45 protein-coding genes are annotated in these 56,356 nt (G+C 39.5%); 33 read left to right on the plus strand and 12 right to left on the minus strand.

Going from position 1 to position 56,356, the window contains the following annotated elements:
* The 10 genes from AB5754_RS00630 to cls form a co-directional block, all read left to right on the plus strand.
* The coding region (locus AB5754_RS00630; protein ID WP_368259420.1) for an exo-alpha-sialidase at window positions 1-429 on the plus strand (429 nt) is incomplete at its 5' end.
* A gap of 114 nt (window positions 430-543) precedes the next feature.
* Window positions 544-1,452, plus strand: coding sequence for a 4-hydroxy-tetrahydrodipicolinate synthase (gene dapA / locus AB5754_RS00635; protein WP_311833681.1), 909 nt, complete (start codon window positions 544-546; stop codon window positions 1,450-1,452).
* 95 nt (window positions 1,453-1,547) lie between these two features.
* A complete protein-coding gene (locus AB5754_RS00640) occupies window positions 1,548-2,828 on the plus strand; it encodes an SLC13 family permease (RefSeq protein ID WP_311833682.1) in 1,281 nt (426 codons plus the stop codon).
* A 20-nt stretch (window positions 2,829-2,848) separates the two neighbouring features.
* Window positions 2,849-3,196, plus strand: a complete 348-nt coding sequence (locus AB5754_RS00645; protein ID WP_311833683.1) for a 2-dehydro-3-deoxyphosphogluconate aldolase — start codon at window positions 2,849-2,851, stop codon at window positions 3,194-3,196.
* A gap of 692 nt (window positions 3,197-3,888) precedes the next feature.
* A complete protein-coding gene (locus AB5754_RS00650; protein ID WP_368259421.1) occupies window positions 3,889-6,888 on the plus strand; it encodes a SpaA isopeptide-forming pilin-related protein in 3,000 nt (999 codons plus the stop codon).
* A gap of 1 nt (window position 6,889) precedes the next feature.
* On the plus strand, window positions 6,890-8,152 hold the full coding sequence (locus tag AB5754_RS00655) for a pilin N-terminal domain-containing protein (RefSeq protein ID WP_368259422.1): 1,263 nt from the start codon (window positions 6,890-6,892) through the stop codon (window positions 8,150-8,152).
* Window positions 8,145-10,118, plus strand: coding sequence for a SpaH/EbpB family LPXTG-anchored major pilin (locus AB5754_RS00660; RefSeq protein ID WP_368252475.1), 1,974 nt, complete (start codon window positions 8,145-8,147; stop codon window positions 10,116-10,118). The genes AB5754_RS00655 and AB5754_RS00660 overlap by 8 nt, the downstream gene beginning before the upstream one ends.
* A 62-nt stretch (window positions 10,119-10,180) precedes the next feature.
* Window positions 10,181-11,323 carry a class C sortase gene (locus AB5754_RS00665; protein ID WP_368252476.1) on the plus strand — a complete coding sequence of 381 codons (1,143 nt, stop codon included), beginning with the start codon at window positions 10,181-10,183 and terminating at the stop codon, window positions 11,321-11,323.
* A gap of 214 nt (window positions 11,324-11,537) precedes the next feature.
* Window positions 11,538-12,692 (plus strand): cation diffusion facilitator family transporter, encoded by a 1,155-nt coding sequence (locus AB5754_RS00670; RefSeq protein ID WP_368259423.1) that lies wholly within the window; start codon window positions 11,538-11,540, stop codon window positions 12,690-12,692.
* Window positions 12,693-12,709: 17 nt separating this feature from the next.
* Window positions 12,710-14,185, plus strand: coding sequence for a cardiolipin synthase (gene cls / locus AB5754_RS00675; RefSeq protein WP_311833689.1), 1,476 nt, complete (start codon window positions 12,710-12,712; stop codon window positions 14,183-14,185).
* On the opposite strand, the gene AB5754_RS00680 is transcribed toward cls, so the two are convergent.
* The gene (locus tag AB5754_RS00680) at window positions 14,171-14,581 is read right to left on the minus strand and encodes a ribonuclease HI family protein (RefSeq protein ID WP_368252482.1); all 411 of its coding nucleotides are present in this window, start codon (window positions 14,579-14,581) and stop codon (window positions 14,171-14,173) included. The genes cls and AB5754_RS00680 overlap by 15 nt on opposite strands.
* Before the next feature lie 73 nt (window positions 14,582-14,654).
* Here AB5754_RS00680 and AB5754_RS00685 point away from each other — a divergent pair, with 73 nt between their 5' ends.
* Complete coding sequence (locus AB5754_RS00685) at window positions 14,655-15,077, plus strand: EbsA family protein (RefSeq protein WP_311833691.1); 423 nt, start codon at window positions 14,655-14,657, stop codon at window positions 15,075-15,077.
* A 357-nt stretch (window positions 15,078-15,434) separates the two neighbouring features.
* Here the strand turns inward: AB5754_RS00685 and AB5754_RS00690 are convergent, their stop codons facing one another.
* Complete coding sequence (locus AB5754_RS00690; RefSeq protein WP_311833692.1) at window positions 15,435-15,587, minus strand: SPJ_0845 family protein; 153 nt, start codon at window positions 15,585-15,587, stop codon at window positions 15,435-15,437.
* Between the two features lie 281 nt (window positions 15,588-15,868).
* Here AB5754_RS00690 and AB5754_RS00695 point away from each other — a divergent pair, with 281 nt between their 5' ends.
* Window positions 15,869-17,161 carry a hypothetical protein gene (locus tag AB5754_RS00695; protein WP_368252480.1) on the plus strand — a complete coding sequence of 431 codons (1,293 nt, stop codon included), beginning with the start codon at window positions 15,869-15,871 and terminating at the stop codon, window positions 17,159-17,161.
* Entirely contained in the window at window positions 17,142-17,318 is a 177-nt protein-coding gene (locus AB5754_RS00700) for a hypothetical protein (protein ID WP_311833694.1), read from the plus strand. The genes AB5754_RS00695 and AB5754_RS00700 overlap by 20 nt, the downstream gene beginning before the upstream one ends.
* Window positions 17,319-17,378: 60 nt before the next feature.
* Here AB5754_RS00700 and AB5754_RS00705 read toward each other — a convergent pair whose 3' ends face one another.
* Genes AB5754_RS00705 through AB5754_RS00715 form a run of 3 tightly spaced genes read right to left on the minus strand, consistent with a single transcriptional unit; the run spans window position 17,379 to window position 20,972 of the window.
* Complete coding sequence (locus tag AB5754_RS00705) at window positions 17,379-19,289, minus strand: fructose-specific PTS transporter subunit EIIC (RefSeq protein WP_368259424.1); 1,911 nt, start codon at window positions 19,287-19,289, stop codon at window positions 17,379-17,381.
* 13 nt (window positions 19,290-19,302) lie between these two features.
* Window positions 19,303-20,220, minus strand: a complete 918-nt coding sequence (pfkB, locus tag AB5754_RS00710; RefSeq protein ID WP_368252394.1) for a 1-phosphofructokinase — start codon at window positions 20,218-20,220, stop codon at window positions 19,303-19,305.
* Window positions 20,217-20,972, minus strand: a complete 756-nt coding sequence (locus tag AB5754_RS00715) for a DeoR/GlpR family DNA-binding transcription regulator (RefSeq protein WP_368252393.1) — start codon at window positions 20,970-20,972, stop codon at window positions 20,217-20,219. The genes pfkB and AB5754_RS00715 overlap by 4 nt, the downstream gene beginning before the upstream one ends.
* Window positions 20,973-21,184: 212 nt before the next feature.
* Between AB5754_RS00715 and AB5754_RS00720 the strand changes: the two genes are divergently transcribed.
* On the plus strand, window positions 21,185-22,690 hold the full coding sequence (locus AB5754_RS00720) for an alpha-amylase (RefSeq protein ID WP_368252392.1): 1,506 nt from the start codon (window positions 21,185-21,187) through the stop codon (window positions 22,688-22,690).
* Window positions 22,691-22,784: 94 nt separating this feature from the next.
* On the opposite strand, the gene AB5754_RS00725 is transcribed toward AB5754_RS00720, so the two are convergent.
* Window positions 22,785-24,308 (minus strand): ClC family H(+)/Cl(-) exchange transporter, encoded by a 1,524-nt coding sequence (locus AB5754_RS00725; RefSeq protein WP_368252391.1) that lies wholly within the window; start codon window positions 24,306-24,308, stop codon window positions 22,785-22,787.
* A gap of 278 nt (window positions 24,309-24,586) precedes the next feature.
* On the opposite strand from AB5754_RS00725, the gene pcrA reads away from it, so the two are divergent.
* The 9 genes from pcrA (at window position 24,587) to AB5754_RS00770 (ending at window position 37,047) form a co-directional block, all read left to right on the plus strand.
* Entirely contained in the window at window positions 24,587-26,833 is a 2,247-nt protein-coding gene (pcrA, locus tag AB5754_RS00730) for a DNA helicase PcrA (protein ID WP_368252390.1), read from the plus strand.
* Between the two features lie 25 nt (window positions 26,834-26,858).
* Window positions 26,859-28,874, plus strand: coding sequence for an NAD-dependent DNA ligase LigA (gene ligA, locus AB5754_RS00735; protein ID WP_368259431.1), 2,016 nt, complete (start codon window positions 26,859-26,861; stop codon window positions 28,872-28,874).
* A complete protein-coding gene (locus AB5754_RS00740) occupies window positions 28,864-29,958 on the plus strand; it encodes a CamS family sex pheromone protein (protein ID WP_368259425.1) in 1,095 nt (364 codons plus the stop codon). The genes ligA and AB5754_RS00740 overlap by 11 nt, the downstream gene beginning before the upstream one ends.
* Before the next feature lie 97 nt (window positions 29,959-30,055).
* Complete coding sequence (gene gatC / locus AB5754_RS00745; protein WP_311833702.1) at window positions 30,056-30,361, plus strand: Asp-tRNA(Asn)/Glu-tRNA(Gln) amidotransferase subunit GatC; 306 nt, start codon at window positions 30,056-30,058, stop codon at window positions 30,359-30,361.
* Window positions 30,361-31,830 (plus strand): Asp-tRNA(Asn)/Glu-tRNA(Gln) amidotransferase subunit GatA, encoded by a 1,470-nt coding sequence (gene gatA / locus AB5754_RS00750; protein WP_368252372.1) that lies wholly within the window; start codon window positions 30,361-30,363, stop codon window positions 31,828-31,830. The genes gatC and gatA overlap by 1 nt, the downstream gene beginning before the upstream one ends.
* Window positions 31,830-33,260, plus strand: coding sequence for an Asp-tRNA(Asn)/Glu-tRNA(Gln) amidotransferase subunit GatB (gene gatB / locus AB5754_RS00755; protein ID WP_368252371.1), 1,431 nt, complete (start codon window positions 31,830-31,832; stop codon window positions 33,258-33,260). Before gatA ends, gatB begins: the two co-directional genes overlap by 1 nt.
* 90 nt (window positions 33,261-33,350) lie before the next feature.
* Window positions 33,351-34,382, plus strand: coding sequence for a diacylglycerol kinase (locus AB5754_RS00760; protein ID WP_368252370.1), 1,032 nt, complete (start codon window positions 33,351-33,353; stop codon window positions 34,380-34,382).
* Between the two features lie 126 nt (window positions 34,383-34,508).
* Window positions 34,509-35,882 (plus strand): 23S rRNA (uracil(1939)-C(5))-methyltransferase RlmD, encoded by a 1,374-nt coding sequence (rlmD, locus tag AB5754_RS00765; protein WP_368252369.1) that lies wholly within the window; start codon window positions 34,509-34,511, stop codon window positions 35,880-35,882.
* Window positions 35,883-36,507: 625 nt separating this feature from the next.
* Window positions 36,508-37,047 (plus strand): DUF1697 domain-containing protein, encoded by a 540-nt coding sequence (locus AB5754_RS00770; protein WP_368252368.1) that lies wholly within the window; start codon window positions 36,508-36,510, stop codon window positions 37,045-37,047.
* 152 nt (window positions 37,048-37,199) lie between these two features.
* On the opposite strand, the gene ade is transcribed toward AB5754_RS00770, so the two are convergent.
* From ade to AB5754_RS00785, 3 genes are all read right to left on the minus strand, one after another.
* Window positions 37,200-38,936 (minus strand): adenine deaminase, encoded by a 1,737-nt coding sequence (gene ade / locus AB5754_RS00775; RefSeq protein ID WP_368259426.1) that lies wholly within the window; start codon window positions 38,934-38,936, stop codon window positions 37,200-37,202.
* Window positions 38,937-39,095: 159 nt separating this feature from the next.
* Entirely contained in the window at window positions 39,096-40,079 is a 984-nt protein-coding gene (locus AB5754_RS00780) for a LacI family DNA-binding transcriptional regulator (protein ID WP_311833709.1), read from the minus strand.
* Between the two features lie 5 nt (window positions 40,080-40,084).
* On the minus strand, window positions 40,085-41,566 hold the full coding sequence (locus tag AB5754_RS00785) for a sucrose-6-phosphate hydrolase (RefSeq protein ID WP_368252170.1): 1,482 nt from the start codon (window positions 41,564-41,566) through the stop codon (window positions 40,085-40,087).
* 298 nt (window positions 41,567-41,864) lie between these two features.
* Here AB5754_RS00785 and AB5754_RS00790 point away from each other — a divergent pair, with 298 nt between their 5' ends.
* Complete coding sequence (locus tag AB5754_RS00790; protein ID WP_368252168.1) at window positions 41,865-43,826, plus strand: sucrose-specific PTS transporter subunit IIBC; 1,962 nt, start codon at window positions 41,865-41,867, stop codon at window positions 43,824-43,826.
* Window positions 43,816-45,420, plus strand: coding sequence for an alpha-glucosidase (locus AB5754_RS00795; RefSeq protein ID WP_368252166.1), 1,605 nt, complete (start codon window positions 43,816-43,818; stop codon window positions 45,418-45,420). Before AB5754_RS00790 ends, AB5754_RS00795 begins: the two co-directional genes overlap by 11 nt.
* Before the next feature lie 43 nt (window positions 45,421-45,463).
* Here AB5754_RS00795 and AB5754_RS00800 read toward each other — a convergent pair whose 3' ends face one another.
* Window positions 45,464-47,635: an alpha-galactosidase gene (locus AB5754_RS00800; RefSeq protein ID WP_368259427.1), complete on the minus strand. Its 2,172-nt coding sequence runs from the start codon at window positions 47,633-47,635 to the stop codon at window positions 45,464-45,466.
* A gap of 91 nt (window positions 47,636-47,726) precedes the next feature.
* Here AB5754_RS00800 and AB5754_RS00805 point away from each other — a divergent pair, with 91 nt between their 5' ends.
* The 3 genes from AB5754_RS00805 to AB5754_RS00815 all read left to right on the plus strand — a co-directional run bounded on the left by AB5754_RS00805 (window position 47,727) and on the right by AB5754_RS00815 (window position 50,818).
* Complete coding sequence (locus AB5754_RS00805; protein WP_368252162.1) at window positions 47,727-48,527, plus strand: helix-turn-helix domain-containing protein; 801 nt, start codon at window positions 47,727-47,729, stop codon at window positions 48,525-48,527.
* Window positions 48,528-48,792: 265 nt separating this feature from the next.
* The gene (locus AB5754_RS00810) at window positions 48,793-50,256 is read left to right on the plus strand and encodes an amino acid permease (protein WP_311833715.1); all 1,464 of its coding nucleotides are present in this window, start codon (window positions 48,793-48,795) and stop codon (window positions 50,254-50,256) included.
* 244 nt (window positions 50,257-50,500) lie between these two features.
* Entirely contained in the window at window positions 50,501-50,818 is a 318-nt protein-coding gene (locus tag AB5754_RS00815; protein WP_368259432.1) for a GNAT family N-acetyltransferase, read from the plus strand.
* Between the two features lie 44 nt (window positions 50,819-50,862).
* On the opposite strand, the gene AB5754_RS00820 is transcribed toward AB5754_RS00815, so the two are convergent.
* Complete coding sequence (locus tag AB5754_RS00820; RefSeq protein ID WP_311833717.1) at window positions 50,863-51,822, minus strand: L-lactate dehydrogenase; 960 nt, start codon at window positions 51,820-51,822, stop codon at window positions 50,863-50,865.
* Between the two features lie 273 nt (window positions 51,823-52,095).
* On the opposite strand from AB5754_RS00820, the gene AB5754_RS00825 reads away from it, so the two are divergent.
* The 3 genes from AB5754_RS00825 (at window position 52,096) to AB5754_RS00835 (ending at window position 53,795) form a co-directional block, all read left to right on the plus strand.
* Window positions 52,096-52,422 (plus strand): PTS sugar transporter subunit IIB, encoded by a 327-nt coding sequence (locus tag AB5754_RS00825; protein WP_368252161.1) that lies wholly within the window; start codon window positions 52,096-52,098, stop codon window positions 52,420-52,422.
* Between the two features lie 4 nt (window positions 52,423-52,426).
* On the plus strand, window positions 52,427-52,738 hold the full coding sequence (locus tag AB5754_RS00830) for a PTS lactose/cellobiose transporter subunit IIA (protein WP_368252160.1): 312 nt from the start codon (window positions 52,427-52,429) through the stop codon (window positions 52,736-52,738).
* Between the two features lie 412 nt (window positions 52,739-53,150).
* On the plus strand, window positions 53,151-53,795 hold the full coding sequence (locus tag AB5754_RS00835) for a 3D domain-containing protein (RefSeq protein ID WP_368252158.1): 645 nt from the start codon (window positions 53,151-53,153) through the stop codon (window positions 53,793-53,795).
* A gap of 53 nt (window positions 53,796-53,848) precedes the next feature.
* Here the strand turns inward: AB5754_RS00835 and AB5754_RS00840 are convergent, their stop codons facing one another.
* Window positions 53,849-55,168, minus strand: a complete 1,320-nt coding sequence (locus tag AB5754_RS00840) for a metallophosphoesterase (RefSeq protein WP_368252156.1) — start codon at window positions 55,166-55,168, stop codon at window positions 53,849-53,851.
* Window positions 55,169-55,344: 176 nt separating this feature from the next.
* Between AB5754_RS00840 and AB5754_RS00845 the strand changes: the two genes are divergently transcribed.
* Window positions 55,345-56,028: a DUF1538 domain-containing protein gene (locus AB5754_RS00845; protein ID WP_311833721.1), complete on the plus strand. Its 684-nt coding sequence runs from the start codon at window positions 55,345-55,347 to the stop codon at window positions 56,026-56,028.
* On the plus strand, window positions 56,025-56,356 hold a 332-nt coding region (locus tag AB5754_RS00850; protein ID WP_368259428.1), incomplete at its 3' end, for a DUF1538 family protein. The genes AB5754_RS00845 and AB5754_RS00850, both read left to right, overlap by 4 nt.

Genomic DNA, 56,356 nt, shown 5'->3' on the forward strand with positions numbered 1-56,356 from the left:
GTACCTGAAGCAACAGTTTTACCAAACAATAATGCCAGTGTCAGTGCCATTAAACTTTCATCCGGTGAAGTGGCTTTAGCTTATAATTTAAATGCTGCGCCTAATGCGGAATTTGGAAAAGTGGCTTGGCCGGGATTGCGAAATCCAGTAGCCGTATCCGTAACGGAAGACTTTGGTAAAACATGGCCAATTGGACGGATTTTGGAAGCAGCTGAAGGTTTTATTGGCGCCGAAAATAAAACCAATAACTCCCAACATGAATACCCAACGATTTATCAAGACAGTAAGGGAGTCTTACATCTCGTTTATGCTTATCGCAATCGCCTTTGTGTGAAGTATGTGCGCTTTACAGTAGCAGAGTTGTTCGGTGAAAAACGAGAAGCATTGGGTGTTTACAATCCCACTTCTGGTGAAGGCGTAGAAAAATAACTCTTACTTATAGGTTTAAGGCTTTTGATTTACGAAACAAAAGCCTTCATTCCTTAAATCATTACAATTGAAACCGCATTCTATGAAAATAAAAAATTTAGGAGAGATACTATTATGAAAGCAATCGAATTAAAAGGAATCATTAGCCCAATTTTAACCCCGATGTATGAAGACGAAAGCATCAATGTAGAAGAATTACGCAACCAAGTGGATCGTATGATTGATAACGGCGTGCACGGGATTTTCCCATTTGGCACAAACGGTGAAGGCTACATTTTGTCTGCAGAAGAGAAAAAAGTGGTCTTAGAAGCAGTGATTGATCAAGCGGCTGGTCGCGTACCAATTTATGCTGGAACCGGTGCTATCTCTACAAAAGAAACCATTGCTCAAAGTAAAATGGCCCAAGAAGCTGGAGCAGATGTATTGTCCATTATTACTCCAAGTTTTGCGGCAGCTAGCCAAGAAGAAATCTACACCCATTTCAAAACTGTAGCAGAAGCAGTGGATATGCCAATTGTCTTATATAATATCCCTGCTCGGACAGGTAACGCTATTGCTCCTGCCACAGTTGCGCGTTTGGCTCAAATCGAAAATATCATCGGTGCAAAAGATTCCAGTGGGAACTTCGCCAATATTCTAGGTTATATCGAAGCCGGAAAATCAAAAACCAATGGCAAATTCTATACTTTATCAGGAAACGACCAATTGATTATCTGGACATTACTAGCAGGTGGTACTGGTGGTATCGCTGGCTGTGCCAATGTCTACCCACAAACAATGGCTTCCATCTATGACTTGTTTGTTGAAGGCAAAATTGAAGAAGCAAAAGTGGCAAATGCAAGCATTCAAAACTTCAGAAATTGCTTCAAATACGGCAATCCCAACACCATCGTAAAAACTGCTGCAGCTTTACTCGGTAACAATGTGGGTAAATGCCGGGCACCGTTTAACCAAATTCCTGAAGAAGGAATCGCAGCTTTGAAAGAAGTTTTAGCTGCCGATAAAGAAAAAGGAATGCGCTAAGAAATTCGCTCGTATAAACTATTCTCCATTTTGGGGGAAGGAAGTGCTTCCCCCAATTAGCGGATGGAGTATGGGTAAGAGTAAGGGGGATATTTATGACCGTTGAAATGATGATTGCTTTAGCAATTACGGTATTTATGATTGTATTAATTATGATTGAAAAAATTCCATTTGGGGCAGCACCATTGCTTGCCTGCGTGTTGTTAGTTATTTTTGGCATTACAGACATTAAGGGAGCCTTTGCTGGTTTCTCCAACTCTACTATTGTGATGTTAGCTGAATTTATGGCCATCATTGCTGCCTTACAGAAAACCAGTTTTATTACTGTATTTAAGAAGGCCATGTTTGCTATGGCTGAAAAAGGTGGCTTCAAATCTTATATCTTAATTATTTTGGTTGTAATGTTAGGCTGTAGTTTATTTGGGACTGGTTCCACTGCTTACTATGTATTAACTCTAGGCTTGCTCTCCACATTGCCTTATTCAAAAAAATTACCACCTTCAAAAGTCATTATGACTGCTGGTTTTGCCACCAATCATCCGTTGATTCCTTTTAATACAGCTTTGCAATACGGAATTGTAATCGCTGTATTGAATTCTGCGGGGATTATGGCAGATGTGCCAGTATTTAAATTTGCAATTGTGAACTTATTTTTATCAGTTGGGTTCTTGGTTAACTGTATTATCCAATACAAATTCTTGCCGGATCATCCCACCGCTGATGACTGTGAAGATGAAGTAGCCGCTATGGAAAATGACAGCGCTTTGCTTCCTCGTTGGAAAGAACTAGTTACTTATGGGGTTTTCATCTTTGCTGTAGTCGGTATGTTATTGCAAAGCCAGATTGGTGATGCAGGTTATGCTATGGCCGGATTGTCCGTTGCGGTGATTTTGTTTATCGGAGTTTTAGACTTTAAAGAAATTCGCGATGCTATCAGTGCGCCTATTATCTTAATGTCTGCTGGGGTTATCGGGGTAGCAGATGCATTAGGCAGTACAGGACTTACGAATTTGGTCGGTACCACAGTGGCAGGAATGTTAGGGACGAATGTGAATCCATTCTTAATGATTCTGGTTTTCTGTATCTTAACTAGCCTGCTAGCAACCCTCACCGGTTCTACAATCGGAACCGTTTATGTATTCACACCATTGGCAATTGCCACTTGCGGCAGCTTAGGTTTGGATCCAACAGCAGCGGCTTGTGCAATCGTTATGTCCGGCTGGTGTGGCCATTTCTTACCAATTGATGGCATGCCTGCTATGATTTTAGGTACTGGAAAATATTCTGCTAGTGAATTTTGGAAATTTACGATTCCTCAATATTTTATTCGTCTAATCTTCTTAACTGCTGGATCAATTTTGATGTTCCCAATGTAAAAACATTATGAGGTGAAAAAATGGAAAATAAATTTGAACTTGAACATATCGGTATCAACACAGAAAATGAGACTGAAGCACAGAAACTTGCCAATCAATTAAGTATGATTTTTAACTTATCTCCTCGGCATGGCCAGAAATCCGAGTTTGCTGGTGATTATTTTGAATGTATGAAAGCACCATTTTTAGGTAAAAATGGCCATATCGCCATGAGAACAGCTGATTTGGAAAGTGCTGTGGAAGAATTGACGAAAAAAGGCATGGCTTTCAATATGGATACCGCAGCCTATGACGAAGCTGGAAAACTAAAGAATATCTATCTAGCAGGGGAATTTGGCGGCTTTGCCATTCATGTCTTACGAAAATAAAAAACTCATAAATTGATTTTTGAATAAAAACCATAGTGAATGAACTAGTTCGCTATGGTTTTTATGTTATATATACGCAAAAATAATTCCAATCCATTTTATATTTTTGAATTATAAGTTTAATCTGATTTTATTTTTTGATACTTTTTAAAATAACTTCTTGTGAATAATAAGCAATTGTTGGGAAAAAGGAATTTTAAAATTTTTAAAAGATGAGAAACTATTAAAAAGGATTGCGAATAGAATAGGAAAAAAGCCCTTGAAAACAGTTTTTCGCTGTTTTCGAGGGCTTTTCTTCACGAAGATTATTCAATTGATTGCTTTAAAAATATTTGTTACAGTGGATAGCGTTCTGGTTTTTGATTTTAAAAAATAGCTGTTATTCAGTCAATCTGAACAAAAAAAATTCCAAAAAATGATTTTAAGACGATTTTTCAAATTTAAAAATAACGAAGATTCTGTTGATAACGCGATTTATTAAATAGGAGGTATGATAAAAAAACAAAGAATGTTACTTTTTTTTCTGAAAAAGATTAAAAAAAGGAAATTTGATTGGCTGTTTTTTAATAGATACAATCAAAGAGAAGGAAGATTAGTCATTATCGACTGATCTTTTGAAGTAATTAGTTGGATGAGCCTGAAGCAATTAACGTAATTTATCTCCAGGCTCAAGCAGAAAGGGGAGGTGAGCAATGAAAAGATCAAATCCATTGGCACACATCTGTTTGTTACTTGTCATTTTGATCCCATATGGTTTAGCCCTACTAAACCATAACCCAACTGTTGTTGAGTCCGTCACAGACAAGCAAGTCCTTCTAGAGAAAGATTCGCTCAAAGTCACTAGTTCCTATCAAATTGATTCAGTAAAAAATTCAATCGATTGGTCCTTGTACTATGAAAGTCAGGCAAAAACCGATACAAGACAAGCCCTAAAGGTTAAATTCACTGATGAAAGTATGATTTTTGAGGATCACTCGGCTAATTGGAAGGAGGATAATTACACTAGCTGGTGGCAACAAACTGAATTTTGGGAAAGCAGTAAAGGGGTTCTGCAATTTAGTACCCCAATGGACCAATCAGTTGTAGAAATAGCCATTCAACTGGACGTGGAAGGAAATAGTGATGATGAAACAATCGTCAACAAAAATCAATTAAGTGAAAGTGAGGCGGGGCCTTATCGTTTAGTTGCCAATCTGTCAATAGAAGAATCTAGTTTCGCCGCAACGCCCAAGATTGAATCGTCTTCTACAGCTGTTGTTCCGTCCACAAATAGTTCTTCTGTAGAGAAAACGAAAGAAGGTGAAGGCAATCAAACAATAAATACCGTTGAACCATTTGTTGGACCGTTAATGGCAAGAAATGGACAAAATGATAACCCTATCGTTTTGAGTACGGATGATTTATTTTCTTATACGACAAATAACACAGGAACTTTTCCAACTCATAATACACAACAGTATTTAGGTAGTGGTTCTTCAACAGAAAACTCGATAAAAAACTATAACTATGGCGCAACATCGCTGTCAGATAGTGTATCCCAGTATTCAGTAACGAACGGGACTTCTGTATTTGATAATGGCTACCACGAATATGGCAGTTCTCAAAGTGGACGAATTAATACGAAAAAATCGGTTAAAAAAATTAGCGATAATCTTTTTGAAGTTACGGTGGATACGATTGGCGATGCGATTCAACCATTACCTAAAGTTGATGTGGCAATTGTCTTGGATAAGTCTGGGAGTATGTTAGAACCAACCGAATCAGGGAAAACTCGATGGGGGGAATTGGAAAGTGCACTTTCAAAATTTCTCACTGGGATTAGTAGTTCAGGGATGGACGTAAAATTTGCTCTTTCTGGTTTTCATTCTAGTGATATATCAGATTTTTATTCGACTATGGGCATATGGTCGGGAAATCGTCCTACAGCATATTCTGATTTACAATATAATGATTTATTCACCAATGATGCTGGTTTATTATTGAATACGAACATTATAAAAGGTGGCGCATTTCGTGGGTCCGCTACTCCTACTTTTCTTGGATTAGATTCGGGATTATTTTCGTTAACCAAAGCTAGATCAGATGCTGTAAAAGTACTGTGTATGATTACTGATGGTGTACCGACAATTTATCCCGTAGATACCTATTACAATGGTACGACAACTTTCAGTCAATCATTGGGTAAATTATATTATCGATCTCCTGAAGTCATATTCCAGACAAGTGTCGATCAGTCTTATAGCAGTCAAGCAAAACTAGAAGGTAGTGGAAGCCACGATCATACGCCAGAATATAGAGACTATCTTGCCAAACGTTTAGCTCAATTTCCCGATGCTATGGATCTGACGGCTTATAAATGGTATGCAGTAGGATTCCATTATGGAAATGCGCCAATGGGAATTATTGAGACAGTAGGTAGAAATGGATATTACTCCGCTGATAATACAGATGCATTAGTAGATGCGTTAAGTCAATCACTTTATCCTTATGTATCAACTATCAATAACGCTACTTTAACCGATCCTATGAGTGAGTATGTCACCATGGTGAGAGATAGTGAATTATTAACACCAATTACAGTGAATGATGCTGGGGAGTTAACGGTTAAAACAGCCGATGCCAATGGCAATGTGATGGGGGTAACCAAGGAGCTTGTTGATAGCGATAACGATGGAATTGTTGAGTGTATTAAAATCAATAGTATGAACCTTGGTAAATCTGGCAATGAACGTTCTGGAGTGCGATTAACTTACCAAGTTTCTTTAAAAAATGAGTATCGAGATGGAAAGTTTTATCCAGCAAACAAAACCACTTATTTAACAAATGGAAATAATGGCAGTCAGACTAATTATTTCTATGGGGTGCCTTCTGTTAAATACGGTACGATGGTTCCTGAAACAGTCGATGTCCCTCTAAAAAAAGTTATTAAAGGGACTGATATCTATTTGTCTGGGGCACAGTTTGGACTTTTCGCTCAAGAAAACGACACGACACCAAGTTATCGTACAAATATTTCTGAGATTGATGGAAATCTGTTGTTTCGGGATGTTATTCCAGGGAATTATTGGCTAAAAGAGATTACCATACCAAATGGTTATAAGCCGTTTACACCTGTGCAAATCGAGATTACTGCAGAAGGTACAATTACAGGTTTATCATCATATCCCAAAATAGAAAATGAACTAAAACCTTTTAAATTAAATGTATGGAAACAAACAGGTAATGAAAAAACTCCTTTAGAAGGTGCCATTTTTGAACTATATGATAAAAATCCAGAGATTGAAACGACAGTATTACCACTTGAAACGATAACTTCTACTGGAGATGGACAGGTTCAATTTACTAGAGGGCTGGAAACAGGAATTACCTATTATATGAAAGAAAAAGCGGCTCCTGACGGGTATGTGCGAATTTCAGGATTATATACAATCGAAATTTTAGAAGATGGCGAAGTAGTCATTAAATACAATGACGTTGATGTAGCTGAAGATGACATTCAAATTCTCCTGAATCCCGAAAATGAAGCCAACACTATTCATCTAAATGTTCAAAATAAGCTAGCGAATCCGTTACCGAGAACCGGAGGCAATGGTAGGGTGGTAAGTTATCTGGTATTTGTCCTTCTGTTAATTGGTTTGGTCATTTACTATGTGTTAAATCGCCGTGACATAAGCCAAAAAGGAGGTGTTTGATTTGAAACGATGGGGAAGAATGTTGTTGCTGCCCTTCTTCTTATTTCTTTTCTTTGGTCAATTGACTCAAGTTTATGGAGAAGAAGTCACTGTTGTATTGCATAAACGACTGTTTCGTGATATTCAAGCACCTAAGGAAAACTTATATGTCAATGATGGATTGCTCATTGATGCTAATGACGAAAATGGTTCACTTTTGAAAGAAACCTTTGGGCTAAACGGTGCAAACTTTACGATTTATGACGCGACCTCATTCTATCAAAATAGTGGAATGGCAGATGAAACCTTTGTCCAAAAATATTCTCAAGAACTTTCGCGAAAAGAAGCTTTAGCGTTAATTAAGGACAAACAATTCGCTAAGATTTCGAACATTCAGACGAAAAATGATTGGAATTCGTCAATTGGTGGTACAAGAGAAGATGGCATTGCTCGCGTAAATTTGCCTTCTGCGAGTAAACGAGCGTATCTCTTTATTGAAGAATCAAATGATGCAACAAGTTGTGTCAATGTAGACCTAGAAAAAACAGCGTTACCGATGATGTTACTTTTGCCACAGTATCATCCTGTTAATGGTGATACTTTATCAGAAATCCATCTATATCCCAAAAATGTAGTCTATGTACGGAATCCTTACTTTTTCAAATACGGAAAAGACAAGGAAACCGGAACAGAAGCACCATTGGCAGGTACGAAATTTATCCTTTATCAAGTAAATGATCAAGGAGAAAAGCAGTATTTAACTCAGAAAACTTCTGAGAACTTACAAAATGAATGGCTTATTTCTAATAATCCGGTAACCGATAGCGGTCTTGAGGTATTTTCATCTGACAAGGATGGTTTAGTAACTCTAAATGAGCGTTTCTTACCAGCCGGAGAATACTATTTTGAGGAAATTCAAACAGTAAGTGGCTACCAGATTGACAGTGCCACGAAAGCCATTAAAGTAGAAATTCCTCAAAGTTGGCATGATGAAGTAGGAAATTACCTTCCAGTGATGACAAATGGCCAAGCTACAGAAGAACTGATTTCTGGTGTGGTTCCGCAGAGTGTTTATCAATCTGCAACACCTCGTGTCTATAACTACAGAGATGAAGCAAAGTCTATTACACCTGTTGATCCAAGTCCAGACCAACGTAAACCGGGTATGCTTTTACCACAAACTAGTATGGAAAAAGGAGTAAGTACACTTATTGGTCTGTTACTGATTTTTAGTGTTGCTGTTTATTGGGTAAAACAAAAGAAAAGGGGAACGGAAAATGATTAAGAAGATTGTGAAGGTTATACTCGCAACATTATTAATAGTCCCGTCGATTTGGGGCTTAGTAGGTGATGGTATGGCAGTTCGAGCTGCTGAGGGAAATGCCACAGTAACGATTCACAAGAAAAAAATGACTACCTTACCTAGCCCGTTGATTCAAAATACCGGGGAAATTATGGCGGACTTAGAGGCTTATGAAGGTCTCGAGGGAGTAGAATTTAATGTTTATAATGTTTCTAAAGAGTACTATACACGCTTGAAGGTTGGTGACAGCCAAGAAGAGGCGGTTGGTTCTCTGAATGCAAATATACCAGAAAATGCTACTCTTGCCGGTACAGGGACAACTTTGGCTGGAGGACTTCTTGATTTTACGTTAGCTAAAAAAACAGTGATTGAGTTGGAGGGAGAAGACGAAAAGACCGTTGACTCAGTTTACCTTTTTGTTGAGACAGTAAAAGCGGGGATTACCAAAGCCGATAATATGGTTTTAATTTTCCCGGTATATAAAATGATCGTGGATGAAGAAAGCGGTGAAGTATCTTACTCTGATGATGAATTAGATGTGGTTCATTTGTATCCAAAAAACACACTGGAAAATGATGGTAGTGTGGAAGTCATTAAAAGAGGTACAGCTGATAACGAAGGTTTAGACGGAGCAGAATTTAGACTTCAAAAACAAGTGGAAAATACTGATGGCATTTCTGAAACTTGGGTGATTACCGATGTTGCAGACGGTTTATACAAATGGGAAAAACTTGGAGCAACCGGAGTGACACCTTATACGTTTATTTCTGGAAACTCTTATTCGATTAGTGGAAATGCGATTGTGGCAACAGCACATCCAACTGATTCGGGTAAATTAACGATTAATAATCTCGAATATGGCACCTATAAATTAGTGGAAACAAAAGCTCCAATAAATTCAGGGCTGATTAATGAATTTATCGGGACAGAATTCATTATTTCAGAAACTAACAAAGCAGTTACTCCGCGAGACATCATGAATGATACGATTATCGTGGAAAAAACAGTAAATGAATTAGATCATGAAATTGGTGCTGAAATCGATTATGCGATTAACTTCAAAATTCCTATGGGGATTCAAGACAAAGTAACTACTGAGGATGGAGAAAAATATCGCTACCATACAGTTACCTTAACGGATACTCACTCTGAGTTTTTAACTTTTGTTGATAATGCTACTAAATATACTTTGACTAACGATGGCCAGCAGATTCCACAAGATGAGTATACCGTAACACCAACTGCTGATGGTCTTAGCTTTGTTGTTTCCTTGAAAGATGCCGCGATTCGGCGATTAAGTCCAGGTAAACTATTAGTATTTAATTACAAGATGTTCCTAAATGAAGGTGCTACACCAGATAATGGATTTGACAATAAAGCGGATGTTGTAGTGAAAGGAGATACAGATCAATTAAAAGGTAATGATGACAAGGAAGTTTTCACTGGCGGGAAACGTTTTGTAAAAATCGATGGTGACAATGGTTCAGTAATTGAAGGCGCTGAATTTGTAGTTCGGGATGGTACTGGAACTAGCGCAAAATATCTAAAAATAGATGAAACTACAAAAGCAGTTACTTGGGTGGGTACGCTTAAAGATCCTGTAGATGAAACTAAATACCTTGCAACTGTATTTACTTCGAATGAAGAAGGTATATTTGAAGTTATGGGTCTGGAATATGGAGATTACTATTTGCAAGAAATTAAATCACCAAATGATTATATCCTATTGAAAGATCTAAAACTATTCAACGTAAGCAAAGAATCCTATCGAACATTAGATACTTTAACTGATGAAGGTCTTAAAGATCCTCAAGAAGTACCAAACAAACGCAAAGGAACTCTACCTTCTACAGGGGGGATGGGGATTGTAGCTTTGCTAGGTTTTGGGGTAGTAGCCTTTGGTATTGCCGGTACTTACTTCAAGCGTAACGGGAAAGCAGAAGTATAAGCAATGAACAAAGTCTCCGGTTAAACTGGAGACTTTGTCAATTTAAACTAGGAGGCAAGTCAATGAAAAAAAACGTTACCGATATTTTGATGATTCTCCTAGTGATAGCCGGTTTAGTGGCGGTTTTATATCCTTTTGTGGAGGATTCTTTGAACAATTTTTTAGATTATCAAATTTTACAACATTATCAAAGAAAGACGGCTGCCAAAGAAGAAAAAGAGCGAAAAGCAAATTACGAGAAGATGATGGAAGAAAATAAACGCTTGGCAGAAGAGGATAGTGCTCCAGGAGAAGATCCTTTTGAAAAGTCACCTAAAGAAGAAAAAGAACCCAGTGTTGATTACTATGCTGAACACACAATTGGTGTTATAAAGATTCCTAAAATTGGCGTTGAAATACCAATTTTTGATGGCACTAATGATCTTTTTCTGAGTCGGGGTGCGGGATTGTTAGGAGGGACTTCTTTTCCTGTGGGCGGTGAGAGCACTCATACGGTTATTTCTGCCCATCGAGGACTTCCAGAGGCTACCTTGTTTACGGATTTACCGAAAGTAAAAGTTGGTGACCATTTTTTCATTGAGAACCAAGAAGAAACCTTAGCTTATGAAGTGGACAATGTAAAAATTATCGAACCTACCTATCTGGAAGATTTGCGAATTGTTCCAGGTGAGGATCGAGCGACGCTAATGACTTGTACTCCATATATGATTAATAGCCACCGCTTACTAGTCCAAGGTTATCGGATTCCATATGTGTCGGAAATGACTAAAGAAATTAAAACAGGAAAGCAACGACAACGCATGCGGCACTATGCAATGATTGGTGGTAGTATTGGACTGTTTTTTTTAGTAATTTATATCATTATTCATCGAATTCGTATTATGATTATTCGTAGGCGAAAATACGATTTAGTTTTTATTTTAGTGGATAGTAATAATCAGCCGATGGTTAATGAAGCATTCGTCCTCTATTCGAAAAATGGCAAACGACAGATGAAGCGCTCAGGTGAGATTTATCAAGTTTTTTCTGATGAACAAGGAAATGTACGTTTTACTGATTTACCAGGAGCTAGTTACCAAGTTCGTCAAAAGGACTGGGGATTTAAAGTAAAAGTCAAAAAAATTGCCGATAATCATTTAACACCGGTCAGAAATAAAAAATTACAGATCACGCCAAATCAACCTTTTCAAATTACAAAACCATAATGAAAAAGACATTTCTGTTGTATACGGGGATGTCTTTTTCAATACTCATTTTTCATAACAATGATTTTTGAAAAGATTTGTTAGTTAGCAGAGAATTCTTGTCATAAAAAAGTCTTTCGCGGTACAATAGTAGGGAAGTAAATTGATTTATAAAGTAATAGAGTAGAAAAGAGGGTCAGACCTCTTTTTTGATTTAAGAGAGCAGGTTTCAAAAATGTTAAAAATGTTAATTGAAAAGTTCATTCCTAAAAATGGCGAAAATCATCGAACCGGTATCGGACAGCTAGCAGGTGTTTTAGGATTTTTGTCCAACGCAATCCTCTTTTTGGGGAAATTTATGATTGGCCTTACAGCGGGTTCCGTTTCAATTATGGCGGATGCAATTAATTCATTAACCGATACTATTAGTTCGATTTTAACTTTAGTGGGTTTTAAAATTGCGGCGAAACCTGCCGATAAAGAGCATCCCTATGGTCATGAACGATTTGAATATATTTCCGGTTTTTTAATTTCTTTGCTTATGACTTTTGTCGGTTTACAGTTTTTGGAAGCTTCTTTTGAAAAAATCCTCCAACCAGAAAATATGAAATTAGGCTGGTTAGTATTCGTGATTTTAGTGTTATCCATTGTGATAAAAGTTTGGCAAAGTCGCATGTACCATCGCCTTGCAGATACCATTCAATCGAAAACGCTAAAAGCCACATCTCAAGATTCATTAAATGATGTGCTGACTACTTTAGCGGTGTTGTTATCAGCTTTGGTGGAATTAATTACCGGTTGGCGAGTGGATGGTTATGTAGGGTTTGTGATTGCCGCTTATATTATCTATAGTGGAATTAAAATGGTGCGGGAATTTATTGCCGAATTATTAGGACAACGGCCCACGGAAGAAGAACTGGCTCAAATGAATGACTTGCTGGGAGAATTTTCGGAAATTCTTGGCTACCACGATCTTTTAGTACACAACTATGGTCCTCAAAAACGTTTTGCTTCGGTACATATTGAGGTAGACGATCGCTGGAATCTAAATGAAGCGCATGATGTCATCAATCAAATTGAAAAAGAATTCTGGGAACGATTAGAAGTAGACTTGGTCTGCCATATTGATCCAGTAGCGGTACAAAATCAAGTCTACCAAGAAAAAAAAGAAGCGGTTCAAGTCATTGTTGCCAATGTAGATGGTAATTTGCGGATGCATGATTTTCGTATTTTAAGTCCTAATCGACTCAGTTTTGATCTCGTTGTACCACGGTCAGTGAGCTTAACCGATCAAGAGTTGCGGGATACGATTTTATTAAAAATTCAACAACGCTATGGCAATCAGACAGTAGAGATTACTTTTGATCATAATTACTTGTTGCCAGAGTGACAGAAAAGAGGAGAATTATGGGAATAGAAATGGAAATGAGTATGCTTAGTACAGTGTTATCTCTGTTGATTTTTATCAATACGATTGGGGCGATTATCACCGTCTTTCGCCGGCCACGTTCGATTACGAGTATTTTGGCTTGGTTGGTGACGTTAACTTTTTTACCGGTGATTGGCTTTATCATCTATCTATTTTGCGGTCGGGGAATTGATGGAGAGACAGTCTATCGTTTTGATAACGAAGACCAAAAGCGTATTGGGGAAATTAATAGTTTGATTCACCAAAACAATCAAGATTACCATCGCAGTGTGAACACCACTGGCTCAAAATTACTGGAACGCTATTTACGTAATGTGGAAGAATCTCCATTGGCTAAGGGAAATTCTGTCGACTTATTTACAGATGGTCGAGAAAAGTTTGATGCTTTATTTGCTGATATAAAAAAAGCTACAGATCATGTCCATGTGGAATATTACGCATTCTTTCCTGATCGAATTGGTACCGCCTTTTTAGAGGTGTTGACAAAAAAAGCGAAAGAAGGAGTAGAAATCCGTCTCATTTATGATCCATGGGGAGCTAAGGGGTCCAGCGATGCTTTTTTTGCCCCCCTTATTGAAGCGGGAGGCCAGGTGACAGCTTTTATTACTTCGCGAGATTTGATTCGTAAAACCCGGTTGAATTATCATTTACATCGAAAAATTGTGGTCATCGATGGCCAAATAGGTTGGACTGGCGGTTTTAATGTAGGGGATCAGTATTTAGGGGAATTCGAACGTTTCGGCTATTGGCGCGACACCCATGCCCGATTTGTGGGGACTGCGAGTTTTTCATTACAAGAAATTTTTTTAAAAGACTGGAATGCCTCTGTGCGTAAAAAAGGCAATCAATTAAATTATGAAGACCGCTATTTTGTGATTCCGGAAGGCGAAGTGGGGGATGTGGCAATTCAAGTGGTGTCTGATGGTCCGGAAAATAAAGTGGATATCCTAAAGAGTGCCTTTGTGAAAATGCTCTTGGCTGCACAAGACAAAGTCTGGATTCAAACCCCTTATTTAATCCCTGATGATACCATGATCAGTGCGCTGTTGATTGCAGCTCAATCTGGGGTAGATGTGCGAATTATGATTCCCTCTATGCCAGATCATCCTTTTATTTATCGGGCAACGCAATACTATAGCAACTTACTGCATCAATATGGCATTAAAATCTATCAATATCAAAAAGATGGAAAAGGTTTTTTACATGCGAAAACCTTGGTAATGGATGATATTATTTGCTCTGTGGGCTCAACCAATCAAGACATTCGCAGTTATTCTTTAAATTTTGAAGTCAGCGCGTTTATTTATGATGAGGAGACTACTTTAGAAATGCAACGGATTTTTGAACGGGATATGAAAGACTGCTTCTTACTAACCGATGAAATAATTGCTAAACAAAGTCGTTGGCTACGCTTTAAGCAGAATTTTTCCCGGTTGCTGTCACCGATTTTGTAGTTTTAAGGCTTTTTGCAGTCCTTGACGTGCGAGATTGTCTGCCCCTTTATTTTGTTTTTCGGGGATCCATTGTAAGATTAAGAGAGGAAAATGGGGTAGTTTTTGCTGGATTGTGGACAAGTAATCTTTAAAATCGCGGTTACGAGTGTAATTTTTATCAATGGTGCTCACTAAAACTTTACTGTCGGAATAAACCATAATCGTTTCTTCGTTTTGATTATTTTCCATTAACATGTCCAATAAATGCAAAAAAACTGCAAATTCCGCTTGATGGTTGGTCAAAGTTGGCAAAGAAAAGTGGTATTGTTTTTGTTCTTGACTGGTTAAAAGTACAATGCCGCCGCCACTAGGACCGGGATTTCCCTTGGTGGAAGCATCGATAAAGGCTTTAATCATCTTAATTTCTTCCTTTCTTCACAACTCTATGATAAAATTTTTTGAGAATCTAGCATAACAGAAGGGACACGTAATGAAAGCAAAACGTTATCACTGGCAACCAGAACCGGCCGTCTTTATCATCTATTGGTCATTAACCTTGATTATTTTATTTTACGGAATGACATTGACTTTGGAGAATACCGGCTTATATTGGAAAAGCTACTTGATTTTAGGTATTTTTGTTTTCTTTGCTTGGCTCGGCACAAGGCGGACGCTGTACTTCGAGGGCGAAACGATGGTAGTGCGCTACGCACGCTTTTGGAAGCAAAACCGTTTTGACTTGAAACGAATTTCAGAATTGGTCTTCTTTCCAAATGGTATCGCATTTTCATATGATGGCAAAGAGATGCGACTACTTTTTAGAAAAAAAAATCTATTGGCCTTCAAAGCAGAACTGATTTCCAAATATCCTGAAGAACAAATTCGGATTAAAAACAAAATTGAAATTGAGTGATCAAAACTGCGGTGTAGCAAATTGCTAAATCGCGGTTTTATTCATCCAAAATGGACGATAGCCTTCTCGGAAAACCCGAGAAGGCTATCTAACTAATCAATATTATTACTTTAAGGTTGGATCAAGACTATTACTGCTAATTCATTTTATTTCTCGTTTAAACAATGTATTCCCTACCTCTAATACATCTTTGTAACTCTTGAGTTACGCCAAAGGATTAAATTCACCGAAATAAATCAATCGTTCGCATAACAATATTTTTCGCATAAATTCAGTCTAACATATTTTTCCTTAATTTGCGAATGTCAATAAAAGCGCGACTAGATCATTTCTTGGTCTAATCGCGCTTTATGAATTTTATTTGTCTGTTGGCTTTTCTTTTTTTGGTTCTGGTTCTAAAAAGCGTTGGATGTCAACTTTCTTTTCTTCTTTGGCCTTTTCTTCTGGTAAAAGAGCAAACTCATCGAATTTCCGATCTAAAGAGTCATCACGTTGAAATTTTAAACCCATGACTGTCACCTCCGCTTTTACAGTCTAGCATTTTTTTGATAATTTCGAAAGTCCGACAACTGAGAAGAGGATAATCGCAAGAAATTTTAAAAATCTGTTTTGGGGCTCACTTTTTTAATGTTGGTGTTTTTTATATTTGTCGAAAGCAAGTAATTTCATTTCATTTTTCGCTTTTTATAAGTTATAATAAGATTATAATAAAATTAGATTAAGGTGAGCTTATGGAGAAGGATGCTAAAATTTTTGTTTCCATTCGGTTTCTTTCTTTAGAGGAAAAAACCGTGAAACGAATCATACAAGACTGGTTAGTTTTTGCGCGAATTTTGTTTAAACCCACCGCGATTGGTGCCAATCAACAGGCCTGGCAGCCTTTTTCACTAGGGGATTGTGTGAGCTTAATTAAGCAAAACTGTGACAAAGAGGAATTCAGTCTGCGAATTACCGATGGACAAAACGAATCGAATTTTCATTTTCAAAAAGGGAAGATGTTGGAACAGCATCTTTTGCGGAAGGATTTATTTCAAACCCATCGGCAAATGATTCTTAATTATACTGAAGTGCAAATGAAACTGGGATTATGCGCGTATATTCGGGATTATCAAGAATACCTTTACCACAATCAGGAATCGTTAACTGCGCGGTTAGCTTTTCAAAGTCAGAAAGAGATCGAAGCATTGCCTAAATTACGATTACCTAGTGGTCAGGTAGTGGTGGATTGCAATCAGTTTGCGGGCTACGATATTTACTATGCTGGTTGTTGTTTGACTTCTTGCTGGCGGATGTACTTTAGTCCAGCTTATCAGCAGACATTGCCTTTAGAGATTATCCAAGATGTGCAGCAAGTGGAGCAGGCACGGTGGTTGTCAAGTAATGTCTTGTTAGTAGAGCTGTATCGAGACCCTTTTCGTTGGCAAGAAAAGCGTAATTTAGCATTCCAACGTTTGTTTCGAGATCAAATCGGCATTGATCAGCTTGCTTGGACTAATGGCACAGGAATTTTACGGGAGCCTTATATTGAATTTTCCCGTACTAAAGGGGTAATTCAGACTGTCCAATATCAAAATGATGATTTTCAACCAACTACCAAGAAACAAGCCACTCATTTTGTCACTCGGATTTTTGATTTGCAGAAAAAGCAGCATCATGTAAAACGAGTGAAAGGGAGCCTCAATACGAAAGCCTATTTTCCTATAGTAGATGAAAATCGGATGCGCATGGCCAGTCAAGTTTCTTTGAATCCAGGGTTAACATTGGATAACGGCTTAGCAGCTTATGAATTTTATTTACGGAATCATTTGGAAATTCCGCTGATTACTCAAGATGAAAGCTACAAAGAATACTTAGTGCTCTTAAAATTATACTTGCCTGCAGAATATGTTCGAGATATTCCTTATGAAGCGTTAAAGAACACCATGCCAGATGTGAAATTTTCCCGCTTGAAAAAGCGTCGGAAACATTATTTTGTAGATTTGAATAAAGGGGAAAATCATCTACGGGTAATGTTTTTGGAACAAAGTGAATTAGAAAATGAGAAAAGTGTTTGGGGGGAGTTTGATGGAAGAACAAGTATTTAAGAAAATTATGTTACCTACTGTGTTCTTGTTATTTATTATTTGTCTATTACCAGATTTCTTTTGGAAAGTCCCTTTATGTTTATGTCTCTTATTAACCGGAGCTACCTTAAGCTGTATCTTAACTTGGGTGGAATCCGGGGAGAAAAGGGAAGAATAAGTAATACAAAAAAGCCGCTTTCTCTCAAATAAGAGGGAAAGTGGCTTTTTCAATTGGCTATTATTTGGCTGCTAATGGTTTTTTCAAAAGACCAAAAATCACACCAGAAATCACAGCCCCTAGCGCAATGACTAGTAAGTAGATCAAAGGTTGGCTGACCAATGGAATAACAAAGATTCCACCGTGAGGAGCCATGAGACGAATACTTAAAGCACCTACTAAGCCTCCAGTGATGGCAGAACCAACCATAAAGCTTGGAATAGCCCGCAATGGATCAGAGGCAGCGAAAGGAATTGCTCCTTCAGTTACAAAGGAAAGACCCATGATGATGTTGGTTAAACCAGCATCTTGTTGTTCTTTGTCAAATTTATTTTTAAAGAGACGAGTGGCGATGAAAATCGCTAATGGAGGAACCATCCCTCCGGCCATTACAGAAGCCATAACGATGGAACCACCTTCCGCAACGGTGGTGGCCAGTGTTGCGGTACCAAATACGTAAGCGGCTTTGTTGATTGGGCCACCTAAGTCAGCAGCCATCATCGCTGCTAAAAGAGCACCTAGTAAAGCTGCATTCGCGCCACCTAAACCATTTAGAAAATCATTTAACGCTGTATTAATAGCACTCATTGGTACATTGATTAAAAGCATTAAGAAACCGGTAATTAAAAGACCAAAGAAAGGATAGAAGAGAATGGCTTTGATTCCTTCTAGTGATTTTGGTAATTTACTAAAGAGCTTCTTCAAGAAGATAATGACATAGCCTGCTAAGAAACCACCGATTAAAGCGCCAAGGAAGCCAGCACCACCGCTGTTTGCCAGAGCGCCGGCGGCAAAACCTACGACTAAACCAGGACGATCGGCAATACTAGAAGCAATAAAACCAGCTAAAATCGGCAACATAAACCCAAAAGCAGCACTACCGATTTGGTTAAACCAACCAGCTACTTCATTATAACTACCTAGGCTACTTAATTGATCATTAGGCACACCCATAAAATTATCAATCATAAAGGAAATGGCAATCATAATCCCGCCAGCTACTACGAAAGGCAACATGTGAGAAACGCCATTCATTAAATCCTTATAAATCCGTTGGCCAATCGTACCTTCTGCGGACTCATCGCCAACATCACTTGAACTACCATCTCCATGGAAAATCGGTGCTTTGCCACTAATGGCTTCAGTGATTAATTCTTCTGGCTTACGAATTCCATCAGAAACCGGACGATTGATCAATGGTTTGCCATCAAAGCGATTCATTTCAACTTTTTTATCGGCAGCTACGATGACTCCGGCAGCTTTAGCAATTTCTTCAGCCGTTAAGCGATTTTTGATTCCTTCAGAGCCGTTGGTTTCGACTTTAATCGCTACCCCCATAGCTTGGGCTTGTTTTTTTAGGGCATCTTCCGCCATATAAGTATGGGCAATACCAGTAGGACAAGCGGTTACTGCAACTACAAAGGGTTGATCACTTTTTTCAGGAACGGCTGCTTCTTGGGCTTCTTCAGCAGCTTTTTGATCTTCAGCAGTTTGGAAAAGGGTTTGAACTTCAGTTGGTGTTTGGGCATTTTTTAGTTTTGCCACAAAGTCTGGGTTAATCAGCAGTCGGGAAAGAGCCGCTAAAGCTTCCAAATGGGTTTGGTTGGCGCCTTCTGGAGCAGCAATCATAAAGAATAAGTAAGTTGGTTGACCGTCTAATGAAGCATAGTCAAGGCCTTTTTTACTTTTGGCAAATAATACAGTGGCTTCTTTAACTGCAGCATTTTTGGCGTGAGGCATGGCAATTCCATCTCCCAGGCCAGTAGAAGTTTGAGCTTCTCTTTTCAAAATGCCTTCTTTGAAAACAGTTTTATCAGTAATCCGGCCTGTTTCATAGAGTTTGTCCACCATTTCGTCAATAGCACTGGCTTTGTCAGTGGCAGCTAAATCCATAATCATAGCGTCTTTAATCAATAATTCGTTGATTTTCATTTGTTTCCTCCCCTTAATCCTCAATTTGTTTAATTTCAACTTCCGGCAGCAAGGAGTCAATCATTTCTCGACTGGCCAAATCATCGGAAAAGGCCGTGCCACTACCGCAAGCAACTCCCCAGCGAAATGCTTCAATTGGATCTTTCGTCTTGGCAAAACCACCTACAAATCCAGCAATCATGGAATCCCCAGCTCCAACAGAATTTTTTACAGTGCGTTTTAAGACATTTGACTGATACACCCCATCATTAGTGAATAACAATGCACCATCCCCAGCCATGGAAATTAAGACGTAGCGAGGACCTTTAGCTAATAATTTTTTACCATAGGGAATGATTTCATCAATGGTGTTTAACTCCACGCCATATAATGCGCCTAGCTCGTGATTATTCGGCTTAATCAATAGTGGGGCAGCCGATAAGGCTTCGGTTAGCGCGTCTCCGGTTGTATCAATGACAAATTCGGCTTCTTTATCTTTAATAATTTGAATCAGTTCTTGATAGAAACCTTTGCGTAAAGTCGCCGGTGTGCTACCAGAAAAAATCACAATATCTTCTTTGGTAACTTGGCTGAGTTTTTCTTTTAAAGCTTGAATTTCTTCATTGGTGATATTTGGTCCAGCACCATTGATTTCCGTTTCGGCTTGAGATTTTAATTTGATATTGATTCGACTATCCTCATTAATAGGTGTGAAATCACAAGGCAAGCCTTCTTTTTCCAAGGCTTCTTGGATAAAAGTACCAGTAAAGCCGCCAAGAAAGCCTAGTGCACTAGAGGAAATGTTCAGGCGTTTTAAAATACGAGAAACGTTGATACCTTTCCCACCAGGAAATTTGAAATCCTTGTTCATACGATTGACTGTGCCTGGTTTGAAGTCAGTCACATGGACGATATAGTCGATGGACGGGTTTAAAGTCACTGTATAAATCATAGTGAGGCCTCCAATATAGTTGTTATGCTTTGATACGCTTTTTGCTGAGGTAATTCCAATGGGCTTGTGATCACAATTACATCTGTTAAATTAGCAAAATGTGTAAATGTGATTTCTCCAAACTTAGAAGCATCCGCTAAAATATAGGTTTGTTCTGCTTGTTTAATAGCAGTTTTCTTTAACGAAGCTTCCTCTGGATCGGGGGTGGTAATGCCTGCTTGCAGGTCAATGCCATTGGTTCCCATAAAGGCTTTGGTAAAACGGTAACTATTTAATTGTTCCACTGCGGTGTTTCCTAGGGTTGCTTGGGTAGAAAGCTTGATTTTCCCTCCTAGAATAATGGTTTGAATGCCACGGTCAATTAAACGAGCAGCGTGACGTACAGAGTTGGTGACTACTTGTATGTCTTGATCTATAGGCAAGAAATCAATCAAAGCCAAGGTGCTGGAGCCGGCATCCAAATAAATGACATCCTCAGGTGTAATTTGTTGGCTGGCTAGTTTGGCAATGACTTGCTTTTCTGAAGTGTGGACATTGGTCTTTTGACTCATGGCTGCTTCTTGGAGTAAATGATTGTTTTTTTGGGCACCACCGTGAATTCTTTTTAAGAGTCCTTGGTCTTCCATATCTTGCAAATCTCTACGGATGGTGGATTCTGAAGCTGCTAAAAGATGGGTTAGTTCGTGAAGTTTGACGATATTATTTTGTTGAACCAGTTGACTGATTTTCTGTTGTCGTTCTTCTGTAAGCATTTTCAATCATCCCTTCACCCGTATAATAGCACGATAACCGGTTACAATCAACAAAAAACAACCAAAAACTGTCACAAACGTTCAAAAAGTTTTGAAAACCTTCCTTAATTAAAAAGCTTATGCAAAAAAAGAAGGGATTAATTGCAACTTTGGTTAAATTTTGGCTTAATTAAAAGTAAGAAGCTTAAAAATAGTAGAAAAGAGGGATGGAAATGGATAATGTGACAATTTTACAAGCCTTTCAATGGGAGTTGCCAGCAGATCACACCCACTGGCGCTTGTTGCAAAGTATGGCAGAAGAGTTTGTTTTTTTAGGGATTACCGGTTTATGGCTACCTCCAGCATCTAAAGGTGCAGCAGGAGCTCAAGATGTAGGATACGGGACTTACGATCTTTATGATTTAGGAGAATTTGATCAAAAAGGCACCATCCCCACTAAGTACGGTACAAAAGAGGAATATATTCAACTGATTAAAACCATGCATGAGCATGGTGTGGAAGTTTATGCAGATATTGTCTTTAATCATTTTATGGGAGCGGATGAAACCGAAGAAGTGCCGGCGATTAAGTACAGTTGGGAAGATCGAAAAAAGCAAGTTGGCCAAGAAGAGTTGATTTGTGCCTGGACTAAATTCACTTTTCCGGGGCGTTCAAAGGTTTATAACGATTACCAGTGGCATTGGCAAAACTTTTCTGGAGTGGACTATGATGCCCGCCGTAAAGACCATGGCATTTTTAATTTTGGTGGCAAAGGCTGGGATCCAGATGTGGACTCGGAAAATGGGAATTATGACTATTTAATGGGTTGTGACTTGGATATGGAAAATCCTGAGACCATCGAGCAGTTGGATCACTGGGGGCAGTGGTTTTTAAAGGAGACTCAAGTGGATGGTTTTCGTTTAGATGCGGTGAAGCATATTGATTTTAAGTATTATATTGATTGGCTTTTGGCCCGCCGAAAAGAAAAGAATGCTCCCATGTTTGTGGTGGGAGAGTATTGGGCAGATGAAGTTGAGAAATTAGAGCATTACTTGGACACTTCTGGCAATTTGATTTCGTTGTTTGATGTACCTTTGCATTTTAATTTCTTTGAAGCTAGTTCTAGTATGGGAAGCTTTGATATGCGACGAATTTTTGACAATACTTTATTGGCAACTCGTCCGGAGTACGCGGTAACCTTTGTGGATAATCACGATACTCAAGTGGGACAAAGTTTAGAGTCTTGGGTAGGGGGCTGGTTTAAAGTTCACGCCTATGCCTTAACGCTGCTACGAAAAGAAGGAATCCCCACGGTGTTCTGGGGTGATTTGTACGGCATTCCTACCCAAGAAGTGAATCCAGTGGGCCGGGCATTATTGATTCTTCTGTTAATGCGTAAGCACGGTGCTTATGGTAATCAGGTAGATTATTTTGATGATGCAGATCGGATAGGCTGGGTGCGTACAGGAGACTTTGATCATCCTTTATCTGGATATGCAGTAGTTATGACAAATGCCCTTGGCGGCAGCGTGCCTATGACCGTTAGTGCGGTTCATGGAGGCAAAACTTTTGTGGATGTTATGGGAAATCACGATGCCAAAGTAGTCTTGGATAAGGAAGGCTCAGGAGATTTTCCAGTGAAAGATGGTAAAATTTCTGTTTATGTTAATGAAGAAATCATTCCCGTAATTCGTGAAGTAGAAGAACGGTTAGCTAAATTACAAGAAAAGCATCAGTAATACAGACAAATAGTCCTCCAGAAAAAATTCGTTTTCTGGAGGACTATTTTATAAACTTGCCTGGGTTGGACTTTACGAAGTGGTTTAGACTTTCTTATTTAGATATCTGTTGGATTCGTTTAAAAACAATTCCAGCGTGGGTGGCATCGGTTAAAATATGCAACGTATCGCCCATTTTCACAATTGTATCGCCATGAATTAATAACTCTTGTTCCCCACGAGATAAAGAAGTTAACAGGCAATGCTCTGGCCAAGTAATATCACGCACCGCCATTCCATCTAGAGGGCTGTCAGCAAATACGGGGAATTCTAGCACTACTTTTTTACTTTGCAAGGAGACGTCCTGTTTTGCCACTAAGCGTTCTAATAGAGAGTCATAAATTGGACTGCCTCCTAAAAGATCTACCACGAAATAAGCCACCAAGGCCACGACCCCTAAAGGCATTAAGTGTTGCAAAGAACCTACCATTTCCGTCACCAAAATAATCGCGGTTAATGGAGCTTTGCCAATGGCTGCAAAATAGCCGGCCATGGCAATGATTACAAAGTTTTTTACATAGATGAAATCCATACCAAAAAAAGTCACTAGCGTCATGCCGAAAATTCCGCCGATTATCGCTCCAAGGGAAAGGATCGGTAAAAAGATGCCACCGGGTAGAGAAGCACCGTAGGAAATCATCGAAAAACTAAAGCGCAAAACAAAGAGAAAAATCAGTGTTTCCAAAGGCGGCACACTTTGACCAAAGGCTACGACTAGTTGATTGCCACCACCTAAAGTTTCCGGCCAAAAATAGCCAATGGGAATTACCAACAAAAAGGGCAGTAGTCCATAAAAATGAGCGGGGAGTGGCAGATGACGGTACCAATCTGCTAATTTTAATAAGACGATTTGATAAAAACGTCCTAAGAGACCAAGAAGTATTCCTAATAAAACCAGTAAACCATAATAATTCAATGGCAGTGACTGAATTTGCCCCATGTGTAAAACCGGTTTTAAGCCGAAAATCGTCAAGGAGACGAAATTGGCAACAATGGCGGAAGTGAAGGAAGTTAGCCAGACTAAAGGAGAAAAATTGTGATGGACTTCTTCCACTACGAAAAGCAGTGCAGCAATAGGTGCGTTAAAAGCCGCCGCCAAACCAGCACTGGCACCACTGGAAAGTAAAATTTTGGTATCTGAGGAATTGGCCTTCGTAATTTCCGCCAATCCTTGGCCCACAGAAGCGCCCAATTGAATAGAAGGACCTTCTCTGCCTAAAAATAGCCCCATACCAACACTGATGATTCCACCAGTAAATTTCTTCCATAATACCGAAAACCAATTGGTGGACAATTCATCTCGCAATTGACCTTCTACTTGAGGAATGCCACTACCTTTTATATCCGGATCAGATTTTACCAACAAGCCTACGAGTATAGCACACAGTATGCTAATGAAAAGCCACAGTACTAACCACTGAGGGTGACTAGGGAAAAAATGATAGGCTTTTCCCACCACTTCGCTTAATTTTTCAATACCAAGCCGAAAGAGACTGACCACAATGCCAGCACAAATACCCAAAATGGTGCCCAGTAGAATATAATGCCCACGGGTTTTGTCTAATTGTTGAATCTTCATATTAACCACCTAAACTGAAATTTCATTTTCTCATTAACTTAACTGTAGCGATTGTTTCGTGATTTTACAAGTTGAATTGAAACTTTTCAAAAACTTGCCAGTATTTTTTCTTAACTTTTAACGGCTATCCGTTTAATCACTAGCAGTGAAATGCTATAATTGAAAGGATTGATTAATTGCAAAGTTAGCAGCTCAAGTTAACTTTGAGTAACAGAAATGTGCTGAGATAAAATATGCTAATCAGCCAAACTGTTGCAAGTTGAGAAAGGAAGTTATTCATGAGAGCCAATGAATTATTAAAAGGGATGAATCCTCGGCAGGCTGAAGCGGTGCAAACCACGGAAGGCCCGCTTCTGATTATGGCTGGTGCCGGTAGTGGGAAAACCCGGGTTTTGACCCATCGCATTGCCTATTTAATAGAAGAAAAAGAAGTCAATCCTTGGAATATTTTGGCAATCACTTTTACTAATAAAGCCGCGAAAGAAATGAAAGAACGAGTGATTCGCTTAATGGAAGCCGGTGGAGAAGATGTTTGGATTTCCACTTTCCACTCCATGTGTGTGCGGATTTTGCGGCGAGATGTGGATCATATTGGGTATTCTAAAAATTTTACCATTATTGATAGCTCTGAACAGCTGACTTTAATGAAGCGAGTGGTCAAAGAACTCAATATTGATTCTAAAAAATACGATCCTCGTTCCATATTGGGAGCTATATCGAATGCTAAAAATGAGCTGCTGACAGTGGCTGCTTATAGTGCGCGCCAAGGTAGTCTTTTTGAAGACATCGTGGCTCGCTGTTATGACTTGTATCAAAAAGAACTACGGCGCAATCAATGTTTGGATTTTGATGATTTGATTATGCTAACCATTCGTCTTTTTCAAGATAACCCAGAAATTTTGCAATATTATCAACGGAAATTTCATTATATCCACGTGGATGAATACCAAGATACCAACCATGCGCAATACACCTTAGTAAATCTGTTGGCAGCAGGATTTCGTAATCTCTGTGTAGTGGGAGATGCGGATCAAAGTATTTACGGCTGGCGAGGAGCTGATATGCAAAATATTTTGGATTTTGAAAAGGATTATCCCGATGCCCAAACGATTTTACTGGAACAAAACTATCGCTCTACCCAAAACATACTATCCGCAGCCAACCAAGTGATCGGTCACAATCAAAACCGTAAAGAAAAGAAATTATGGACAGAAAATGACCAAGGTGAGCCAATTGTTTATTATCGAGGAGACAGCGAACGAGATGAAGGACGTTTTGTAGTATCAGAAATTCAACGTCTGCAACGAGAAGAACAGCGGAAATATGGTGATTTTGCTGTTTTGTATCGGACCAATGCCCAATCCCGGGTAGTGGAAGAAACCTTCCTCAAAGCCAATATTCCATACAAGATGGTAGGGGGACATAAATTCTACGATCGCAAGGAAATTAAAGACATCCTAGCTTATTTGCAAGTTATTGCGAATCCTGCTGATTCTTTAAGTCTTTTGCGAATTATCAATGTACCAAAACGAGGAGTGGGCGCAGGTTCCATTGAAAAACTGCAAAGTTTTGCCAACCTTCACGATTTTTCACTATTAGAAGCAGGACAAAATGTGGCACTGTCTTCGTTAAAAGGCAAAGCGGCCACTGAAATTGAAAAATTAGCTCAAAGTTTAGCGGACTTTAATCAAATGATTCCTTATCTATCTGTAACGGAATTAACTAAGGAAATCTTAGCAAAAACTGGGTATGAAGATGAATTGAAACGCCAAAACAATTTAGAATCTCAAAACCGCTTGGAGAACTTAGAAGAATTTCTTTCGGTGACCATGGAATTTGACAAGAGCTATGAAGCCTTACCAGAAGAAGAACAAGAAGCCCCAGAAGACAAGTTGACGATTTTCTTAAATGACTTGGCCTTGCTATCAGATGTGGATAGTTACGAAGAAGAAGTTAGCGAAGTGACGTTGATGACTTTACATGCAGCAAAAGGGTTGGAATTTCCGGTAGTCTTTTTAGTCGGGATGGAAGAAGGGGTCTTTCCTTTGTCTCGGGCTATGATGGAAGAAAGTGAGTTAGAAGAAGAACGGCGCCTAGCTTACGTGGGCATTACCCGAGCAGAAGAAACGTTGTATTTGACCAATGCTTTGTCTCGAACTTTATACGGCAAAACCCAATACAACCGCCCGTCACGTTTTGTCAGTGAAATTGAAACAGAATTACTGGCAACTAAAGGAAACGGGATAGCCGGAGAAACGAAATCTATGGCGAGAAAAGAATTTTCGCCAAAAGTCTTTAAGCCGCAATACAAACAACCCCAAACAACCTCGGTAAATAGCCGTCAAGAAACCACTGCATCAGGGCTTATTTGGCAAGTTGGTGATAAGGTGGAGCATAAAAAATGGGGCATTGGCACCGTGGTTCGGGTTAGTGGCAAGCAAAAAGATATGGAACTAGACGTAGCTTTTCCTTCTCAAGGAATTAAGCGGCTACTGGCTGCTTTTGCACCGATTACAAAATGCTAGAAAGGATTGATTTTCTTTGACTGATATGTCTGCAGCACAACAGGCCCGTACATTGCGGGAACAATTAAATCGTTATGCCCATGAGTATTATGTAATGGATCAACCCACTGTCTCAGATCATGTCTATGATGAACTCTACACCCGACTAGTAAGCTTAGAGACAGAGCATCCAGAAGTGATAACCCCGGATTCTCCAACCCAGCGAGTGGGGGGAATCATTCAAGAAGGCTTTCAAAAAGTAGTGCACGATGTTCCGTTATACAGTTTAAATGATGTGTTTAATAAAGAAGAAATCCAGGCCTTTGATCAACGAGTGCGTAAAGCGCTAGGTGATGAAGTGACCTATGTTTGTGAGTTGAAAATTGACGGACTATCCGTTTCATTGAAGTACGAAGCCGGCCACTTTGTGCGAGGGGCAACCCGAGGAGATGGCAGTGTAGGAGAAGACATTACGGAGAATTTAAAAACCGTGCGCTCTATTCCTATGAATTTACAAGAGCCATTATCCATTGAAGTGCGGGGAGAATGCTTTATGCCCAAGACTTCCTTTGTAAAATTAAACCAAGAGCGAGATGTGGCAGGACTTGCAGTTTTTGCTAATCCGCGGAATGCAGCTGCCGGAAGCCTGCGTAATTTGGATACAAAAGTGACTGCTAAACGGAATTTAGATACGTTTTTGTATACGGTAGCGGATTTCGGCCCATTATTAGTGGACAATCAGTTTGAAGCGTTAAATGAATTGCAAAAACTTGGTTTTCACACCAATCCGGAGCGACGACTTTGTAAGAATGTGGAGGAAATTTGGACTTATATTGAAGAATTTCATGACCGTCGTAGCAGTTTACCTTACGAAATCGATGGAGTGGTAATTAAAGTCAACTCTTTTAGCCAACAAGACGACCTCGGCTTTACGGTAAAAGCTCCTCGCTGGGCCACGGCCTATAAGTTTCCCCCAGAAGAAGCCGAAACGCTATTGGAAGATATTGAATGGACAGTTGGCCGTACCGGGGTGGTGACTCCAACTGCGGTGATGACGCCAGTGCGGATTGCCGGCTCCTTAGTCAGTCGGGCGAGTCTGCATAATATGGACTATATTCAAATGAAAGATATTCGTCTAGGCGATCAAGTAATTTTATACAAAGCTGGGGATATTATCCCGGAAATCAGCCAAGTTGTCTTAAGTAAGCGTCCGAAAACAAGCCAAGCATACTTAGCACCCACCCATTGCCCAGAGTGCCACAGTGAATTGGTCCATTTGGATGAAGAAGTTGCGTTACGCTGTATTAATCCTAAATGTCCAGCCCAAATCAAAGAAGGACTAGCCCATTTTGCTTCTCGAAACGCCATGAACATCGACGGTCTCGGTCCCAAAATCGTTAATCAGATGTTTGAAAAACACTTAGTAACCGATGTAGCTGACTTATATACGTTGACCGAAGCTGACTTGTTGACTATGGATAAAGTAAAAGAAAAATCAGCGAATAAGTTGCTGAAGGCCATTGATGCGAGTCGTGCTAATTCTTTAGAACGTCTGCTTTTTGGTTTGGGAATTCGCCATGTGGGCGCAAAGGCCGCAAAAATTTTAGCAGAACATTTTGAGACCATGGATGCTCTGATGACTGCTTCAAAAGAAGAAATTGTCGCTTTAGATACGATGGGTGAGATAATCGCCGATAGTGTGGTGACCTATTTTGACAATGAAGAAGTTCATGAGTTAGTGGCCGAGTTGAAAAATGCCCAAGTCAATTTGACGTATACCGGACCAAAACTGATTGAAATCGCTGAGACCGATTCTTTCTTCCAAGGGAAAACGGTGGTTTTAACCGGTAAACTAGTTCTCTACACTCGAAATGAGGCCAAAGAATTAATTGAAAACTTAGGGGGCACGGTTACCGGTAGTGTTTCGAAAAAAACTGACTTAGTCATTGCCGGAGCAGATGCTGGGAGTAAGAAAACAAAGGCTGAGCAGCTGGAGATTCCGATTTGGAGTGAAGAAGAACTCAAAGAAGCGATTGAAGGAGGGGTGAAAGGTGAAGATTAAGCAAATTGCAGCTTTAGGGGTATGCCTTTTTAGTCTGGGAGCTTGTGGCAATTTGGACAAAGGAGTGACCAACACAGACCCAGGTGAAAAGACAGAAAGTGGCAATATTACTACTGGTCGAATTGACAATTCGGTTTATCAAGGAATTATGACCGACGGCAAATACCAAACCAGTGCGAGCCGGGAAACGATCAGTAGTTTAAACAGTGGCTATAACCAAACCAACTTTGAAAATGGGCTATTGCGCTTATCTCACCAGACGTTTTCACCTGATAAATACTTTTTTCAAGAAGGCCAAAAACTGGATGCTCCAACTTTGAATAGTTGGTTAGGTCGTAATACAGCAGAGAACAATCAAGGGTTAAATCCTGGTGATGAAAGTCAGCCAATCATTTTACAACAAATTTTGGAGCACGATTTTCTTGATGAAGATGGCAAAACATTAGGAGGTATTAGCCTAGGCTTTGCCTTTAACTCGGTCTACTACCAAGGAGATACTGCGATTGCGGTAAGTAGAGAAGAAATCATGGCCAATGCTCGTAAATCCGTCAATACGGTTTTGACCCGCATGCGCAAAATGGCAGGTTTGGAAAGTGTGCCAATTGTAGTGGGGTTATTTGAACAATCCACCAAAGAGAGTCTGACCGGGGGAACTTACATTTACCAAGGAGTTAGTAAAGATGGGGAGACTACTATTGATAATTTTGAACAAGTCAATGAAGAGGTCGTCTCATTACCGGTTTTAAATAATGCTACCAACGGGGCAACGAATGATGGATTGTCAAATAAGTTTGCTAGTTTTCGCAGTTCCGTACAAAGCTTTTTCCCGAATTTAACGGGAGTAACCGGCAAAGCATTGTATGTGGAAGGGCAGCTACAAACGTTAACGATGAGCGTGGACTCGAAATATTATGCCAAAACGGAGATTACTAGTTTTACTCAATATATTGGCAAACAAGTAGAGTCGATTTTCAAAGAAGTACCAGGACAAATTGAAGTTCAAATTTTGTCGGTGAACGAGCCGCAAGCATTTGTCTCTCGAAAAGACAAAGAAAATGAGATAATTTCCTATATTTTCAATTAATACTTGAAAAATTGCGAAAATTATTTCATTATAGAAAAGAATAAATCGTTTTTTTTTGAAAACGATCAATGTTAGTAGTTAAGAAAGAGGGGACAACATGGCAATTAGTGAAGAACAAGTGAAGCACGTTGCAAAATTAGCCAAGCTTTCATTTAATGATGAGGAGCGCCAGGCTTTTACCGCTCAATTGGGCAAAATTATTGATATGGTTGAATTACTGGAAGAAGTGGATACTACTGGAGTACCCTTTACTTCAAATGTGGTGGAAACCGTCAATGTTATGCGCCAAGACCGGGCTCAACCTGGTATGTCCCGGGATGAATTAATGAAAAATGTACCAGAAAAAGAAGATGGCTTTATTAAAGTGCCAGCCATTATCGACAACGGGGAGGCTGGAGCGTAATGACTAAATTATATGATAAAACAATTGAAGAGCTCCACAACTTGCTAGTATCCAAAGAAATTACGGCTACTGATTTAACCACAGCAACTTTTTCGCGGATTAAAGAAACAGAAGACCAAGTGGAATCTTTTATTACCTTAAGTGAAGAAGAAGCTTTAAAAGTTGCCAAAGCATTGGATTTAAAAGGGATTAGTGAAGAAAATCCACTAGCGGGTATTCCGATTGGGATTAAAGACAACATCGTCACTAAAGATATCTTAACCACAGCGGCATCAAAAATCTTGTACAACTTTAAACCAATTTACGATGCAACAGTTATGGATAAAGTCTATCAAGCAGATTTGATTCCTGTGGGTAAGTTAAACATGGATGAGTTTGCCATGGGGGGATCTACGGAAACCTCTTACTTTAAGAAAACAAAAAATGCTTGGGACCACACAAAAGTTCCTGGCGGTTCTTCAGGTGGTTCAGCAGCGGCAGTAGCGGCAGGGCAAATTCCGGTATCATTGGGTTCTGATACGGGAGGCTCCATTCGTCAACCAGCTTCTTTTAACGGAATTGTGGGAATGAAACCGACTTACGGACGGGTGTCTCGCTTTGGGTTAATCGCTTTTGCTTCTTCTCTCGATCAAATCGGCCCATTGACTCGTACGGTTAAAGACAATGCGTTAACTTTAAATGCCATTAGTGGTTACGATGAAAAAGATGGCACTTCTTCCGGTATTTCGGTGCCAGACTTTACAGAAGGCTTAACCGGCGATATTAAAGGAATGAAGATTGCTTTGCCTAAAGAATATTTAGGGGAAGGGGTTCAAGCGGGAGTTAAAGAAGCCATTCTAAAAGCGGCAGATACCTATCGAGCTTTAGGAGCTACAGTAGAAGAAGTCAGCTTGCCTCATTCTAAATATGGTGTGGCAGTTTATTACATCATCGCCTCTTCAGAAGCTAGCTCCAACTTGCAACGTTTTGATGGTATTCGTTACGGCTACCGTTCTGAAAACGTCAAGGACTTGGAAGATGTTTATGTAAACTCTCGTAGCGAAGGCTTTGGAGATGAAGTAAAACGTCGGATTATGTTAGGGACATTCTCACTATCTGCAGGGTACTATGACGCTTACTTTAAAAAAGCTGGTCAAGTGCGTACCTTGATCAGAGAAGATTTCGCCAAAGTCTTTGAAAACTATGACTTAATCATGGGGCCATCATCACCAACTGTGGCTTTTGGCATCGGTGAAAATATCAACGATCCAATCACCATGTACATGAGCGATATTTTGACGATTCCTGTGAACTTAGCCGGTCTTCCAGGCATGAGTGTTCCAGCTGGTTTTTCGGAAGGATTGCCAGTGGGGATGCAGTTAATCGGGAAAGCCTTCGATGAACAAACGATGTATAAAGCGGCCTACGCCTTTGAACAAGCAACTGATTTTCATACAAAAAAACCTGTGATTTTAGGGGGTAAGGATTAATGAACTTTGAAACAGTCATTGGGCTGGAAGTCCACGTAGAATTGAAAACCAACTCTAAAATCTTTTCACCAGCACCGGCTCATTTTGGTGCAGAACCAAATAGCAATACCAATGTAATTGACTGGGGGTACCCTGGAGTATTGCCAGTAATGAATAAAAGCGCCATTGAATTTGGTATGAAAGCTGCTCTTGCTTTAAACTGTGAAATCTCAAAAGATACTCATTTTGACCGCAAGAACTACTTCTATCCAGATAATCCTAAAGCGTACCAAATTTCTCAATTTGATCAACCCATTGGCCATGATGGTTGGATTGAAATCGAAGTAGAAGGTAAGACGAAAAAAATTCGCATTGAGCGAGTTCATTTAGAAGAAGATGCTGGTAAAAATATGCACGGCATCGGTGGCTATTCTTATGTGGATTTAAACCGTCAAGGAACGCCGTTGATTGAAATCGTCTCAGAAGCGGATATGCGTTCACCTGAAGAAGCCTATGCTTATTTAGAAGCGATTCGTTCCATTATTCAATTTACAGAAGTATCTGATGTGAAGATGGAAGAAGGCTCCATGCGCTGTGATGCCAACATTTCCTTGCGTCCTTATGGGCAAGAAGAGTTTGGTACAAAAACTGAATTAAAAAACTTAAACTCTCTAAGCTTTGTTAGAAAAGGTTTGGCCTTTGAAGAAAAACGTCAAGCAAAAGTGTTGCTTTCAGGAGGAGAAATCCAACAAGAAACACGACGCTTTGATGAAACGACGAATAAAACGTTATTGATGCGGGTGAAAGAAGGTTCTAGTGATTATCGTTATTTCCCAGAACCAGATATTCCTCGTTTTGTGATTGATGATGAATGGATTAACCGGATGAAAGAAAGCTTACCAGAATTACCAGCTTCTCGTCGTCGTCGTTACATTCATGAACTTGGATTGCCAGAATACGATGCCAAAGTGTTAACCTTGTCTAAAGGCATGTCAGATTTCTTTGAAGAAACTTTGGCTAATGGTGCTGATGCAAAACAAGCTTCTAACTGGTTAATGGGTGAAGTTTCTGCTTACTTAAATAGTGAAAAACTCGAATTAAGCGAAACAGCTTTAACACCAGCAAACCTTGCAGGAATGATTAACTTGATTAATGATGGCACCATCAGTTCTAAGATTGCCAAAACGGTCTTTAAAGAGTTGATTGTAAATGGTGGCGATGCTAAAGAAGTGGTGGAGAAAAAAGGTCTGGTACAATTATCTGACCCGGCCCAACTTTTGCCAATGATTAATGAAGTCCTAGACAACAATCCACAATCCATTGAAGACTTTAAAAATGGGAAAGATCGGGCGGTTGGTTTCTTAGTGGGGCAAATCATGAAAGCAACTCGTGGGAAAGCCAATCCTGGTGTTGTGAATAAACTCTTGCAAGAGGAATTAGCAAAACGCTAATAGCAAATGAGTACTGTACCAAAAGTTGCCGGTAAGGTAGAAAGGCACTTTTTGGTACAGTTTCCATGTGTTTTGAAAGGAGCGGCAATCTTGAAAAAAGCCCGCGTTATCTACAATCCCACCTCGGGAAAAGAAATTATGAAAGCCAATTTAGCGGATATTTTGGATGTTTTAGAACGAGCCGGCTATGAAGCTAGCGCCTATGCTACAACACCAGAACCAAATTCTGCTCGGATTGAAGCAGAACGCGTGGGGCGAGCTGGCTTTGACTTAGTAGTGGCTGCCGGCGGGGATGGGACCATTAATGAAGTTGTCAACGGCATTGCGCCATTGGAAGTCCGGCCTAAAATGGCAATCATTCCGGCTGGGACTACCAATGACTATGCCAGAGCTTTAAAAATTCCTAGAAATAATGTAAAAGCTGCGGCAGAAGTCATTTTAAAAGAGCAAACTGTGAAAATGGATATTGGTAAAACTGAGCAAGATTACTTTATCAATATTGCAGCCGGTGGTCATTTAACAGAATTGACCTATGATGTGCCTTCTGAATTGAAGAGTGTCTTTGGCTATTTGGCTTATTTAGCCAAAGGTGCCGAGTTATTACCACGGATTAAGCCGATTCCTATGCGTTTGGTCTATGATGATGGGGAATACAATGGAAATGCTTCGATGTTTTTCTTAGGATTGACCAATTCAGTGGGCGGGTTTGAACAAATTGCTCCCGATGCCAAACTAGATGACGGCAAGTTTTCTTTGATTATCGTAAAAACTGCTAATGTTTTTGAAATCGTACACTTGGTAGCACTCTTGTTAAATGGGGGCAAACACGTGAACGACAAGCGGATCATTTATACGAAGACTTCGAAATTGGAAGTTAATCCAGGCACCAATGATCGTTTGATGATTAATTTAGATGGAGAATATGGCGGAGATGCTCCGATGACCTTTACCAATCTTCATCAACATATTGAAATGTATGCCAACTTAGATGCCATTCCCGATGAAGCAGTAATGGGCGTGGAAGATGCTCAATACGAAGCGATGGGACAAGAAATCATCAATGAAGTCGAGCGCCTTTCTGATGAAGATATCGACGGCGACGGGGAAATTGGTAAAAAATAACCTAAATGAAGACCTTTTGAATACGGGCTTTCACGCCTTGTTCAAAAGGTTTTTTTCAATGAATGATTCTGGTTGTATAACCGAGACATTTCCCGTAGAATGAACAAAGAAAGTTGAGGGATCATTATGAATGAATATCCAGTAACAAAAAACGAAGAAATTATTACCGAGATTATTGATCTTTCCCATGAAGGTATGGGAATTGCGAAAGTGGATCATTATTTGCTCTTTATTGAAAATGCCTTGCCTGGTGAAAAAGTCCGGGCTAAAGTCTTGAAAGTCGGTAATAAATTCGGCTTTGCTAAAGTTATGGAGTATGTAACAACCAGTCCAGAACGACAAGAAGTCACCGATAAAAACTTGCTTGTCACGGGCATTGCTCCGCTGGCTCACATGACTTATGAAAGCCAATTATTGTTTAAACAAAAACAAGTAGAAAATGTGATGCAAAAAATTGCCAAATTACCAAAAGTACCAGTCTTACCAACTATTGGTATGGCAAATCCGGTACAATACCGCAACAAAGCACAAATTCCTGTACGTAAAATTGATGGCAAATTGGAAACGGGCTTTTTTAGAAAAAATAGCCATACTTTAATTCCTATTGAAGATTTTTATATTCAAGATCCTGCCATTGACAAAGCCATTCTGGTGATTCGAGATATTTTAGAACGCTTTGGCGTGAAAGCTTACAATGAAACAGCCCATGAAGGTTTCTTGCGCCATATTATCATCCGTCGAGGACATTATAGCCACGAAATGATGGTGGTCTTAGTAACGAGAAAAGCAAAATTCTTCAAGAGTAAAGAAATTGCCAATGTGATTCATGAAGAATTACCAGAAGTGGTTTCGGTAATTCAAAATATCAATGAAGAAAAAACCAATGTCATCTTAGGCAAACAAGAAGTGGTCCTTTACGGGAAAGGTTATATTGAAGACCAATTGTTAGGAAAAACTTTCCAAATTTCTGCACCTTCATTCTATCAAGTAAATACCCAACAAGCTGAACTCTTATACCAAACCGCTTTTGACTTTGCCCAGTTAACACCTAGTGATGTGGTAATCGATGCTTATTCTGGAATTGGAACGATTGGTTTGTCCTTGGCGGAGAAAGTGGAACACGTATATGGTGTGGAATCCATTCCTGAAGCTGTGGAAGATGCCAAGAAAAACGCCAAATTGAACAGTATCGAAAACACTACTTATCTAGTGGGTAAAGCAGAAAAAGTTATGACACAGTGGTCTCGAGAAGGCTTGAAACCAAATGTGATCTTTGTAGACCCACCTCGTAAAGGATTAGATGCTCGTTTTATCGAAGCTGCTGTAGAATCTGGTTCTGAACGGATTGTTTACATCTCTTGCAACCCAGCAACTTTAGCCCGAGACGCGAAATTGTTTGCTGAACTTGGTTATGAGATTGAAAAGGTTCAACCGGTGGACTTGTTCCCGCAGACTTATCATGTGGAGTGTGTGGCGCTATTGACGAAAGTTGAAAGATAATCGTTACAAAGATTGATTAGCTCGTTTAATTGAATAGCTTAAGAGTCAGGGCTTGAGGCCGTGACTCTTTTTTATAATACCAAGTCTCACGAGGGTCGTCTTCACGAACTCATGTAGCTTTTTTATATGAGTGTTAGAAAACTTCTCAAAATAGGAAATAACAAAGCTAGCAAACACGTTGAATACCTTACAGAAGAAATTTGGCTAAGGAAATTAATTACCGTGACTGTATAGAAAACAAGTTACTTGCTATACTTAATCATAAGTTAGGTAAGAGAGTAGAAAAATAAAAAATGCTATAGAAAAAAGCGTGTCAGCTGTGGATATTGCCAAAATAGTTGTACGACTCTATGATAAAAATCATAAGGTTGCCTTTAAAGCGTTGAGAGATTTACAAAGAGAAAGTGAAGAAAACTTTAAGCTCTAGCCTGATTGTTCGCATTTTTTCGTGATGTTGGATTAGGATAGCTCCTATGTGCACACCTGAGAATTACTCTTTCTAGTTATCAAAAAAATAAAAGGGAATTAATTGCCAAAGATATTCAAAAAGCTAATAGTGAAATTCAAGAAATAGTGAGGAATACAGCAGATAATCGAGTAGTAAGTTTAAAAGGGAGGACTTGGAATGGTTCGCTATATTACTTTATTAAGAGGAATCAATGTGGGAGGCAACAATAAAATTGCTATGCAAGAATTGAAAGCAGGCTTTGAAGCATTAGGTTTTGAACAAGTGGTTACACATTTAAATAGTGGCAATGTGGTTTTTTCGGCAAATGATGAAAAAGATTATGAGTTGACAGAGGCAATAGAAAGGATGATTCAAAGTAAATTTTCGTTAGAGATACCCGTTTTAATTATTCCTCAAGATGAAGTTGTGGAGCTATTGCGAGAAGCTCCTACTTGGTGGGGAAGTGAAGACAAAGAAATTTATGATAATCTGATTTTTTTGTATCCTGATTTATCTTTTGAGGAGTTTTTACAAGAAGTAGGTGCCCCTAATGAAACATATGAAAAATTTCAACAAGGAAAACAAGCGGTTTTCTGGTCTTTTATTCGCCAAGAAAAGCAAAAGACTAACTGGTGGACAAAAACCGCTACAGCTCGTATTCGCCAAAAAATTACCATTCGTACAGCAAATACGGTGCGAAAAATCGCTGAATTGTAAGATGTAGTAGAGAAAGAGAATTTACCCAGGAGACTTCTGAGAAAATTATTTACAATTGATATGAAAGACTACGATATCGAGGATATACTAAGTAAAAAAGACGAAGCACACCTAGCTAACAGGTTGGCTTCGTCTTTTTTGGTCTAAGGCTCTTAGTTATGGTTAATATCTGTTAAAGCGAATTCGCTAAAGGAGAAAAGTCCCATATCGGTTATTTTTAACTCGGGAATTACGGATAAAGTTAAAAAGGATAAGGTTAAAAAAGGATCGAAGTCTGGGCTTGCTCCAAGTTTGCGAGATTCTTTGGTTAAAGTGACCAATCGTTGGTAAGTTGTTTGGTAACCTAGAGTAGACATTATGCCCCCGATGGCTAATGGTAGACAAGCTAGCTCTTGTTGATTATTGACAGCAATCATGCCACCGCCAATTTCCAATAGACGATTCACCGCAAAGAACATATCCTCATCGTTAGTGCCTACTACGACGATATTATGGGAATCGTGAGAAATGCTAGTAGCCAAAGCCCCAGCTTTTAGTTCAAAGCCTTTGACGATGCCAAGGCCGATGTTTCCGGTGTGCTTGTGGCGCTCTACTACGGCAATCTTTAAGAAATCATCTTTAGTAGAAGGGACAAAGCAACCATTTTCTCTTGCGATTGGAGCTATTAGTTCTTTTGTGAGTAGACGATTGGGGATAATTTCGATAATTTTTCCTTGCTCACCAGTAAGTTTAAGTTCAAAACTTCTTTTGTTCAAAGGTGCGGCATTCATTTCAGGTAATTCAGTTAGTAATTTGTTTTCGGAAGCTTTTGGGAAAAGTTCATTGACTAACGCTTCTTTCGTTTTGATTAATTGGCCTTTGACAAAAACTTCATGGATTGGCAAAGTAGTTAAATCATCGGTAAAGAAAAAGTCTGCTTGATAGCCAGGCGCAATGGCCCCTAGTGTGTTCAAACGGAAACATTCTGCGGCATTTAAAGTTGCCATTTGAATAGCTAACAATGGATCCAGCCCTTGTTTAATCGCTAGGCGTAAAATATGATCGATGGAACCTTTTTCTAGTAAATCGTCAATTAAGGTGTCATCGGTGACAAAGACACAGCGTCGAGCAGTTTTTTCTGTCACCACAGGAAGTAAGGCAGTTAAATCCTTTGCCACGGTACCTTCTCGAATCATTAAATACATCCCCAGATCCAAGCGTTCTTGTGCTTCTTTTACGGTTACAGCTTCGTGATCGGTACGAATTTGAGCCGCGGGATAGACAGCTAAATCTTCAGCATTAATTCCTGCGGCATGGCCATCAATGACCCCACCGGCTTTTTGAATAGCGGCAATTTTTTCCATGATGTCTTGTTCAGTATTGGCTACCGCTTGATAGTTCATGACTTCAGCTAGTCCTAACACTTCAGTTTCTTGCATAAAAGGAGTTAAGGCATCAGCGTTTAAAGTTGCGCCATTCGTTTCAAAAGGAGTTACTGGAACACAAGAAGGAAGCATAGTAAACAGATTCATAGGGGTGGCTTTTGCATCGGCAATCATGTATTCAAGCCCTGTTACTCCTGCGATATTGGCAATTTCATGGGGGTCAGTAATAGCAGTGGTTACGCCGTGGAGCAGTAAGACTTTGGCAAATTCGTGGGGTGGCAGCAGGGAACTTTCTATATGCACATGAGCTTCGATTAAGCCAGGAACGATGTATCTCCCTTGGGCGTCAATCACTTGCTGACCATCATAACTGCCTAGACCGACAATCATCCCGTTTTTAATCGCAATATCTGTTTCCATTATTTTCCGTGTGAAGACGTTGACCACTTTCCCGTTTTTGATGACGACGTCGGCAGGGATTTTTTTGGCACTGGCTTGAACTCTTTCAACCAACTCACTAGACATAAATAAAGCCTCCTATGAGAAATATTTTTGTCAGTATAACATAGGCGAATGTGGATAGAAAGGAGCTTTAAAGAGTTCTAAGTCTGTTATGGAAAAGGGCACTTTCCTAATAGAAAAAACTGGTTTCCAAATATTTCTTGGAAACCAGTTTAAGAATCATTAAGTTGTCTCTCCTTGAATCAATTTCACCGGCAAAAGGTAATGGCTTTCCAAGGTTTTTTCTGGGTCTTGCACACGTTGTAATAACAAATCAATTAAGACATCTGCATAATCAGAAATCGGTTGAGCCATAGTAGTCAGTTGAGGAAAGTAGTTTTGGATGAGTTTCGTACCATCATAGCCAATAATTTTTAATTGTTCCGGCACGGCAATCTGAGACTTTTGACATTGATTCGCCACTAAAATTGCGGTTAAATCATCGGTACAAAAGAGGCCATCAATATCTTCATTTTCCAAAATTCGTTTGATTTCCAATTTTTTCAATGTGGTGGATTGAGCCAGTGAATGAAAGGAAAAGACTTGAGGTTCCAAGTCATGCGCCTTTAAAAAGGCCAAATAGCCATTTAACCGTTCGTTAGTGGGAGAGTCTGATTCTTGAGAGCCGGTCATGATGGCGATTTTGCGGGCACCTCTTAAATAGAGATTTTCCGTAGCCAAAAAGCCTCCTTGAAAATTATCACTCCCTACAATCGGAATCCCATCTGCAAGGTAACGGTCAAAAGACACAATGGGCAAGTCCAAGTCTTCGTATTCTTCAATGCCTAAATTGTGGGCACCGGCAATGATGCCATCGACTTTATTGGCAGCTAGCATATTGAGATAGCTACGTTCTTTTTCTTTATTGTGGGCACTGTCACATAAAATCGTGCGATAATCCATCTCAAATAATTTCCGCTCGATTTTTTCCACTAGCTCACCGTAAAAAGGATTGGCCACCGTAGGAAAAATCAAACCCACTAGTTGGGTATTTTTTCCTTGAAGAGACCGAGCAAGGCTATTGGGTTGGTAGTTTAATTCTTTCATGGCGGCCTGAACTTTGTCGATGGTCTTTTGACTTAGGGAACCGTAATTATTAATCACCCGGGAAACTGTGGTGGCTGAAACTCCCGCCAATTTTGCCACATCCGTCAATTTAATTGCCATATTTTTCATCCTTTGTTTGTCGTCATATCCCGTAATGGCCAATAGTTTCCGGTAAAGTTTTGCTCACAAGTAATCTGACATTTTTTTTGCCCTTCAAGGGGGAAGACTCGTGCTGTGGCAGTTTGTGCCCCATCATTAATGAAAATTTCTACTAAGGAGTGATCCACAAAAATTCTCAGGTTAACTGCACCTGGTTCAATGGAAAAACTACGGGTTGTCCCATATTCTTCAGCAAAACGGATACCGGTCTGACCGCGGTCTAATTGTATTTTACCACGGAGACTGTCAAAGGAAAGAGAAAAACCGCTATTTTCCTCATCGGCAAACAAATGAACTTCACCCGTTGAACCAGCTTCAAATTCTAATAATACTTCATACTGATTTTTATCCGTTGTAAATTCTTTATGGCTTGAAGAGAGAGGGATTCCAGCACCTTGCCGCAAAGCTTTCATCTCTGCCACGGGATTTTGATACAAATGCCCGTCTTTTATCACACATTCTTTGACCTGACTTAAACAATGGGCCCAGCCTTCGTTATCAGTGGGGTAGTCAATTTCTGGCAGACCCACCCAGCTAATGGTTAGACAACGGCCGTCTGGTGCCATAAAGCCTTGCGTAGCATACACATCGAATCCTTCATCTAAGTTTTTGATCGCACTGGGTTGGCGCAATGCATTATCCTTTAGAGAATAGCCTGCAGCGGTAACGTAAGTATTGGGATAAATATTTTGATAGTTGCAAATAGCCGGATCCATTCCTTGAGGGCAAAATAATAACAACGCCCCCTGATCAAACAATAATAAGTTTGGACACTCGACCATAAAGCCTAGTTTCTCATTAGTAAAATGAAGCTCTCCGCATAAATCCCAGTGTAATAAGTCTTCGCTAAAATAAGTCAGCACTTGGCCGACTTCTGACTTGTCTTGCGCGCCAATCACCATTAAATAGCCATCTTGATAGGAAATGATTTGAGGGTCGCGAAATTCCTCTGTATAACCTACAGGCGGTTTGGCCAATAATGGTTCTGATATTTTTTCGATCGTGCCATTTTGATCCATAAAAGCACCTAGCTGATAAGAATGACGATGCCAGTCTTGGTTGCGCACATTTCCTGTATAAGCGAGAAAGAGTCGATCTTTATAGGGCAGGGCTGAGCCTGAGTAAACACCGTGGCTGTCGTAATCTCCTGTAGGCATTAGTTTAAGTCCTTCATTTTGCCAGTCTATCAAATTATCCGAAGTTACGTGATACCATGATTTCAATCCGTGAACCGGTCCAAAGGGATAGGCCTGATAAAAAAGCTGCCATTTTCCATCATAATAGGAAAAACCATTGGGGTCATTTAATAAACCTGTCACCGGCTGTACGTGATAACCTAGGCGCCAAGCAGAAGTTGCGACTTGTTGTTTCAAGTCGTTTTTATATTTTGGTGACCACTGATCATAGGATTGATAGCGTTGTGTTCTGGTCCAATCGTTTTTATTCATTTGATTACTCCTCGTAAGCGTATTCTTGTCATTATCATAAGGCTATTTGAATGAAATGTCAAACGTATAACAAAATGAAACAAAGGAAAATCATCATTTAATTGCAATTCCGTGTTACAAAGGGTATTAATAGCAATGAACATCTAACATTCAGAGTAGAATCATCAATTTTTTCAAAATAAAATTTGATAAACGTTTGACAATTTAAAAATCCCGTGGCATACTAAAGTCAGAAAAACGGTTTCATTCATACGGTTTGATTTGTTTCAGACAAGTCAATCAAAAGGAGGAAAAGGAAATGAATCATAAAAAAGTAGCGGAGGAGATCAGTAACGCATTAGGAGAAGGCAATGTACAGGCAGCTGCCCATTGTGCTACCCGACTGCGACTCGTTTTAAAGGACAATGGTAAGGTCAATCAAAAGGCATTGGATGCCAATGATGGTGTCAAAGGAACTTTTATGGCTAACGATCAATTTCAGATTATCATCGGTGCCGGAGATGTAAATAAGGTTTATGATGAGTTTGTAAAAATCACTGGAGTCAAAGAAGCTTCTACAGCAGATTTAAAAGCAGTTGCAGGGGCTAACAAAAAGAACAATCCGATTATGGCATTTATTAAGGTCCTTTCCGATATTTTTGTACCGATTGTACCGGCCTTAGTTGCTGGTGGTTTATTAATGGCGATTAACAATGTGCTGACAGCCCAGAATTTATTTGGTCCTCAGTCAGTAGTAGAAATGTTCCCAGCAGTGACAGATTTTGCAAGTATTATCAATCTTTTAGCTTCTGCACCTTTTGCTTTTCTACCTATATTAGTTGGTTTTTCTGCTACTCGTCGCTTTGGCGGAAATCCTTACCTAGGCGCAGCTATGGCCATGGCTATGGTTATGCCAGATTTGATTAATGGTTATGGCGTCGCCAATGCTATTGCCGATGGTACTATGCCGTATTGGAATATCTTTGGTATGGAAGTCGCACAAGCTGGCTATCAAGGTTCTGTGTTGCCGGTTTTAGCAGTCTCTTGGATTTTAGCGACGTTAGAGAAATTTTTCCATAAACGCTTGGCCAGCGCTTTTGACTTCACCTTTACACCGATGCTTGCCATTATTATTACAGGATTTTTGACTTTTACGATTGTAGGTCCAATGATGCGTACAGTGGGGGATGGCTTGACTTACGGTTTAACGTGGCTATATGACACCACTGGAGCAGTTGGTCTAGGTATTTTCGGGTTATTCTATTCACCAATTGTCATTACAGGATTGCACCAAAGTTTTCCAGCCATTGAAACTACTTTGCTGGCAGATGTAGCCAATACTGGCGGTTCCTTTATTTTCCCAGTAGCCTCCATGGCGAATATTGGTCAAGGGGCAGCAACATTAGCCATTATGTTATTAACTAAAAATCAAAAGCAAAAAAGTTTGGCTACTTCAGCCAGTGTTTCAGCGCTATTAGGAATTACTGAACCGGCGATTTTCGGGGTGAACTTGAAACTGAAATTTCCTTTTATTTGCGGGATGATTGCTTCAGCCGTTGCCTCTGTCTTTATTGGGCTGTTCCACGTTTTATCCGTAGCTATGGGGCCTGCTAGTGTGATTGGATTTATCTCCATTGCACCCCAATCCATTCCTTACTTTATGATTGGGGTTGTGATTAGTCTCTTTGTAGGTTTTACTACGACTTATCTTTACGGGAAAAAGCACAGTGAATTGTTTGTAGTAGAAGGAGCAGAAGCTGACGGGGAAGTGGCCGTGGCAATCAATGCTGATCCTGAAAGTAACGCCGCACCTAAAGATGAAGTGATTGCAGCAGTGGTCAGTGGCAAAGTTTTGCCATTAAGTGATGTGAAGGATCCCGTTTTTTCAAAAGAAATGATGGGAAAAGGCTTAGCAATCGCACCTGACGCTAACACCGTCTATGCCCCAGCAGATGGTGAGTTAACTGTAGTTTATGATACTAAACATGCCTATGGGCTGAAAACGAATCAAGGAGCAGAAGTGCTGATTCACCTTGGAATTGATACAGTAAACTTGAAAGGACAAGGTTTTACTTCCACTAAAAAAGTGGGGGACTTGGTAAGAAAAGGCGATATTTTAGGCACTTTTGACTTAGACAAATTAAAACAAGCCGGCTTCGATATGACCGTTATGGAAATCATCACGAACACGCAAGCTTATGGAGATGTGGCAGTTTTAGATAAAACGACTGTTTCTGGCGGGGAAGATATTTTAGCAGTGAGTGAAACAAATGATAACTAAGTGGTGGCAAAAAGCTGTAATCTATCAGATTTACCCAAGAAGTTTTCAAGATAGCAATCAAGATGGTATCGGGGATCTCCCCGGTATCATTTTCCGTTTGGATTATTTAAAAAAACTAGGAGTGGATGCGCTATGGTTGAGTCCAGTGTATCCTTCGCCAAATCGGGATAATGGCTATGATATCAGTGATTATCAAGGGATTGCAGCTGAATATGGCACCATGGAGGATATGGAACGTTTAATTGAGGAAGCCCGTAAACGTGAGATTAAAATTATCATGGATCTTGTGGTAAATCACACGTCAGATCAACATCCGTGGTTTAAAGAGGCAAAGAAAAGTTCTGAGAGCCCCTATCATGATTTTTATATTTGGCGGGAAGAACCGAATGAATTGATTTCAAATTTTGGTGGTTCGGCTTGGACATTTGTGCCAGAAGTGGGGAAATATTATTTGCATTTACATGCTAAAGAACAACCAGATTTAAACTGGGAAAATCCCCAAATGCGGAAGGTTATTTATGCCATGATGAACTACTGGTTAGCAAAAGGAATTGGCGGGTTTCGCTTAGACGTAATTGATTTAATCGGCAAAGAACCAGATCGTTTGATTACGAAAAACGGCCCGAAACTCCATGATTACCTTCAAGAGATGCATAGAGAAACTTTTGGAAATTATGATGTAGTCACAGTAGGTGAAACGTGGGGAGCAACCCCAGAAATTGCACAGTTGTATTCTGGAGAATGTCGTGAAGAGTTGTCGATGGTCTTTCAATTTGAGCATATCAGTTTGGATAAGCAAACAGGTAAGCGTAAATGGGACTTAAAAGAATTAAACCCTCAAGAATTACATCAAGTATTAAGTAAATGGCAAGTGGAGTTACAAGGGAAAGGTTGGAATTCATTATTTTGGAATAATCATGATTTACCTCGGATTATTTCAAGATGGGGAAACGATGACCACTATCGGGAATTAAGTGGTAAAATGTTGGCGATTTATTTACATTTTATGCAAGGGACTCCTTATATTTTTCAAGGAGAAGAAATTGGAATGATCAATTATCCGGTTGCTTCAATTGAAGAAGTGGATGACATTGAAAGCCGTCAGATGTATGCCTCCCGTTTGAAAGCGGGCTATACAAAAGAAGAACTTTTGGCTTCCATCAATGCAAAAGGACGGGACAATGCTCGTCATCCCATGCTTTGGGATGATAGCAAACAGGCGGGCTTTACAAAAGGAACACCTTGGCTTCCGGTAGCAAGAAGTAGTGAAATCAATGTTAAAAACGCACTGGCTGATTCAAATTCTTTGTTTTATACCTATCAACGTTTAATTCAGTTGCGAAAAGAACTACCCATTATTATTGAAGGAAACTATCGGGTCATACCAACTGAGGAGAGTCATGTGCTAGTTTATGAACGCCTATTGCCAGGCCAACGCTTAGTAGTAGTGGTGAATTTTTCTAATCAAGTAGGGCACTTTTCTTTGGAGCATCCCGAAAAATCAGGTGTTGTCCTGATTCACAATTATCAGCAAGAAATAAAAGAACAACTTGCACCTTATGAGGCATATGCAATCCTTTATACAAAAAATTGAAGAAAACAGGCTAGGTATGATTCAAAATACCCAGCCTGTTTTTTTAGATTTTTTTAAAGTGAAGGGCAAAACTCTCAAAATCGCCTTTGATCCGAGGAATTAACATACCCGCATGGTTCAATTCTGAGCCACTAAATACTTCTTTGGTAACAGTATTTTGATAAAAGGCGGTTTGATCAAGGTATTTCGTTTTAAGATAAGCAAGTGGTTGGGCGGGTTGAGCTAGTCCGTGGGAATAGACAACTAAGGCTTCGTGGTCATTGACAAAGAGCCAAGCACAAGCTCCATGCTCATTTGGTGTCAACAAGCGATAAAATTTCCCGAATTGAATCAAGTCTCGCTTGTCTTTATAGTCAGCAATCTGTTCTTTGATTTCTTCTAAGGCTTCAGCGGATTGTTTCTTTATGTCCAGCTCATAGCCAAAATTACCACTCATAGCTACATTTCCTCGCGTTGTCAAAGGCGTAATTCGCCCTACTTGATGATTGGGGACATCTGAGACATGAGCGCCCATCATTACCGGTGGAAAGAGGTAGCTAAAACCGGTTTGAATCTTAGTGCGACAAAAAGCATCAGAGTTGTCGCTGGCCCAAGTTTGGGGCATATAAGCCATCATTCCCGGATCGAAACGACCGCCCCCGCTAGAGCAGTTTTCAAACAAGACTTTTGGATACCGTTTTGTAATCGTCTCTAACACTTGATATAAGCCTAAAACGTAGCGGTGACTGATTTCTTTTTGCTGATCAAAGGGAAGTGTCTGATTACCGACTTCGGTTAAATGGCGATTCATATCCCATTTGATATAGTCAATGGCCCCATCCTTTAAATATTCATCAAAAATTGCAATTAAGAAATCTTGAATTTCTACTTTGCTTAAATCCAATACCAACTGGCAACGGCCTTCTGTCATGGGATAGTCGGGTACTTGTAGAGGCCAATCAGGGTGCTGGGAAAATAGCTGACTATTTTTGGAAATCATCTCTGGCTCAAACCAAAGCCCAAAAAGTAACCCCATGTTGTGAATTTTTTCTGCCAGTCCGTTGATACCTTCAGGAAGTTTTTCTTGATTAACTTGCCAATCGCCAAGTGCTTGTGTATCATCATTCCGACCTGCAAACCAGCCATCATCGAGGACGAAAAGTTCGATGCCTAAATTTTTTGCTTCTTTCGCTTGGCTTAAGAGCTCATCTTCATGAAAAGAAAAATAATTTCCTTCCCAAGTGTTTAGCAAAATTGGTCGAGGGCGGTTTTGCCAGTATGTGGGTACTAAATGTTTTTGATAGAGGGTGTGGAAGGTTTGCGAGAGGCCGTTTAAGCCAGTTGTCGAGTAATTTAACACGGCTTCAGGAGTAACAAAACTCTCATTAGGTGCTAGTTTCCATTCAAAAGTATCAGGATTGATTCCCATTTGCAAACGGCTAGAACCATATTGTTCTACTTCTACTTGAGCAACAAAATTCCCACTGTAAATCAATTGAGCCCCTATCACTGTTCCTTGATCCTCGTTTGCCTGTTTATCGGCTAACGCAATAAAAGGGAGATGCTGAGGACTGCTAGTACCACGGTTGGAATCAATTCTTTGAATGCCTGAATGTAATGCTTGCCGGGATAAATTTGCTTCATTTGTATGCGCACCGTTTAAGGTTAACAAATCATAATTTGCACTAGGAAAATCTACCATCATGGAGCCGGCATGTTCTAAATAGACTGCATCTGTTCCTAAGTTCTCGTAAACCACATTGCGAGAAATTACTGGCAACTTTTCAAATAAAGTATAGCGTAAGTGCATGCGCAAGTTTTGTGGACGATCCTCTAACGTAATTTCTAAGGTTTGAGTATTCTCTGAAGAAAGGCTAGGAAGACCAGTTAGTTTTGGTTTTCCTGGTAAAATTTGATAGCCGGCATATTCAAAAGCGGTAACCCGATAACCCTGTTTATTGCGAAATTGATAATTAGGAATGCGATAGTCAAGACTTCCTTGAGTGCTCGTTTCTAGCGGTAAAGTATTTAGAGAAAAGCTACGATCGGAACAATCGGGATTGGTGTTAAACCCACGATCAATCAATTGCAACGCATTGACTTGATGATAACTGCTTAAAGCCGGGCCAAAATAGCGATGCACTAAGTATTTTTCCTTTTCGATACCCATGATATAACTGATTTGGTCGTTTTTTAAATGAAAGAGTTGTTGATCTGCATCAAAAGTTATTTGCATAATATTGCTTCCTTTCCATCTTGTTTAACTATAGAATAAAAGGGTACATAGAAAGGTTCAAGACGAAATAATTGTCAGAAGGAGTAAAAAATTGCAAGAATTCAACCGACAATTTCACTATTTAGATGAGGAAGGTTTACCGGTAATTCGAGGAATTGGCCTAGGCTCTGGGGGGCCTCGTTATGATTGGGATGCTAGAAAGCGCAAAGAAAATTTAATTGTTTTACAGGTGACCCTTGCAGGAAAAGGGAGGATTGCTACCAAGCAAGAAACTACCGAATTACCAGTTGAAAAGGCTTTTTTAGCAGAAATTCCTGGGCCTTTTCGCTATTATGGTCAGGACTGGAGATTTCTGTTTATCGAATTTTCTCCTGTAATTCATCAGTGGTTAGATCGTCCTTTTGAACTTTTGGATTTGAGTCAAGAATTTTGTGAAGAGCTGGTAAAGAAACTAACGGTGCTAAACCAAGGAGAGTGGTCTTTATATCAAAACAGTCAAGTAGCTTTTCAGCTGCTTCTTGACTTGAAGGGGGAAATGAACCAGCAGCGGTTGCGTCAAAGTCCAAAGATGCTACAAGTAAAAGACTATTTGGAAGCAAATTATGCTCAGGATATAGGACTGGATGATCTTGAAGCGTATTTTAAAACTTCTCGGTTTTCCTTGATTCGACAATTTGAAAGGGTGTATCAACAGACACCGATGAAATACTTACAGATGTATCGAATTAATCAGTCTTTGCATTTGCTCTGGTCCGGTAATGAAGTACAAGAAGTAGCCCAACTAGTTGGCTTCACCAGTGCTAATTATTTCGGAAAAGTGTTTAAACAACAGATTGGCCTTACGCCTAAAGACTATCAAAAAAAGCGTTTCATTTATCGAAATGATCTTTAAAGACAAGGAAATACGGGGTACCAAAATTTCTTTTTGGAAAAACGTAATCAGTAATTTCATTATGTAAACCTCAAAAAAGTATTTCGAATCACCTGCCTTCAAGAATCTGCTTGTGGGCAGGTGTTTTGTCTATCTCAAAACATGAAAACTAAATGACTGAAAGATAAGAGTCTCTTCATATTAAAAAACATAATATTGCGAAAAATAAAAAAAATCTATATGATTTAGTCTGTTATCATTTTAATTTTATTAAAGGAGCGATATTATGAGTCAAAATCAAAAGCAATTGCGTTGGTTTACGGTCGGCTTAATTGCCTTCAATATGGTTTGGGGCTTAGGAAACGTGGTGAACAACTACGCCCAACAAGGAATTTCCGTAGTTACCTCATGGATCTTAATTCTAGCGTTATATTTTATCCCTTATGCTTTGATCGTAGGACAACTAGGTTCGACTTTTAAAGACAGTAAAGGTGGGGTTAGTTCTTGGGTAGAAAATACTTCTACGAAACGACTAGCTTATTATGCAGCTTGGACGTATTGGGTAGTGCATATTCCTTATCTTGCCCAAAAACCTCAAGCAATTATGATTGCCTTAGGTTGGGCGGTACAAGGAAATGGAGATATGCTTTCTAATATGTCCATGACCACGATTGCCTTGATTAGTTTAGTGATTTTCTTAGCTTTCTTGTACTTGTCTACAAAAGGTTTGTCCACATTAAAAGTCATTGGTGGACTTGCTGGGACAGCGATGTTTATCATGTCCATCTTGTTCATCTTGCTTGCAGTTGGTGCGCCGGCAATCAGCCAAGGCATGGAATTTGCAACACCAGATATGGGGAATATCAAAACTTATATTCCAAAGTTTGACTTCTCCTATTTTACTACTATTTCGATGTTGGTCTTTGCCGTTGGGGGAGCAGAAAAAATCTCTCCTTATGTAAACCAAACAAAAAATCCTGCCAAAGAATTTCCAAAAGGGATGTTTCTATTAGCGGGGATGGTAGGGGTTTCTGCCATTTTAGGTTCTGTAGCTATGGGAATGCTTTTTGCCAGCAACAACATTCCTGCGGACTTAATGCGTAATGGGGCCTATAGTGCCTTCCAACAACTTGGTGAATATTACGGTGTAGGGAATTTCTTGATGATCGTCTACGCTTTGACCAATACAATTGGTCAAATCTCTGCGTTGGCATTCTCCATTGATGCGCCATTGCAAATTCTTTTGGCAGATGCTGACCCAATGTTCGTACCAAATTGGTTACGGAAACGTTCCAAAAAAGGCACGTTGGTTAATGGCTACCTCTTTACTGGTATTTTAGTAAGTATCATCATCTTGTTACCGATTCTCGGAATTGGCAATATGGATGAATTGGTGAAATGGATGACCAACTTGAATTCCGTTGTAATGCCAATGCGTTATTTGTGGGTTTTCTTTGCTTACATGATGTTGAACAAAGCTTGGAAAAACTACAAATCTGAATACAAGTTTATGAAAAATCCAAAACTCGGCTTTATCGCTGGTACGTGGTGCTTTGTGTTCACTGCTTTTGCCTGTGTTTTGGGAATGGTGCCGAAATTGGAATATGCTGCTGATCCAAAAGCATGGTGGTTCCAATTGGCAACGAATATCTTAACACCAATCGTCTTGATTATGTTAGGAATGATCTTGCCAGCAATTGCCCGTCGTGACAAGAATAAAGAAGCTGTACCAGAGTTGAAAGAAGTGTAATAGCGTAATTTATGGCCGGGATTTCCCGGTCTTTTTGTATCCTTTTAAAATTGACAATCTAATAGTTGCTTTCTAAAATAGACTGTAATATCGCTTACAAATATGAATCAATCTAGGAGGAGCAAGTGATGGAGTGGACTGTGCGTAAGTATCAAACCGAAGATGCCCAAAGTATTTGGGAGTTGAATACTAAGGAATTAGGGTATGTCTTTTCCTTGAAGAGACGGAGGAAAAATTAGCAAGGCTGACAAATAATCCCAGTCACTGCTTTTTAGTAGCAGAAATTCAAGGAAAGGTAGTAGGCTACATTCATGGAAATGATTACGAAGTGGTGTATATGCCTTCTTTTAAGAATATCATGGGGTTAGCAGTGGCAAAAGACTACCAGCATCAAGGAATTGGCAAGTCATTATTAATGGCTTTGGAACAGTGGGCAAAAGAAACTGGAGCAAAAGGAGTACGTCTTGTCTCTGGAGGAGAACGTTTAGCAGCACACCAATTTTATGAAAACTGTGGCTATCAAAAAAAGAAAATGCAAGCAAACTTTCGCAAAGAATTCTAAAAAACTTCCGGCCTTTGACCGGAAGTTTTTGCTATTCAACGTATTTACTCAGCGTATTTGCGGATCTTTTCAGTATTTTCTCGGATGATACTAGCAGAACTCCGGAATTTTTCTTGTTCATTAGGAGTCAAATGAATTTCTAAAATATCAGCTACACCGCTGCGATTTAAAATAGCGGGAACACCAGCAAAAATATCACGTTCTCCATATTCCCCTTCTAGTAGAGTGGATACGGGAATAATTGAGTTTTCATTAAAAAGAATGGCTTTGATAATGCCCACTGAAGCAGAGGCGATGCCATAATAAGTGGTGCCTTTCCGATTGAAAATTTCCCAGCCTTCCTGAGTCGTCTTCAATACCAAATCATCTAAATCAATGTCTCCAACCAACTCAGGATTGTCGGCAATTACATCGTGGAAAGCTTTGCCAGCGATGGTCACTGTAGACCAAGGAACCATCAATGAATCGCCGTGTTCTCCCATGGCGTACCCATACACACTGCGGGGGTCTACATCTACTAAATCAGCGAGGAAGTTTTGCAAACGGGCTGAATCAATAGAAGTACCGGTGCCAATTACTTGATTTTTCGGTAGTCCAGAAAGTTTATACACTAGATAAGCCAGCATATCTACAGGATTGGATACTACAATAAAGACACCATCAAAGCCGCTTGCCATAATGGGTTCTACAATGGATTTGGCGATTTTGGCACTGATGTCCAAAGTGTCCAAACGAGTTTGTCCTGGTTTTGGTGGTGCACCAGCAGTAATCACTACGATATCAGCATCGCCACAGTCTTGATAATCGCCAGCAGTCACTTTTACATTACGATCCAAGTATTTAATGGAATTTTTTAAATCTCGCACTTCTCCTAAAGCTTTTTCGTGATTAAGGTCAATCATTAAGACCTCGTCACAAACACCTTGGGTAATCAAACTAAAGGCCGTAGAAGAGCCGACTAGGCCACTCCCGACAATTGCTACTTTTGACTTTTGTATACGCATATTGTTGTTTTCCTTTCTATAATAAAGAATCCTTACTTGAACTCTTTTCATGTTATCAAAGCTCTGTTGCTTTGACAAAGGATTCGTTTGATTTATCTTGAAAAGTCCGTTCAAGAACAAATGGTCAAGACCACCTGTTTTATCTAGTGGAACATGTTCCACAAAGAGGAAGACGGCTACCTTTTCTGACTCATATTGCTTATGATGTTCTTGTAATCGATTTCTGATTTGGATTTTCAAAATCAAGATAATAATTTACAAGGAGTGTTAGCCATGAGTAAACGTAAGATTATGTTAGTTTGTGCTGCTGGTATGAGCACCAGTATGTTGGTGACCAAGATGCAAAATGCTGCAAAAGAACAAGGAGTAGAAGAAGAGATTTTTGCAGTTGCTGCTTCTGAAGCCGATAAACAATTAGCCAGTCAAAAAATTGATGTGGTATTGTTAGGACCGCAAGTTCGTTTTATGGAAAAGCAGTTTAAAGAAAAGCTTCAGCCTTTAGATATCCCAGTGGAAGTAATCAATATGGCGGATTACGGTATGATGAACGGGAAAAAGGTTCTGGAACAAGCGTTGAATTTAATGAAAGCCGAGGTATAAGTAAATGGAAGAGCAAAACTTAGCCGCCATTATGGGATTGATTATTCATGGAGGAGATGCGAAGAGCAATGCTATGGAGGCCATACAGGCAGCCAAAGAAGGCAATTTTGTAGAAGCAGATGAAAAAATCAAACAAGCCGAAACTGCTTTGACAGAGGCCCATCATTCCCAAACCGGCCTTTTGACCAAAGAAGCACAAGGGGACCATATGGAAGTGACTTTACTGACTGTTCATAGTCAAGATCATTTAATGACTTCTATTGCATTTACTGATTTAGCCAAGGAAATCATCGCAGTATATAAAAAAATTGGGTAAAAGACTAGAAACTCTGAACAATGTGCTGATTTGTTCAGAGTTTCTTTTTATGTCTCCAAGAACCTTTGCAAATGAGTAATTGAATGTGAAAGATAGTGCAAAAAAGATTACAGCTGATAATTTACTGTAATGAAAGCGCTTGATTGGATAGTGGATTCTATCACAAAAAAACTTTTCAAAGTGCCCTTAATATTATCTTAACCCGCTTATTACAATTATCTGAATTTTTTACATAATAAAAAACTGATAATATCAACTCTGAAACGCTAGTTATTATTTGGAAGGTGAATTTTGTAAGATTCTCACAATCCTGAAATATTCTGTTAAAGTCCTGTTACCCAAAAACAACTCCGACTTGTTATGATGTTCCTGTCAACAAGAACAACTACAATAACTTGAAGGAGATACATATATGAAACTGATTAAATCAATTTTATTTGGAACAGCAGTCTTAGCAGGAGTAGCCGCATTTGGTAGTCAATCTGATGCCGCTGAAATTGAACACACCGTTACTTCCTCTGATACACTTTGGGGCTTATCTATGAAATACTATGGTTCAGATGATTATATTGACACCATTGCCAAAGATAATAAGATTGCCGATACGGATATGATTTACGATGGAGAAGTGTTAACCATCAACACAGACTCATCCGCTACGAAAGCTTCGACTGAAAATACAGAGACAACTACCAAAACAGAGGCAGCTACCACAACAGCTGAAACTACAGAAACTACTACCACAGATTCTGCTAATTACTCTGGTACAACTATGTATATGGAGTCCACCGCATATAGCAGTGATCCCGCTGATACGTTAGGTGGAGGTACTATAACTGCCACTGGTCAAAATCTTTTAGAAAACCCAATGGCTGTAGCCGTTGATCCTAGCGTGATTCCACTAGGGACTCACTTATATGTTGAAGGTTACGGAGAAGCTTATGCAGTAGATACCGGTAGTGCCATCCAAGGAAATATCATCGACGTTCATTTTTCGACTTATGAACAATGTGTTGCTTGGGGCCGTCGCCAAGTGAAAGTAACTATTATCGACTAAACTCGCGGATAAGAAAAGGGCTGACAAATTGCTGTCAGCCCTTTTTTGTAGTTTCATTTTTTTAAAGTCCATTGTTGATCGTTTAAATTTTGATCTTGGAGTATATCAGTTAAATAGTTTTTTAAAAAAGTAGTCTGAGTGAGAAGCTGATAGCCTGGATCTTGCTTCAAATTAGTAACAGACCCATCTTCTCGCCAGTCATTTCCTTGAAAGTAATCCAAATTAACTTGTGCTAAAAAATCAGCGGCTGATTTCAACTGTGCCTCGTCAGTAATTTTTTGATTTAACAGAGTCTCGTAGGCCAAGCGTTCGCCATCTTTTAAAAAGAGTTCTTTTAAGTATTGATCATGATTGATTAATTGAGTATTGGTTAGCTTTTTCTTTTGCGCCCAATCGGAAACACTAATGGTCTTGCGGCTATAACTCATCTGATTCTTGGAGAGTCTTAAAAGGCCGTAGCCGTGATCAATAATATTATAGGAACTGGTAACAATTTCTGTCAGTCCATCTTCTGCCATAATGTCCTGGGCGTGAATATGTCCGGAAAAGACTACCGAAACGCCGTAATCTTTTAAAAGTTTTTTAACTTGAGGGCTATTATCCAAAACATAGCCTTGATTAACACTTTTATTATGGGTCAAAAGATTGTGGTGCACAAAGAGGATGGGCTCTTGATGTTGCTCTTTAGCACTTTGCAATTGTTTTTCTAGCCACTCTAATGTGGAGTCCCTGATGCTACCTCCTGTAGCTGGTTGAGCAGAACTTTCACTCATGGGATAGTGGTTACTATCAAGTAACAAGAAGCGATATTCTGGATTGATGGCTAAGGCATAGCTTAAATCATCTGGAGCCACAGAAATTGCTTGTTCATAGCCATCCGGAAAAATCTTTTTAAAGTTTTCTGGGCTGATTTGCGGGGTCTTTTCTTGGTTTTTCTCCTTGAAACTTCGGGCCCAGCCGTCATAAAGATCGTGATTTCCTGGAATGCAGTAAAGGGAAATCCCGGCTTTTTTTAAGGGACGAAAGAGTTCTTGCATTTTTTCAGCACTAATTTTTTCACCGTTTAACGTGAGATCCCCAGTTAAAATCAGGCCATCAGGTTTTGTCACTAAAGCTTGATCAATAAAAGCTTGTAAGCTCTGTTCTTGATAGTCTAAATCTTTTCCGGCAGCGGTGGCTTTAATGAAAGTAAAAGCTTGGCCATCATCATGGAGTTCTGGAGCTAAAAAGTGAATATCAGTGGCAATCATAAAAGTAAGATTCTCTTTATCTTGGATGGTTTCGTCTTTTTCGTGTTTCAGTTGCTGACCACCCCATAGTACAAGTCCTGCTACTACGATTAAAAATGCAGTCAGTAAAGTTTTTTTCTTCATTTTTCTTCCTCATTTCCAGTGCCATAGTACCATAAATCTCCAAGAATGCCACGAGAGCCGTTTGAAGTTCGTCATAATTTAGGCTACACTAATATTAGTATTTATTGAGGAATGGTTACTTTTTTCTAAGCAATTGTTCCTCAATTGGCAATTAATTTAAAAAAAGGAGGAATAGGATGAGGAAAAGCTTTGAGGAAGTAATTGTTGCAATTTTACCTATGACTGTTCTAATCGTGGTATTGACCTTTATTTTTGCTCCGTTACCTAAAGACGATTTCATCACATTTATCGTGGGTGCGGGGATTATGATGATTGGCATGGCGTTGTTTTTATTTGGTGCGGATTATTCCATGTTACGAGTGGGGTCTCTCGTCGGGGAATATATGATTAAAAAGCGTAGTTTGGCTATTATGTGTAGTTTAGGGTTTGCTATTGGCATTGGGATTACGATTGCCGAGCCTTCTGTACAAGTTTTAGCACAACAAGTTCGAGACATTTCTGAAGGGGCCATTACTAAATTTATTTTAATTGGTGTAGTGAGTGTGGGAACAGGGATTTTTCTATTTCTTGCTTTGCTACGAACCGTTTTTCGTCTGTCTTACTATCAGATGATGCTCATTGGCTATCTTGGGGTCTTTGTTTTATCCTTTTTTACCAGCCCTGAGTTTATGCCGATTGCATTTGATGCCGGTGGGGTAACAACTGGACCTGTGACGGTACCCTTTATTTTGGCATTAGCCAGTGGGATGACCAGTATGATCCATCAAGATAAAGGAGACAGTGATAGTTTTGGCATGGTAGGAATTTCTTCACTGGGGCCTATTTTAGCCGTGATGATTTTGGGGGTGATTTTTAAATGAATCTTCTGAAACAGATTTTTACTGGTTTAGGCACTCAAGTGGAAGAAGTTTTGTTAGCGATTGCACCGATTGTGATCCTATTTGTTCTTTTAAACGTCTTTAGCTTCAAGTTAAAGCCCCAAAAATTTTGGCGTATTATGTTAGGTTTTTTAATCACCACCATGGGATTGATTCTCTTTTTACATGGGGTAAATATCGCCTATGTGCCGGTAGGTAAACATTTAGGTACGGAATTAGCTCGCATGGAGAGCAATTGGTTGTTGATTCCCATCGGTTTTATTATGGGATTTTTAGTTGGCTTTGCAGAGCCGGCCATACATGTTATGGT

Source organism: Enterococcus sp. 2201sp1_2201st1_C11_2201SCRN_220225 (assembly GCF_040925905.1).
Taxonomy (GTDB): Bacteria; Bacillota; Bacilli; order Lactobacillales; family Enterococcaceae; genus Enterococcus_C; species Enterococcus_C asini_A.

What these genes read in the sequence shown, in the direction of transcription:
- AB5754_RS00705 (WP_368259424.1), bottom strand. Translation starts at nt 19,289, where the DNA reads ATGAAAATCAACGAATTATTGATTAAAGACGCTATGATTATGGATTTA.
- AB5754_RS00670 (WP_368259423.1), top strand. Translation starts at nt 11,538, where the DNA reads ATGTTAAAAATGTTAATTGAAAAGTTCATTCCTAAAAATGGCGAAAAT.
- AB5754_RS00680 (WP_368252482.1), bottom strand. Translation starts at nt 14,581, where the DNA reads ATGATTAAAGCCTTTATCGATGCTTCCACCAAGGGAAATCCCGGTCCT.
- dapA (WP_311833681.1), top strand. Translation starts at nt 544, where the DNA reads ATGAAAGCAATCGAATTAAAAGGAATCATTAGCCCAATTTTAACCCCG.
- AB5754_RS00725 (WP_368252391.1), bottom strand. Translation starts at nt 24,308, where the DNA reads ATGAAGATTCAACAATTAGACAAAACCCGTGGGCATTATATTCTACTG.
- AB5754_RS00650 (WP_368259421.1), top strand. Translation starts at nt 3,889, where the DNA reads ATGAAAAGATCAAATCCATTGGCACACATCTGTTTGTTACTTGTCATT.
- AB5754_RS00645 (WP_311833683.1), top strand. Translation starts at nt 2,849, where the DNA reads ATGGAAAATAAATTTGAACTTGAACATATCGGTATCAACACAGAAAAT.
- AB5754_RS00810 (WP_311833715.1), top strand. Translation starts at nt 48,793, where the DNA reads ATGAGTCAAAATCAAAAGCAATTGCGTTGGTTTACGGTCGGCTTAATT.
- AB5754_RS00720 (WP_368252392.1), top strand. Translation starts at nt 21,185, where the DNA reads ATGGATAATGTGACAATTTTACAAGCCTTTCAATGGGAGTTGCCAGCA.
- gatB (WP_368252371.1), top strand. Translation starts at nt 31,830, where the DNA reads ATGAACTTTGAAACAGTCATTGGGCTGGAAGTCCACGTAGAATTGAAA.
- gatA (WP_368252372.1), top strand. Translation starts at nt 30,361, where the DNA reads ATGACTAAATTATATGATAAAACAATTGAAGAGCTCCACAACTTGCTA.
- AB5754_RS00715 (WP_368252393.1), bottom strand. Translation starts at nt 20,972, where the DNA reads ATGCTTACAGAAGAACGACAACAGAAAATCAGTCAACTGGTTCAACAA.
- pfkB (WP_368252394.1), bottom strand. Translation starts at nt 20,220, where the DNA reads ATGATTTATACAGTGACTTTAAACCCGTCCATCGACTATATCGTCCAT.
- AB5754_RS00640 (WP_311833682.1), top strand. Translation starts at nt 1,548, where the DNA reads ATGACCGTTGAAATGATGATTGCTTTAGCAATTACGGTATTTATGATT.
- AB5754_RS00835 (WP_368252158.1), top strand. Translation starts at nt 53,151, where the DNA reads ATGAAACTGATTAAATCAATTTTATTTGGAACAGCAGTCTTAGCAGGA.
- AB5754_RS00690 (WP_311833692.1), bottom strand. Translation starts at nt 15,587, where the DNA reads ATGGGTTTAAAATTTCAACGTGATGACTCTTTAGATCGGAAATTCGAT.
- AB5754_RS00795 (WP_368252166.1), top strand. Translation starts at nt 43,816, where the DNA reads ATGATAACTAAGTGGTGGCAAAAAGCTGTAATCTATCAGATTTACCCA.
- AB5754_RS00830 (WP_368252160.1), top strand. Translation starts at nt 52,427, where the DNA reads ATGGAAGAGCAAAACTTAGCCGCCATTATGGGATTGATTATTCATGGA.
- AB5754_RS00685 (WP_311833691.1), top strand. Translation starts at nt 14,655, where the DNA reads ATGAAAGCAAAACGTTATCACTGGCAACCAGAACCGGCCGTCTTTATC.
- AB5754_RS00665 (WP_368252476.1), top strand. Translation starts at nt 10,181, where the DNA reads ATGAAAAAAAACGTTACCGATATTTTGATGATTCTCCTAGTGATAGCC.
- ade (WP_368259426.1), bottom strand. Translation starts at nt 38,936, where the DNA reads ATGTCTAGTGAGTTGGTTGAAAGAGTTCAAGCCAGTGCCAAAAAAATC.
- AB5754_RS00770 (WP_368252368.1), top strand. Translation starts at nt 36,508, where the DNA reads ATGGTTCGCTATATTACTTTATTAAGAGGAATCAATGTGGGAGGCAAC.
- cls (WP_311833689.1), top strand. Translation starts at nt 12,710, where the DNA reads ATGGGAATAGAAATGGAAATGAGTATGCTTAGTACAGTGTTATCTCTG.
- AB5754_RS00785 (WP_368252170.1), bottom strand. Translation starts at nt 41,566, where the DNA reads ATGAATAAAAACGATTGGACCAGAACACAACGCTATCAATCCTATGAT.
- AB5754_RS00840 (WP_368252156.1), bottom strand. Translation starts at nt 55,168, where the DNA reads ATGAAGAAAAAAACTTTACTGACTGCATTTTTAATCGTAGTAGCAGGA.
- ligA (WP_368259431.1), top strand. Translation starts at nt 26,859, where the DNA reads ATGTCTGCAGCACAACAGGCCCGTACATTGCGGGAACAATTAAATCGT.
- AB5754_RS00820 (WP_311833717.1), bottom strand. Translation starts at nt 51,822, where the DNA reads ATGCGTATACAAAAGTCAAAAGTAGCAATTGTCGGGAGTGGCCTAGTC.
- AB5754_RS00800 (WP_368259427.1), bottom strand. Translation starts at nt 47,635, where the DNA reads ATGCAAATAACTTTTGATGCAGATCAACAACTCTTTCATTTAAAAAAC.
- AB5754_RS00845 (WP_311833721.1), top strand. Translation starts at nt 55,345, where the DNA reads ATGAGGAAAAGCTTTGAGGAAGTAATTGTTGCAATTTTACCTATGACT.
- AB5754_RS00790 (WP_368252168.1), top strand. Translation starts at nt 41,865, where the DNA reads ATGAATCATAAAAAAGTAGCGGAGGAGATCAGTAACGCATTAGGAGAA.
- AB5754_RS00700 (WP_311833694.1), top strand. Translation starts at nt 17,142, where the DNA reads ATGGAAGAACAAGTATTTAAGAAAATTATGTTACCTACTGTGTTCTTG.
- pcrA (WP_368252390.1), top strand. Translation starts at nt 24,587, where the DNA reads ATGAGAGCCAATGAATTATTAAAAGGGATGAATCCTCGGCAGGCTGAA.
- AB5754_RS00660 (WP_368252475.1), top strand. Translation starts at nt 8,145, where the DNA reads ATGATTAAGAAGATTGTGAAGGTTATACTCGCAACATTATTAATAGTC.
- gatC (WP_311833702.1), top strand. Translation starts at nt 30,056, where the DNA reads ATGGCAATTAGTGAAGAACAAGTGAAGCACGTTGCAAAATTAGCCAAG.
- rlmD (WP_368252369.1), top strand. Translation starts at nt 34,509, where the DNA reads ATGAATGAATATCCAGTAACAAAAAACGAAGAAATTATTACCGAGATT.
- AB5754_RS00825 (WP_368252161.1), top strand. Translation starts at nt 52,096, where the DNA reads ATGAGTAAACGTAAGATTATGTTAGTTTGTGCTGCTGGTATGAGCACC.
- AB5754_RS00780 (WP_311833709.1), bottom strand. Translation starts at nt 40,079, where the DNA reads ATGGCAATTAAATTGACGGATGTGGCAAAATTGGCGGGAGTTTCAGCC.